The sequence below is a fragment of the Acinetobacter legionensis genome (assembly GCF_057165765.1).
Map to the genome: position 1 here is coordinate 2825902 of NZ_CM169896.1, position 57671 is coordinate 2883572.

The following is a 57671-nucleotide window of genomic DNA, read 5'->3' on the forward strand; positions in this document are numbered from 1 at the left end:
GTAATTGATCTGCGATTGAAAACTTAGCTGTTTCACCATATAAAATATCTTGCCCCACAGTTGTAACATCTGTGGTGTTAATCACCAATTCAATCGCACCACGATCACATAATTGTGAATTAACATCTCGATTTTTACCACGCTGATCAACTGATGAACATGCCAATATTTTATCTTGTACTTCTGGACCATGGTTAATAATCAGTGAATCTTCAGCTGAATTATAACTTGCTAAAATTCTTGGTAAAAAATAACCTAAAGCTACAGTAGGTGCCTCTGTAAATGGACATAAAATTCCATCGGTACTATAGTCACACTTGCCTTCCGTGGTATTCCCAGCAATTAGTTGTACATTGCCTAATGCTGTAGATTTAAAACCACTACAGCCTGATGAATAGAGGTTATTACTGATCTGTTCCGCTTCTCCGCCAGCCACAATCGTACAATCTTGTGTACCATTTTTAGCAATAATACTATTTGCAACATAACCTTTCTTTTGGGGCGCGTTTACAATAAGTCCCATAGTATTGAGAATCATGGTGACATTGTTGATTTGCATGGCATCGTAAATCTTGACTACATAGCCTTTATTGCTAAAGATCGTACTATTCATAATTCCAAAAGGAATTGAGGAGCCAATTGTTTTTAAAGCCTCTTCTGAAAATTGATTTTTTGTTTCAAAATTTGAACTTGCTGAATTTGTAACTTCATTATCTCGAATTAATGACTGTGTAATAACAAATGTTGGTAGTTCGGTATAAACAACACCTCCTTCTACTGCTGTATTACCTTTCATTAAGGTCTTGTTTATAGAAACAGAACTTAATGAAGTATTCGCAACATACACACCCGCATTGTAAATTGCGCCACCTTGTCTTGCATGACCATTTAAAAGCTGGCTATTACTTATACCTAAAGACTCTTTGTTATAGATTAAACCACCTTGATCAGCACATACCGCTTCATTACACCCTTTTAAGGTAATTTCATTAAATGAAACTTTGAGCATTGCAGGTGGTGTCTCTACTGCCGAATCTATGATTTTTTCAATCTGAAATAAACGTTCTTTTCCAACCATTTTAATAATGGCATTGTTTTTACCTATAAGCGTTTGTGTATTATTTACGTTGCTTTCATAAGTCGAACCAAACGTCACATCTTTGAGTATCCTGATTTGGCTATTCAGTGAATACTCTTTATTCCCTTGTAATATGATATTTGCAGTAACCTCTTTACCACCACCACAACCATTATAGCCAGCCTCAGGCATTCCCTGATTGACATATTCGACTGCTTCTCTTAATGAACACTGATCATCAGCTTTTACAATATCATCTGTCGTTGTCACAGTAATATTTGCACTAAATGCTTGACCGGTAATACATAATAATCCTAAGCCTATGCCCCGTTTGAGCATTATAGTCTCCTTGATTTCTTTTAATTATTTCTTATTAGCCAGCATTACGCTTTGCTATCAGTCCTTTTTGCGTACTTTGTCACACGCGATAAAAATTCTCAAGAATTTTTATCGATGAATCGATTAACTTCATCTATTTGTGTTACGCGCACTCAACAACAGTAAAAAAACTATTGTCTATATTCATCAATCAATGCATAGATCTGTCTTAAGGTTGCGTGAGATAATTTAGTTTTCTCACCCTTCAATAACTTTTCTAGCTGTTCAACAGATTGAAGTAGTGTACTCGTTTGATGTGGGCCATGTAATAGCAAATATTCCGTTATTTGTGGGTCAAAATGTACACCCCGACGTTCTAAGACTGAATGCAATAAAGCATGCCGATCAGCATAGGAGTGCCCACTGGGTACTTTTACACTGACAGCCTGTGTAAGTCGAGATTGTAGGTCAGGGAGTTCTAATTTTAATTCAATAGGCGCAAATCGTGATGAAAATACCAACTGCCCGCCATCTTCATTATTATTATTAATAAGATGGAATACCGCTTTTTGCCAATGCGGTACGCCACTAATTGCTTCAATATCATCTAAGGCAACTAAGTCATAGCTTTCTAAGGATGTGATCGCTTCTATAGGCGCATCTAACAATTCCAATAAAGATACTTTTATCGCAGATTTACCAATTTCTAAATAAGAATCACAAATCGCAGTGAGTAAATGGCTTTTACCAGTTCCAGCGCTACCATAGATATAGAAACGATTCATCAGGCCTGCATGAAGCTGACGCACAGCATCAATTACAGGTCCCCAACCTGGTCCAGAAAAATCACTAATTCTGGCATCCAGTTGTGGTTCTATATCCAACTGCAATTGACGCATATATTCAAATCATTCCTAAAGTGGATTTTGATCATTTTTAATCGATTGATCAGTATCTTGCGTGTTTTTAACTTCAATATCAAGATCAACTTGGTCGCTTTCGACTGAAATTGTTTCAGTGGTACCATGATTTTGTACAGTCACCAAAGTATCATTGGCCTTAAAAAACTGACTTTCTTGATATAACTCTTTGAGATGCTTGAGTAAAACCACGATAACAGCTGCAACTGGAAGTGCAATCAACATTCCAACAAATCCCCCCAACTGCGCACCTGCAAGTACTGCGAATACTACGGCTACAGGAGATAAACCAATTTTATCACCCAATAAGAAAGGTTGAAGGATATATCCCTCTATGAGTTGCCCTACACCAAATACAGCTAAAACCATCAATAAATGCTTTGGATCTAGACCAAACTGGAAAAAACAGGCAATGACAGCAGCTATAATACCAACACCAAAGCCAAGATAAGGAATAATACTGCACAATCCTGCGATCATACCAATAATTAATCCAACTTCTAGACCAACCAATTGCAAGCCCACAGCATAGACAATTCCCAATAAAATCATCACAAGGAATTGCCCTTTGACAAAAGCACCTAAAACACTATGGCATTCACCAACAATTTTAAGCACATTACTTTCATATTGGCGTGGGATAAAACTTTTTAAATGCTCCAACATCCGATTCCAATCAAGTAAGAAATAGAACGCAATAATTGGAATTAAAACAATTGTTCCACCGATCGAAATAAAACTCAGTCCAGATTGGGCAATTTTTAATGCCATCGATTGGATACTATCCGCACTATAGTTGGTCTGAACATACTCCATCACTACTTTAGATATTTGATCTGTATCCAACTCCATATGTTCAACATTGAAATTGTTCGATAACCACGGTAAAAAAGTAGAATTCACCCAATGGATTCCCGCGGGAATACTGTCACGCGCATAGATTAATTGTTTCCAAACCAAGGGTACAACAAACCAAGTCGCCCAAGTCAGTAATACACCTATTCCAATAAATACCACTGAAATAGATAACCACCTTGGCAAAAATTTAGACAGCTTATCTACCACTGGACTAAATAAATAGGCAACGAGAAAAGCTGCGACAAAAGGAATCACTACGGGTTTTAATAAATATAAAATCCATAAAACTAAAGCAATTCCAGCAAGGATAAAAATTCGTTTTAAAGTCCGATCGTGCATTGAATCACGCCTATTTCAAATTTATTCGTTATAGAGGGGAAAATATTTTAATAAAGATAGCATTTTAGTGCAGAAATAACATAAGAGTTTCGTATATTCGGGTATAATCCCCGCGCGAATGCGGAGACTTCAATTATGAGCAACTCAACTTCTACCCCAAACACTGGTTTAAGCTATAAAGACGCTGGTGTCGATATTGAAGCGGGCGACGCACTTGTCGATCGAATCAAATCTGTCGCTAAACGTACCACACGCCCTGAAGTGATGGGTGGTTTAGGCGGCTTCGGTGCACTTTGCAGAATCCCTAAAGGTTATGAAGAACCTGTTCTTGTATCTGGTACAGATGGTGTCGGTACAAAATTACGTTTAGCATTGAACTTAAACCGTCATGACACAATTGGTCAAGATTTGGTTGCAATGTGTGTAAACGATCTTCTTGTATGTGGTGCTGAACCTCTATTCTTCCTCGATTATTATGCAACTGGACATTTAAATGTTGATGTTGCTGCAAATGTTGTGACTGGGATAGGTAAAGGTTGTGAACTTGCAGGCTGCGCATTGGTCGGTGGTGAAACTGCTGAAATGCCAGGGATGTATGAAGGTGAAGACTATGACTTAGCAGGTTTTTCTGTGGGTGTGGTTGAAGCAAGTAAAATCATTGATGGTTCTAAAGTAAAAGCAGGTGATGTTCTCATCGGTTTAGCATCTTCTGGTGCACACTCAAACGGTTACTCTTTACTTCGTAAAATCTTAGACGTGAAAAACGTTGATTTAACTCAGATAGTAGATGGTCGTCCGCTTGCAGATGTTGCAATGGAACCAACACGTATTTATGTAAAACCAGTACTTGAGCTATGCAAACAAGTTGATGTTCATGCAATGGCACATATCACAGGTGGTGGTTTACCAGGCAATCTACCTCGCGTACTTCCAAATGGTGCTCAAGCTGTGATTAATGAATCATCGTGGGAATGGCCTGAATTGTTCAAACTTTTACAACGTGAAGGTGCTGTAGAACAATTTGAAATGTACCGTACATTTAACTGTGGTGTGGGTATGGTCATTGCAGTTGACGTTGCTGATGCTGACAAAACCATTGAAGTTTTAACTGCTCAAGGCGAAAAAGCATGGACCATTGGTCATATCCAAGAAAATGCTGCTTCAATTGAAGGCGCAGACGAAAAAATTCGTGTGATTTTTGCATAAGCTCCCCACATGATTAAAATTGCTGTACTCGTTTCAGGCAATGGAAGCAACCTTCAAGCCTTGATTGATGCCAATCTTTCAGGGCAAATCGTGGGGGTTATTTCCAACAAACCTGAAGCATTTGCCATAGAACGTGCTACAAAAGCAGGCATTGCAACGACTGTGATTGAGCATAAACACTACCCTAATCGTGAAGCTTTTGATGATGTTATGCATCAACAATTACAGGATTGGAATGTTGACTTAGTCATTCTTGCTGGTTTTATGCGAATTCTCAGTGCAAAGTTTGTGCAAGCATGGGAAGGAAAAATGGTGAATATCCACCCTTCTCTATTGCCAAATTACAAAGGCATGCATACTCATCAACGTGTTTTAAATACAGGTGATGTTTTGCATGGCTGTACTGTGCATTTTGTTACTGCTGAATTAGACGCTGGTCAAGCTTTGACTCAGGGTATTTTAAAAGTTACTTTGCATGATACTGTGCAATCGCTTGCAGCACGAGTCCATGTACTTGAGCATTTAATTTATCCTCAAGCGGTTGAATGGATCTGTAATGGCACCATTCAACACTTGGAAAATGGTCAGGTTTTATATAAGGGACAAGCACTTAAACAGCCAATTCAATTTTGCCAACTTTAAGATTTGCTTGATTTAAAATACTGTCAAAAAATGCATCTAAGGATGCATTTTTTATATCTAATATAAAATTCGCCCATTTAGTGACCTTAGATAACAATAGGTTTATAGCAAAGTCGCTTGAACTGCTACATTTTACATAAAAAGATTGAAATCAATTTATGGGAAAAACAGCGGACTTTTTAACGATAGGCCGTAACAAAAACCTTTACTTATAATCAAATCTCCTACTTATTCATACAAGTGATTTCCATCAATTTATTGATCATAAATGTAGCCTATATTTTTGTTTGAACTTATAGAAACTATTGGTTATCAAACCATTTTTTGTACTTTTCAATCCTAGATGGTTGTCCTATCGCAGGAAGACAGGGATGTCGTCCAATGTGTGTAAGAATGTGGGGTACAGGACATACCCCTCGTCCAACTGAAGATTTTTGTCTTCTTTTCATCTGAGCAAGAACAAAGCACTGGTTTTTGTCGTGCAAAAATGAGGCAGCGCCTACGCAAAGATATTTAAACTTTGAATGTAAGATTTTGTATTGCAAACTTTTTACAATCAAATAATTTATCTTTCCATATAATAGATTTAATTAAAAATATTAATTAAATCTATTATATTCTTGTGTCCGAGTTTTTTGACAGGTTGACTATAGAGAGAGGTACAATCTGTAACCCATTCAACACTGATTAATGGGTATTAGATAAATTTTGTTGAATCAACTTTTTAATTAAGTTAACAGTTTCAACTGGATGTTCTAAAGGAAACATATGTCCTCCAGCCGTCAGAGTAAAAGGAATATTAAATTTCTTTTTGGTAATTTGTGGAAATTTACGTTTTAGAAAAGGGCTCTCAGAACCAATAACTAAATCTATTGGAACTTGTGGTTGTGGATGAGGTAACCACCAATAAGAAGGACCAGTTCTAAAAATTGCAACTTCAACATCCTTAGGAATGGTCAAAGTCACGCCACCACGAACATGATCTTCTGTTAGCGCATAATCGATATAAGCCTTAAAACAATCTGCGTCAAAATGCTGATAAAACCCCTTTGGACGTAACAACTCTGCGGCTTGTTGACGCGATTCCCAATGATCTCGACGACGTAAGCTGAGGTGAGCTGGTGTCATCGCATCGATTTTTTGAGGATAAAATTTCTTTGCAAGATTAAAGACAAAGGATGCGGTTCCCATAATCAATGGAGGATCCAATAAAATTGCTTGTTCAAATAAATCTGGACGTTTAAACGACGCTAAAAAAGTTGCAACAGCGCCTAATGAATGACCTAAGCCTATGACTTTACGTCCATTAGATTGTTGCACAATACTATCAATCACTTGATCTGCAAAATTCGACCAATTGTTATCAATAGGATAACGTTGATCTGTGCCTAATAAAGAAACATAAATCACATCATATTGATCTTTCAATAAATCAAATAGTTTCATATAGACTTTAGATGGCACACCATTGGCATGGGCAAAATGAATAACAGGTTTCATGTGAGATAGACTAACCATGTCTTGTGTTACGCTCTGAATATGACGAATTGCAAATACTGTAGCTGATAAATTGGATTCAGTTAAATATTTTAAGTGAACTCACTGCTATTGTTTTACAATAAGCGATATCATTCAAATGACTTAAACAGGTTTAAACCAGCTAAAATGGCATAAAGTAAGAAGAAAATAGAGCTTTAGAATCGTGTTGGACTTATTTTTTCATCTTCTTTTTTCATCTTCTTTTTTCATATTTTTGTTTTTTATCCTGTATGGCTCAGTAAAGAACAAGAATACAATATATTGTTCTTTACTGATCTACCAGACTTGAACTATTGCATTTTCACATCTTGATTCATACCAAGTTTCTGGCTCACGGCTGTACCTAAACCATGACCCATTTCTGAACCTAAACGGCCTAGAACTGAGTCAAATGGGCTACGTTCAACCGTATAATTAACTGTCTTTTTCACTTTTAATTCGCGTTTTAATGTTTCCATATTCCCTGCTTTATCTGCGATACCCAATTTAATTGCTTGGTCACCCGTCCAGAATAAACCAGAGAAGATCGCTGGATCTTGCGATTTCAGCTTTTCACCACGACCTTTTTTCACAGCATCGATAAAGTGATCATGTACATTGTCCAATAAAGCTTGAATATGCGCACGTTGTTCTGGATTAATCGGTTTCGTCATACTCAGTATGTCTTTATTACTTCCCGAAGTCATCGTTCGGTCTTCAACACCTAATTTTTGCGCTAAACCATTTACCCCATAGTTCGGCATAATCACACCAATTGATCCCACCAAACTCGATGGATTTACCCAAATTTCGTCTGCTGCTGATGCAATATAATAAGCACCTGAAGCTCCCATATCACCAATCACAGCATATACTTTTTTCTCTGGATTTTGTTTTTTGAGGTACTGAATCTCTTGCCAAATATCATCAGACTGAACTGGTGATCCACCTGGGGAATTCACATTCAATACTACAGCTTGAGCAGACTTTGCTTGAAATGCTTTCTTTAATGATTTAATCGTATCGGTACTATTTACACCTTGACTACTTGAATCAATTGTACCAACGATATTGACAACCCCTAAATGATTCTCTGAAGTTATTGTTCCATCATCTGACCCTGATAATGAACAACTCTTACCCAGTGCAACTAAGACAAAGAGAATATAAAGAAAAGTGAGTATTTTAAAAAAGATCCCCCAGCGACGAGTACGGCGTTGCTCTTCAACTGAAGCAAGAACAGCTTTCTCTAAGATCTTCCATTCCTGTCCTGTAGGCTGTTGACCCGCAGAGGAATTCAAATTTGTATTGTCATTTTGAGGTTTCGGCGGCCAATCTGACATTTATACCATCCAAATTAATTATTCATGCTTCATTATATACACGGAATCCGTATAATCTATTTAATCATTACGATTTAACTTATAATAATTTGCTAAATCTCACTATTACTTAACCTGCGCTTTAATTTTAGATCCGGATGACTGATAAAACCTCAACTTCGCGACTTCTCAATTTTTTCAGTCGACTGCCGATCCCAATCGCACGTTTTATCGCGCGCATTTTGGCTGGACTTGTCAACTTATTACGTATCACCAAAACCTCTGAAACCATTCGTTTAAATATTGAAATTTGCTTTCCAGACCTAGATAAATCCAAACGCGAAAGAATTACAGAGCATGCAATTCGCAATGAATTACAGTCTTATATGGAGTTTTTTACGGTTTGGGGAAGTTCAAATCAAGTAAATATCGACCGTATTCACCATATTGAAGGTGAGCACCATTTCCATGAAGCAATTGCGGAAAAAAAAGGCCTTGTACTGGTCGTGCCTCATTTCGGTACTTGGGAAATTATGAACGCATGGTTTGCCCAATATACGCAAATGACCATTATGTATGAACCAATTAAAGATGAAAGTGCAGATCGTTTCGTACGTGCTGCGCGAGGTCGCGAAAATGCCACACTGGTTCCAACAGATGAATCTGGCGTCCGGCAAATATTTAGAGCTTTAAAACAAGGAGGTACCACCGTTATTTTGCCTGACCATTCGCCACATCAAGGGGGAGAACTTATTGAGTATTTTGGGATTCCACTCTTTTCAAGTAATTTAAGTGCAAAGCTGATCCAAAAGACCAAATCCAAAGCACTCTTGCTATATGCTATTAGAAACGAAAATCAGGGTTTTGATATGGTCGTTCAACCTATTGATGAAAATATCTATCAGGTCGATGCAAATCAGGGCACACATATTATTTACACTGCGCTCGAAAAATTAATCTGCCAATACCCAGAACATTATCACTGGAGTTATAAACGTTTTAAAGCTCACCCAAAACTAAAACAGATTTATAATGTTCCCAATAAAGAAGCGATGGAAATGATCAATTCAATCCGCAATGAGACGATCATGGGAAGCGAGCCACTTTAAGTTTTGCCGATAACCTATCAACTCCATCTGCCCTTGCGAATTTAGCTTAAATTGAATAGAACCTTGTTCAATAGTGGTTTTGACTGGAATATTCAAAGCCTCTAGCCGTTTCAATACAATCGGATGTGGATGACCATAGCGATTGGCATATCCAGCCGATACAATCGCAAGTTTAGGTTGTAATTGCTTTAAAAAGTCGTATGAAGAACTATTTTTGCTACCATGATGACCTAGCACTAAGACATCTACTTTTAAATCTGGATATTGTGCTAATAGATTATATTCCGTTTCCCACCCAGCATCCCCCATCAATAAAAAATTTTGATGTGATTTCGACTGAGGAACTTGAATATAAATGATGCATGAGAGTCCATTTCTGTCATACCGAGCTTTGCTTAGGCTATTTTTAGCAGGCGCCAAAACAGAAATCCGAACATCTTCATATTGCCAATATTGCCCTTGATGACAATACTCAAATTTATGCTGATTAAGCAGCTCATCTATTTCATTTGAATAAACTTTGTCAATTTTGACGACCTTCTCTATTTCTGCAAATGCACCACTATGGTCTTGATCTAAATGGGTCAGAATCACTTGATCCAATTGAGCAATGCCTTGTCGCATAAGATATGGAATAATGACTTTTTTACCAATACTGAATTGCTCTTCATCAAATGTGCCACCTGTATCAATCAGCATTTTATGTTCAGGCAAATTTAAAAAAATTGCCTGTCCTTGCCCAACATCTATGACATCAAGTTGGAATCTTGAAGAATTTTTATGTGATATTACTAACGGTGCTAAGCAGAGTATTGCCCAAAATTTGGGAAGCACACCTTTGGGCAGAAAGATAATAAACACAGTCAAAGCAATGCAAATAATTTGCAAAGAATTGAATGCCCACCAATTCAATTTAAAATTGAGAAACTGATCCAACTTTTCCAGTAAATACAACAATATAGACAAAAAAATATCAGAAACTTTAAAGAGTACTCCACCTAAAGGATCAAAAAGTATACTCATGCATGCCGCCATGACTTCAATAGGAACAATTATTGCACCAATCATTGGAATTGCGATCAAATTGCTCAAGGGTGTGATCCATGAAAATTGTTGAAATATCCACAGCACCACTGGTAATAATGCAATAAATATTTTCCATTGCGAATCAATTAATACTCGTATAAATAGTTTAGTCTTAGTTTTCCATGTCTCTACAGTTTGATTCGAATGTTGCTGAACAGTCTGATAGACACGAATCAAAATAAAACATGAACCAAAGGATAACCAAAAAGCAGAAGATAGAATACTAAAAGGATCAATTACTAATAAAATACTGGCTGTCAATAATAGATGCTTAAGAGGTTGAATTTTTTGCTTGAATAAAATTATAAAAATCAAAATTGTGACTGTCAGCATGGTTCTTAACGCGGGAATTTCAAAACCAACAAAAGCGCTATAAAACACCACACAGGCTAAAAAAGGAAAGATCAATAAATAAGGTTGTGGAATTCTCAAAAAAATCTGTGGATAAGCTTTTTTAATGATTGAATTAAACAAAAAACAAAACAAACTTGCAAAAATTAATACGTGCGGTCCAGAGATTGCAAGTAAATGAGAGATGCCCAATTTTTTAAATAACTCATGTGTTTCATTCGCCAATAAGCTTTCATCACCGGTTAATAAGGCCAAGAGCAATCCCTTATTATGTAATGATGAAACTGCAATCCAATGGCGAAATTTTAGACGTAACTTTTCGATACTGAGTTGAGCTCTATATAGCAAGGTATTCTGTTGACGAATAAAGGATGTATAACCCAACTGTTTCACTTGAATTTCATCGATATGTTCAAATGAGTGAGCCTTGAATACACCGAGAATGTTTTGTTGTAGAAACCATTTTTCTTTATCAAAAGCACCAGCGACAGCATAACCGTGAATTGGTTTGATTTGCCCTCTTACTCGATAATATTGGCCTAGTTGGATCATTTCAGACTGTGAATCATCCAGATACATTAACATTTGTGTGGCTTGTTTTAGTCCGAGTAACAATACTTTTTGTTGAATACGCTGTTGAGTACGGGGGAGTTGGGAACTAAAGGATGAGTTGGTTTGCTTAATCGTATTTATGCTAGAAATATAAATAATTTTTTCAATTTGATGAGCTGATGTATCACGTAAGCTTAATCTTTTTTCGAGTGCTGAATCTGCATAATGCCAACCGATTAGACCACATGATATACCGACTAAGCTTAAATAGATCAGTTTAAATACCAAGGAATTAATCAATCTATACTTCGACCGATAAAATTTAAATAGCAAAAGACTTAAGGCTAAGCTAATCCATACCAAGAGAGTTAAAGAAGCTGGTGAATGGTATCCCATAAAAGAGATACCCAATATCCATCCAATTAAAGCAATATATATATACATAGTTTTTCTATTTATTGTTTTCAGTGTTTTATTGATTAAGCCCAATCAGTTATTGGGCTTAAGTTTAAAAAATATACCTCACTTTAGAATGATATCATCAAATGAGTGCTAAAATTAGCCATCAATCCAGACACCATCTTGCATATGTAGGATTTTATCTGCTGATTTTGCCAGTTGCTCATCGTGCGTCACAATCAACATTGCCATATTGAACTCCTCACGTAAATCACGCAGTAATTCAAAAATAGATTTTGCTGTTTTGCGATCTAGATTCCCTGTCGGCTCATCGGCTAACATTAACTTCGGTTGTGTCACCAAAGCACGTGCTAAAGCTACACGTTGACGTTCACCACCTGATAACTCACCAGGTTGATGCGTTAAACGATGCGATAATCCAACACGTTCAAGTAAATATTCAGCACGTTCTTTAACCTTTTTATACTCCGCATCTTTTCTTAACATCAACGGCATTGCGACATTTTCAAGTGCAGTAAATTCAGGCAATAAATGATGAAACTGATAGACAAAGCCTAAATGTTCATTACGTAAAAAACCACGTTCAGCTTCACCCAAGTTATCAAAACGTCTGCCATTTAAATTTACCAGACCTTGGGTAGGGCGATCTAGCCCTCCCAAAATATGTAATAGCGTACTTTTACCTGACCCACTTGAACCCACAATGGAGACAAACTCACCTTGCGCTACTTGTAAGGATAAGCCTGTAATCACGTCTACATGTGACTTACCATCAGTAAACGATTTATAGATATTTTGTGCCTCTAAAACCACTGGACTTTGTGTAGCACTATTCATAACGAAGCGCCTCCGCAGGCTGAATTTTAGCTGCTCGCAATGCTGGGTAAATGGTTGCAATAAAGCTGAGGCCCAAGGACAAGCTCACAATCACCACGACATCTTGCCATCTTAAATAAGAAGGTAAGTAGTTGATAAAATAAGCATCGAATAAATGTAATCCAAATGCAGTATTCAACCAGCCAATAAAGTTACTAATTCCTAAGGCAGAGATAATCCCCAAGATTGCACCAGCGACAGTTCCAACCACACCAATCACAGTACCTTGCACCATAAAAATGCGGGTAATTGTTGCAGGTGATGCGCCTAATGTTCTCAAAATTGCGATGTCTGATTTTTTATCCGTCACAACCATGACCAATGAAGAGACAATATTAAATGCAGCAACAAGTACGATTAGGAATAACAATAGACTGACCATTGCCTTTTCCATTTGGATTGCGCTGAATAAATTACCATGCGTATAGGTCCAATCTGAGGCATAGAAACCGTTTGGTAACTCACGAACAATTTCATTGGCAACCTGTGGCGCTTGGAAAATATCATCCAGTTTCATACGCACACCTTGCGCACCGTCAGGTAGACGTAATAGCGTAGATGCATCATTGAGTGCGATGTAACCTAAACTCGAATCAACTTCCGCACCTATACTAAAAATACCCACAATTTTAAAACGTTTAAAACGTGGCACAACCCCTGCTGGCGAAGGGGTTGCTTCAGGTAAAACCAAGGTGACATTGTCATTTAGACCAAGGCCTAACGCATCAGTCATTTGTTTGCCTAGAACAATGCCATATTCACCTTTTTTTAGTTGATCTATGCTACCTTCCACCATATGATTTTGGATAATTGAAACCTTCTTTTCATATTGAGGTTCAATACCAGTCACCATGATGCCGGCGACCTGTCCTTGTGCAGTAAGCATACCTTGTAGTTGGGTAAATGGAGCAACACCAGTCACATGCTTATGTTGTTCAATTTTCTTTGCAAGTACAGGCCAGTCTGTTAGAATTTGTGTTGAAGAAACAGTGGCTTGAGGTATCATACCTAAAACACGGTTCTTTAACTCTCGGTCAAAACCATTCATAACAGATAAAACTGTAATCAGTACAGCAACCCCTAAGGTTAGACCGATCATGGAAACCAAAGCGATAAAAGAAATAAAGTGATTACTACGCCGTGCGCGAGTGTATCTCAACCCTATATACAGCGAGATTGGTTTAAACATACCATTCTAGTCCGAGGTGTTTTATGGAAGCGTTACAGCATCAAAATGAAGCAAATGAACGTCGTGTCATGTCACGAATCGATGCTGCGTTAAGGATCAACTATCAAATCATTTCTGAAGAAGTTGCGCTGAACGATCCATATGATGCTAATTTTGTATTACCGCGCTATTTTCTACTACTTGCAGAATTAGATCAATTTGATCATGCACTTCACTACGAATTAGAACAATTAAATGAAAAAGATCAACAAATTGCTCGAATCTTATCCTTATTCAACCAAAAGTTAAACCTTATTACTGGTTCTCTTTACGATTCTATTGTACAAACCATGTTACCAACGCCACAAAAAGTCAATTTTTCTGAAAGTGGCTTTAGTTTTACCAGCCAACAATACCTGAAACAAGGTAGCTTTATTCATGTCACCCTGAGCCATCCTGAAAATTTCTTCCATATTGCAGCAACGGCACAAATTGCGTACTCTGAACCTGCTGAAAACGAGCAATATCGTGTAGGTGCCTACTTCATTACCTTGCATCCTCAAGATAAAGTCAAACTCGCAGAATGTATCCAACAAAACATCACCCTACAGAATAATTGATATTGAACATATGGATTCTACTTTATTTGCTTTTGCCTTGATTGCCCTAGGTATGGCTCTCACCCCTGGTCCAAATATGATTTATCTGGTCTCAAGGTCCTTGTGTCAGGGCAAAACTGCGGGGATGGTTTCATTGGGAGGCACAGCACTCGGTTTTGTATTTTATATGCTATGTGCTGCTTTTGGAATTACTGCTTTATTAATGACGATTCCAGTTGCATACGATATTTTAAAAATTGCTGGCGCGTTCTACCTGATTTATCTTGGCTGGAAAACCATTCAATCACCTCACTCGCCTTTTGAGATTACCAGCAACCAATCTTATTCAAATTCAAAACTATTTTTGATGGGCTTTTTGACTAATCTACTGAATCCTAAAATTGCGATGATGTACTTAGCTTTGCTGCCACAATTTATCAAACCACATCAAGGCGATGTTTTAGTGCAAACGCTTAGTTTGGGTATTGTCCAAATTGTGATTAGTCTGTTCATCAACATGTTGTTTATTTTTTCTGCCAGTTCTTTTACCCAACTTTTAAATCGTCATGCGCTTTGGTTAAAAATGCAAAAATGGTTTATGGGTACAGTATTTTTTGGCTTAGCAACACAAATCATGCTGAGCTCCAAAAAATAATACAAATCAATCTAATAGAAACTTAAACGTTCCTAGTAAGATATGGTAGTACCAGCTTTACAGTAATACGCATTCAGGTATAGTCAACCCATCTAATTATTCATACAAATAACCTCTATCAAGTCATTGATCATAAATGAAGCTTATAGTTACGTATAAACTTTTTGAAACTGTTGGCTATTCATTCGTTTTTGTACTTTTGAATCCTAGATAGTGATCCTAACATGGATGTCGCCGTTGGGCGGGGGTACAGCACGTACCCCTCGCACATGAGTAAAAACAAAGCACAGCTTTGTTTGCAGCGCAAAGTTTGACATCCCCTACGAAAAGTGATGCATCGCCTACGCAAAGGTATTTAAACTTTCAATGTAAGCTGTGGCATTGCAATTTTTTTATAAACAAAAAATTTTCTTCCATATAGTTAATTTAATTAATAATATTGATTAAATCAATTCTACTCTTGTGTCTGAGTTTTTTGACAGATTGAATATAGATGCAATGATATCCATCTTAGCCACACCCATAAAAAATGGCTCAAAGTGGAGTATTTACTTTGAGCCAAATGAACTGATTTAAAAAGTTTCTTTTTAATAAGCAATTATTCTGCCAACTTATGAATTCGCTTGGCATAACTTGAATGGGCAGAATGATCAAGTTTAGTCAAGATACCATTATCCCCCAAGATACGACGTGCACCTGTTTGCGCCCATTGCGGCAATAAGGCATAAGCACTATGTACTGTTTGTAAGTAATCAGGTACTGCAATAAATAATCGAGGCTTAATCAAAGCACTCAAAACTGCATTGGCAACATCTTGTGATGTCACAACTGGAATCGTTTTTGCAGCATTTTCAGTTCCAGCGGTGAGCTCTGTCAGCACTTTACTGGGTAAAATTGCAGTGAACTGAATAGCTGAATCACGAAACTCACCTGCAACTGCTTCAGTGAGACCAATCACAGCAAATTTAGTTCCAGAATAAACCGCTGAACCTGGCAAAGCAAAACGGCCTGCAAGTGAAGCGATATTCACAATATGCCCTTGTTTATATTTGAGCAATTCGGGAAGTGCCAATTGCATGCCAATGATGACACCACGAAAGTTAATATCAATTTGTGCATCTGCTAAAGCGGGATCTTCATCCAGAAAAGCCCCCATCGGCATAATCCCAGCATTATTCACTAAACCATAAAAACTGCCATAATGTTGAATGGTGTTTTGAATAAATTGGGCAAATGATTTACGATCACGCACATCCACTTTAAAAGCTTTTGCACCAATACGCTGTGCTTCTTTTTCAGCAAGTGCTAAATCAAGATCACCAATACTGACTTTTGCACCTTGTGCAATTAAGGCTTCCGCGGTTGCTAAACCAATGCCACGTGCGGCACCAGTAATCGCAATCACTTTGCCTTTTAATTTTTGTTTTTTAAACATTGCTTTATCCTTTATTTAAAATCTTGGTACATTTCACATCTATCCTCTTTTATAGGCTTGAATAGGATGAAGATTAAAATCCCTTTTTCATACAATATCTTCTTGCTTTAACACTGGGCTTGGTTCAGGTTGATGATTAATCAAATACTCAGCTAAATTAAAATGTTTCATCTTTGCTCGGAGTTTATAGGTTGACCACGGCCAAACTGTACTGTTGCGCCCATTGCGATCAATAAAATAGCTTTGACATCCCCCCTTGTTCCATACCGTAGTTTGCAAAGCTGCTTGGACTTTTTCATTAAAGACTTTTGTAATTTTTGGATTTGGTTCAATAGTCTTGATGCCGAATTGAATTGCCTGTTTCAAAGCATCAATAATATAATCAAGCTGAGCTTCAATGATAATAAATGCTGAGGAACTCACAGCGACATTTGGACCAAACATCAGAAAGCCGTTTGGACAATTTTCTATCATTGTTCCCATATAGCCCTCAGGGCTCCCCTGCCAAACATCTGACATCCGCTGTCCAAAACGGTTATAGACACGATTGGCGATTGGCGGTTCTGCAATTTCAAACCCCGTACCAAGAATAATTATGTCTGCTTCACAACGTTCACCATTACTTGCAATTAAAGTATTACCATTTATTTCAGATAAACCGCTGGCAATCACCTCTACATTATTTTTTGCTAAAGCGGGATACCAATTGTTAGATTGCAAAATACGTTTACAACCCATAATAAAATTTGGGGTTAATTTTTCTCGTAGTTGTGGATTTTTAATATGGTAATTTAAATGCCATTTGGCTATTTTTTGGAATTGATTCATTGCCGCAGGACTTTGAATTCCACCATTTATCGTTTCAAAAATTCCATACACTGAACCTCGCATCAGCTGTTGAGTCAGCGGTAACAGCTTAAACATGGCACGAATGGGCGCAAGTAATGGCATGTCTGACTTGGGCAAAATCCATTGTGCAGTACGTTGAAAGATCGTCAGTTGTTTAACTTGTGGTTGAATCTGCGGTACAAACTGGATGGCCGAAGCACCTGTTCCAATCACCGCAACTCGTTGAGCGGTTAAGTCTAAATCATGCCGCCATTGTGAAGAATGAAAAATTTCCCCTTTAAAGGTTTCAATACCTTTAACATCAGGCAATACAGGTTCATGCATAGGACCACAAGCAAGAATTGCAAATTCAGAGCGCAACTCACCCTGTTCGGTTTGGATATTCCAGCACTTTTCTACATCTGACCACTGTGCTTTTAAAGCTTCACGATTCAAATGCACATGTGGCATGACCTTGTACTTATCTACCACATCAAATAAATATTGTTTAATTTCTTTTTGCTGTGCAAATACCCGTGACCATGCATGGTTTTGTTCAAATGAGTATGAATAAAGTGCGGATGGTACATCACAAGCGCAGCCTGGATAAGTATTTTCACGCCAGACCCCGCCCATTTCTGCAGCCTTTTCCAGCAATATGAAATCTTCAATCCCTGCTTGTTTTAATCTGATCGCAGCACCAAGACCAGCAAAACCGCCACCCACGATAATCACTTTGTAAAAGTTTTCATCCTTTGTATTTTTTTTCATTTTTTCCATGTTGAAAATCGCTTAGAATACAAACACTAGGAACACAATGTCAAAAACGGAATGACTTGTCAATTTCCATTGTTTAACAATTTTGAATATTTATTTGGTATTCTTTGCCTATGAATGAACCAACAACTTTACGTCGTGCAGAACGTCAACGTATCCAATTACAAGCCGATATTTTAGAAGCTGCGTTTTTAGAATTTTCTGAGCGTGGGTACCATCAAACAGCCATTTCAGATATTGCCAAACGCTTAGGCATTGGTCATGGTACTTTCTATCGCCATTTTGAAAATAAACGCAATATTTTGCAGCATGTTATTTCGGATACTATGCAAAAAATCATGGCATTGCTTACTGGTGAAAATGCCCCTCAGGCGGTGAATAATATTGAAGAATACCGTGAACAGTGTCAGCGAATTTCTGAACGTTTGCGTCTTTTTGCACAAGAGAATCCTCTAACTCTAAAATTATTATTACTTGAAGCAACTTCGATAGATGCTGAAATGACCAGATTTATTCAAAACTTGATGCAAATGGCGGGTATTTTTACTGCTAACTATTTAAAGCATGGGGTAGATTCTGGTTTTTTTCGTGAGAATTTAGATTGTGAAAATACTGGACATAATATCATTGGGATGATTACCAATGGGGCTCTACGTTTTTTAGCCAATCCTGAAGATATCAAGGGTTTAAAAAAATATGGCGATTCAATTATTGAATTAATCGTAGCTGGAGTTGCTAAAGCATCAACCTGATTTATGCCAATCAACATAATAAACTGAGTATAAATTAACATGAGTACAATATAAAATTCTTGAAAAAATAGGGTATTCGGAAATGTCATCCACAACTGTCTGAGGCTATTTCTACGACTCATTACATGGCTTGCTGACGGTCGAGAGTTTTGCGGTGAGCCTAGCTACACAAGAAGATTATTCTTTAGAAGCTTAGCTCCTCATTACGAAAAAAAGTAAGTCAAGCAATATTCTGAAATTGAATATAATTTCAGCAACACTCCACCAACATCATTGTTTTTCAATAAGTTAAAAATATATTTAGGTTAAGCATACCTTAAATTAAACTGTCTTTCTTTTTTCTCATACAAGCCTACGGATTATTGTTATCTTGTAGAGATCTGAAAAGTCACCCTTAGACGCAGATCTAGTCCCAACACACTGTTACATTTCATCCTAAGATTGAAATAGTACGTAAATTAACTCAAAAAATGCATTTATCTTGAAGATAAATTGTCGTTTTTAAAACTATTTTTTATAACGAATACAATTACGTCCATCCTTCTTTGCCAAATATAAATATTCATCAGCTGCTTTAAACACCTTATGGATGTCTGTAGAAATTTCAGGCCAATGTGCTATCCCTATCGACACGGTAATCGCGGGTATTTCTCCGATTGGCGTTACTTCTAATGCCTGTCGAACCCTCTCTGCAATATTAATACTTAAATTTTGACTATCGATAGGACTCAGAATCACAAACTCTTCTCCTCCAATCCGACAACAAACATCAATACTCCTGACACAATCCTTAATATTTTGTGCAGTTTTTGTCAGGACTAAATCTCCTTTTTCATGCCCATATTGGTCATTAATTTTTTTAAAATAATCGATATCAACGGCGATAATTGCAAACGCTGCTTCATTTTTCATTAAGCGTTCAATATGTAATTCCATTCCTCTACGATTATAAAGTCCTGTTAATGGATCTGTATTTACATAGTGATTGAGTGTAGATATTTTTTTCTTAAAATTTGAAGAGCTCTGTAACAGTGAGCGTTTAAAATTTCTTACCTCATAATATAAAGCATCCACATTTTTAATTTGAGTTGCAGTCTCTGGGTTATTGAGATGACTCGCCATTGTTGCTAAGCGATTTAATGGTGCTGAGATATAATAGGATATTTTCCAGATGATCAGAAAGATTAAAATATAAAAAACAAGCATATAAGCAATAATTTTATAAATCAGATAAGGAACTTTTTCTAAAAGCTTATGAGTCGGTTGTTGGGAAACGATGATCCAATTAGTATGACTTACTCTTGCAAAGCCTGCTAAATTATCGACCCCTTTGCTATTGACGAGCCTTATTTTTCCGATCATATGACTTGTCATATAATTGAGACCCGTATTATCTGTTGCAAGAGAGCCTATTCGACTTGCATCAGGATGAAAAATGATTTTTCTATTACTATCTAATACATACATATAACTATCTTTATAGTTAAAGCTTAGGGTTAGTAACTCATTAATAATATTTTTTTCTTTTAAATAAATTGCACCACCAATAAAGCCCAGATAATTTTTGTTTTTATCAAAAATAGGCTGAGAAATAAAAACAATTAAATTATTTTTAATTGAATAATATGGGCTTGTGATTACGGTCTTTTGAGTTTTAAGGGATTGTTTAAATCCCAGTGTGGAATTCACTACATTTTTATTAATGGCAATTTTTGAAGGTGAGAAATTGAGCACATGCCCATATTTATCTGAAATGATTACACTATCAAAGTAATTAGATTGAAATTTAAGTCGATCAACTTCTGATTGTTTAAATTGCTCATCACTAAATGAATTACCCAGTAAAGACGCACTATAATTTAACTGTTTTAGCACAGTCTGAATTTGAGAATCAGTTTTTTGGGCTATTTTTGTGGCATATTCCATATTGAACGAAAGCGAAGTATCTAATAGTTCTTTTTTTTGGATAGAATAATTCACAAAAAGCGAAGCAATAAATAAAATAGCGATGCTGAATATTGCTAAAAATAGAATAAGTTTTCTCAGATTTAACTTTAGACAAAATATGAGTTTTTTCAGTTTCATGAGGTCATGTGCAAACAGCATTTGATTGAATTTTATTCTTTTTCTCTAAGTATTACTACAATATTTTTATGATTGTTTAATTTATTTTCATGATTTTTAAATGATTTCCCATAATATACTTTATACCAAATTCATAGAGAATATCTAGCTTTGGTGAATGGAGTTTAGCCACTTCAAAGGTGCCTATCAATGATGAAAACGAAAGCAAATGAATAATATATTAATTAATAAAAATAAAGGAAATTAGCTAAAAATAACAGGAAAAATACTGCAATTACTTTATTTTGCATAGATATATGCTTTGAGATAGATACTACTCATATGATAAGACCAATAAAAATTGATCGGAGTTAGGCTTCATTTTTAGCATGTTACTGTAATTTTAATTTCGATTTGGTTGAATAATTAAAATGGCTAGAATCCTCTAAGCACTGTGAATTACTCACTGAACCTTCCTTATTTTAACTTACTTGGTATAGCGATAGCGAAGGGGTAAAATTAAAATAGGAAAGTGAAATTGGCAAAAAATATTTTGCTAAATTGAAGCTAGAGAGTTTGGATAAAATATTTTGATCTAGGTGATTTTCTGTAAGTGTGTCTTCTTATTAACGCTATCTGACAGATATCCACTTATGGGCAATCTGTCAGATTAAATCTGTAGTTTGGTTTTGATGATCACAAACCATCTTTGCTCTGCTTACATCCAATCACTAAAATACTCGTTATAATATCACCTGGACCTGTCAATGCCGTGATATTACACAGATACTGAGCACGCTCTTGTACCGCATTTTGATAATATCCAGTCGGGCGATATTGATTTTCATAAATAGCACCAACAACACCTTGCCCACCAGTTTGTCCAACAACACGCTGCCCTGCATATTCAGTTCCTGTTTGCACAAACTGTTGTACAACATGTTGGGAAACAACCGAATTTTCCCACATTGCAGAGCCACCATTATTACTTGCAGGAACGCGATAAGTGGGTGATCCAAAGATACCAATCGCTTTATTTACATGTTGCCCAACCAATTTATCAGCTGCTTGTTGCACAGGATTAGGTGTTGAAACACAGGCTGTTAGTGACAAACCTAGTGTTAATACAGCTAAAACGCTCAAAGCCCTAAATTTACGTCCATCCATTTGGTGTTGTGGATTATTGGTTGTCAATTGCTGTTTGCTGATCATAAGAAGGTTTCCTTTTCCTTACGCTGGTTATTTATCTTCACTAAAATGAACAAATACTTTTTTATAAAACATTTCGATGAGTTAAACATCGTGAGAAATCGTAAATTATGGATCAAGATAATATTCGGCCCGCACATTGCCTTGTTCCAACTCATTAGCGCGTTCAACCACCCGTTCAAGCGACTGTCGGTCACAATCTAGTGCTGTCATATTTTTACCTGAAGATTTAGCTGCATTTTCATCATCAAATGCGGCTTGATCACATTGATCATCTTTAAAATTTTGAAAAGATCGCCACTCTACTTGAGCATCGGTCAATCTACTTTGTTCATATGCTGAGAGCTTAGATGTCAGGTTTTTTACTGCCAAGTTTAATCTTTCATTCTGACGTAAATGCTCTGCACTAATGCATAATTGCTTGTTTGCTGTGGTTTTTGCTGTATTTATACAGCTTTGGTAGGTTTTTAAGTATTGTAATGTCGGTGCAGCTGCTAACAAAGTCGTAAAGCCACATACACTACCAATGCTCAAAACATAGATGCATTTTGAGTATACTTTATTCATATTATTAACTACTTTCTAAAAAGGTTTATAGCAGAAGCGTCTATAATTTATTCACACACTAAATATACTTTATAATTTAATTCATGTGAAATTAAAACCATAAAAAGGCAAATACTACACAAAATTTAAGACATTTTATTCAGGGTATATTTAGGTTTATTCTTACAATTCAGTCTAATAATTTTTATCGCATTGCATACTAAGTAAAAACAAAGCACTACTTTGCTTGTAGTATCAGGTGTCGCGTAAGATCAATGTATTGATACTCTTTAACTAACTGCTCAAATCTATATGCAAAATAAAGCAGTAAAAAATCTACAGTAAAATAAATTAAGGTTTATGGAATGTTATTTGTAGATAATACCAAGATTCTGGTAAGGCATTTATAATTCAATAGATTCTATAAATTCGCTGTTTAAATAGTCTGTCAAAATGCGCTTTAAACAGATAAAATAAAAATGACCTTAGCAGAGATCTGCTAAGGTCACGCTTACAACAAAAAAATTAGCCTGGGAAAATACCGCGTTCCATACGAGCTTTTAAGATACGCTCACAACCTAAAATAAAGGCAGCCGTTCTTAAACTACATACTTTGTCATTTGAAGTCTGCCATACATCATTAATCGCTTGAACCATCAATTTATCGAGTCTTTGGTTAATTTCTTCTTCCGACCAGAAGTAGCTTGACATATCTTGAACCCATTCAAAATAACTTACAGTTACACCGCCTGCATTACAAATCACATCAGGTACAACGGTAATACCACGTTGGATTAAGATATCATCTGCTTCTGGGTAAGTTGGACCGTTTGCCCCTTCGAGTACCAATTTCGCTGTTAATTTCTGCGCACGTTCAACCGTGATTTGACCTTCCAATGCAGCCGGAATCAAAATATCCATTTCGACATCCCAGAAATCTTCATCACTAATTGCTTGAGCGCCAGCAAATCCCCCCACGCCCTGATTGCTCTCTAAATAAGTCTTTAAAGCAGCTAAATCAATACCTTGAGGATTATAAATCGTCCCTGTATGGTCTTGAATTGTTACAATAATAGATTTCGAATCTGCAAATAGATATGCAGCTTCACTACCAACATTACCAAAACCTTGAACAGCAACTCGTGCACCCTCTAAAGGAAGTTTAATTTTTGCTGCAACTTGTTGGCCTGTAATAAATACTCCACGCCCAGTTGCTTTAATTCGACCTAAAGAGCCGCCCAAATGAATCGGCTTACCCGTTACAACACCTGTTACTGTATGGCCTTGACCCGATGAATATGTATCCATAATCCAACCCATAACATTGGGATTGGTACCAACATCAGGTGCTGGAATATCTTTTTGAGGGCCAATAATATGGCTAATTTCACTGGTATAACGACGTGTTAAACGTTCTAATTCACGTGGGGAAAGTTGACGAGGATCGACACGAACACCACCTTTTGCACCACCAAAAGGTAGATTTAAAACCGCAGTTTTAATAGTCATCCAAGCAGAGAGAGCCATCACTTCATTGAGATCTACATCTGGATGGTAGCGAATACCGCCCTTACCAGGACCACGGGATAAGTTATGTTGAACACGATAGCCTTCAAAATGACGGATCGTACCATCATCCATAACAATCGGTACATCGACAATCAAAGCACGTTTTGGTCGCTTTAAGGTGTCGATATAATCTTTGAGATGTTCTAAATGCGGTGTAACACGCTCGATTTGTTCAAGGTAGGTAGACCATGGACCGTTATTTTGAGAGATATAAGATAAATTAGACATACTTTGCTTATCCTTTTGATGAAGTCACTTGAATCATCAATCAAATATGTAGTTAAAAATGATATAAGCGGCTAATTTGGCAGTTCTGTTGTCCAAATCAAACCGTGGATTACATTCAGCCACATCAAAAACTTTGATCTTGCCAGTTTTTTTAATGGCTTCTAATAATGGGTCAAAAGTAGATAAATCGATTCCTTTCACCGCAGGTGCGCTGACACCCGGCGCAATGCTAGCGTTAAATACATCAAGGTCAACCGTAATATACAAATAGTCTACTTTTTTAATAAAATTATTTATTCTTAAGATTAAATTTTCAACATTTTGCAGTTTTAATTCATAATCGTAAATATAATTACAGTTTAAACGTGCTGCTGTGTCAAACAAAATTTTAGTATTTGAATGCTTAGCAACACCAATACACATGTAATTAAATTCTTGATCAAACTGCTCTGATAGTTTAGCAGCATTTAAAAAAGGTGTGCCTGAAGTGACATATTCAGCTTCGCGCAAATCAAAATGTGCATCGAAGTTAATAATCCCTATTTTCTTATTTAGATGATTATTTTGAATGTATTGAAATAAGCCTGAAAAACTCCCAAAGGCAACTTCATGTCCACCACCTAACACAATGGGCTTCATGTTGGAATTTAAACTACGTTCAACTTGATGCGCTAATTCCGCCTGCGCTATTTCAAGTTCAGCATGATCACAAATCACCGTACCTAAATCGATAATAGTCACAGGTTGATGCACTGGTAAATTTGCCAATTGAGCACGAATCATATCTGGTGCATCTGCTGCACCTAAGCGTCCATGATTGCGTTTAACTCCTTCATCTGAACTAAAGCCAATGAAAGCAAAAGATGCCTGAGGACTGGTATTGATCACTTGATGGAGTCGAAGATATGCATCACCCTCCCCATCTTGTCGTCCTTGCCACATAAATGAATGATTCATTATTAATATCACTCTATCAAAATTAATCTCATGCTGAGATCAAGATTTCATTTCCATGTTGGATGATTCGTTTTGACAAATCACCGCCAAGCCAATACACAATTTCAGAAGGATGTTCTATATCCCAAGCAATAAAGTCCGCCACTTTACCTTGTTCTAATGTGCCATGCGTGTCTTGTAAACCCAGTGCATAAGCAGCATGCGTTGTGACACCTGCGAGTGCTTGCTCTGGTGTTAAACGAAATAATGTACTGCCCATATTCAGCATTAAACGTAATGATAAAGTTGGCGATGTTCCTGGATTTAAATCACTGGATAATGCAATACGGACACCATGTTGATGCAAACTATCTAAAGGTGGATATTTGGTTTCTCTTAAAAAATAGAATGCTCCTGGCAATAACACAGCAACTGTGCCTGAAGTTGCCATGGCTTTGGCATCAGCTTCGGTCATGTATTCCAAATGATCTGCGGACAATGCATGGTAACGCGCAGCAAGCGTTGAACCACCAAGAGATGAGAGTTGTTCTGCATGTAGTTTAACGGGTAAGTTTAATGCTTGAGCTGCTTTAAAAACACGCTCAACTTGCGCAGGAGAAAATGCCAAATGCTCACAGAAAGCATCGACAGCATCGACTAAACCTTCTTGATGAAGTTTGGGTAACATCTCTGCACAGATATGTTCAATATAAGCATCACTTTGATCTTGATACTCTGGTGGCAAAGCATGTGCAGCCAAACACGTACTTTTTACGGTCATCGGTAAAGTGTGAGCGATTTTACGAATCACACGAAGCATTTTGCGTTCATTGATATAGTCCAGACCATAGCCTGACTTAATTTCAATGGTGGTTACTCCATCTTTAAGCATACAACGAATACGTTTCAGTGCTGAAGCAAGGAGTTGTTCTTCACTTGCTTCTCGGGTTGCCCGTACAGTGCTTGCAATACCACCACCACTCGCTGCAATTTCTGCATAGCTGGCACCTTGTAAGCGTTTTTCAAACTCAACACTGCGATTTCCGCCAAATACACTATGCGTATGACAATCAATTAAACCGGGAGTCACCCATGCGCCATTGAGGTCAATGGTTTCAGCATAGTCATCTACAGGAACATCTTTTTCTGCGCCAATCCAGTGGATATGTTGCGCTAAAGTAACGATTGCAGCATATTCAACACTGGAGTATCGCCCATCTTGCATAGTTGCAATATGACAGTTTGTCCAAAGTTTTTTCATTGACATTTCCTCTTACTGCCCATGCTTTAATCATGCTTGGGCAGCTTCAATATCAGCTTTCCATTTCGATGTTTTGTTGGAGATCTTGTTTTTCTTTTACTGAGTTTTGCTTGGGCTTTACCCAAATCGTATAGGCAATCCAGAGTAAAACTAACCAGGTTATACCAACATAAAGCGCAGGTCGTGAGTCTGGAAAATATCCCATCATGGCTAAAATAAACAGCATAAATACAATGGCAAATGCAGGCGCATAAGGCCAACCTATTACAGGGAAATCTAATGCTTTAATTTCTAACTTAGATAGTTTACGACGCATGCCCACTTGAGAAAGTAAAATCATCAACCACACCCAAACTGTTGCAAATGTTGCAATTGATGCGATGATAATAAATACATTTTCAGGAATCAGATAGTTAAGCACTACCCCAATAAGTAACACCCCCGCCATCACCACTACAGTCATCCATGGAACACCATTACGTGAGAGTTTCTGGAACACTTGAGGTGCTTGTTTATGCTTAGACATACCATAGAGCATACGCCCTGCACCAAATACATCACTATTGATCGCGGAAATTGCAGCTGTAATGACCACAATATTTAAAACAGTTGCTGCAGATTTGATGCCTAAATTTTCAAAAATTTGTACAAATGGACTGCCTTGGCTACCAATTTGATTCCATGGGAAAATCGACATCAATACAAAAATCGTCAGAATATAAAAAAGTAAGATACGCACAGGAACCGCATTAATCGCACGAGGAATCGACGTTTTCGGATCTTGTGACTCACCCGCTGTAATCCCAATGATTTCGATGCCACCGAATGCAAATACCACAACAGATAAACAGGCAACTAAACCCATAATCCCATTTGGCATAAAACCTTCATGAATCCATAGGTTTTGAATACCTGGTACAAAACCAGTGTGATCGGCATTGAAGCCATAGAACATCAGACCAAAACCACCCAAAATCATGGCAACAATAGCACTGACCTTGACGATGGATAACCAGAACTCCACCTCACCAAAGACTTTAACGTGGATCAGGTTAATTGCCCCTAAGAACATAATCAGCGATAAAATCCAGATCCATCGTGGCACATCGGGGTACCAAAACCCCATATAGATACCGAAAGCAGTCACGTCAGCCAAGGCGACAATGATCATTTCAAAAACGTAGGTCCAACCTGTGGTAAAACCAGCTAAAGGACCAATATAATTTGAGGCATATTCACTAAAAGAACCTGATACAGGGTTATGAACAGCCATTTCCCCTAATGCTCGCATCACAATATAAATTGCAATCCCTGCAACCATATAAGCAATTAAAACAGACGGACCAGCCATTTTAATTGCCGTTGCTGATCCATAGAAAAGCCCCGTGCCAATCGCTGAACCCAATGCCAAAAAGCGGATATGACGGGTGTTTAACCCCCGCTGTAATGTGGAGTGTTGTGACATTATAATCTCCAATCCTTGAGGAAATTTAGTTAGATTCGGTCACTCCATGTGACCGTTTTATTGATCACACTTCGGACAAGCTCGGTAGTAGCTTTGCAATGAGCAATTCGTTCAGACAACCACTTGCGAGCAATTCACTTGCTTGTTCGATATCTGGCGCGAAGAAACGATCTTCACTGTAATACGCCACTTGATCACGCAGAATTTTTCGGGCACGCTCAAGTTTAGGAGAGCTTTTCAATCCTTCACGGAAATCAAGTCCTTGACATGCACCTAACCACTCAACTGCAAGAATGCCGCGAACGTTATCAGCCATATACCACAAGCGTTTTCCTGCATTAGGCGCCATGGAAACATGGTCTTCCTGATTTGCAGAGGTCGGTAAACTATCAACACTGGCAGGATGTGCAAGTGCTTTATTGTCACTCGCTAACGCAGCGGCTGTTACTTGAGCAATCATAAAGCCCGAATTCACCCCACCATTGGCAACCAAAAATGGAGGAAGCTGTGACATATGGCGATCCATCATCATCGAAACACGACGTTCAGACAGTGAACCAATCTCTGCAATCGCTAAGGCTAAATTATCAGCAGCCATTGCCACAGGTTCAGCATGGAAGTTACCCGCTGAGATTACGTCACCTTCTGCCGCAAACACCAATGGGTTATCTGAAACTGCATTCGACTCAATCGCTAATACTTCTGCTGCTTGGCGAATTTGCGTTAAACAAGCCCCCATCACTTGAGGTTGACAACGCAGTGAATACGGGTCTTGAACCTTGCTACAATCTTCATGTGAATGTGCAATTTCACTTGATTCAGTCAATAAGTCACGATATGCAGCGGCAACATCAATTTGACCACGCTGACCACGAACTTCATGGACACGTGCATCAAACGGCGCACGTGAACCGAGCATAGCTTCAACGCTTAACCCACCACAAACGGTCGCAGCAGCAAATAAATCTTCAGCTTCAAATAGACCACGTAATGCGTATGCTGTTGAAACCTGTGTACCATTTAAAAGTGCCAAACCTTCTTTGGCTGCTAAAGTAATGGGTTCTAAACCTGCGATTTTAAGTGCTTCAACTGCTGGGAACCATTCCCCTTTATAGCGTGCTTTACTTTCACCGAGTAAAACCAGAGACATATGTGCAAGGGGTGCCAAGTCACCTGAAGCGCCGACTGAACCTTTTAATGGAATATGTGGATAAACTTCTGCATTGATCAAGGCAAGGATTGCATCAATCACTTTAGGACGGATACCAGAAAAACCACGTGCCAAACTATTGGCCTTTAACAACATAATTAAGCGAACCATCGCATCATCTAAAGGTACTCCCACACCAGCAGCATGAGAAAGTACCAATGAACGTTGTAACTGTTCTAAGTCTTCAGGAGCAATTTTACTTGAAGCGAGTAAGCCAAAACCAGTATTGATACCGTAAGCTGTGCGTCCTTCATTCACAATCTTTTCGACACATGCAACACTGGCATTGATGCCAGCATAAGCACTGTCATCAAGTTTAACTTTGATTGGATTTAAATACGCTTGGCGAAGATCTGCGAGAGTGAGCTTGCCTGGTTGAATTAAAAGTTCCATTTTGACGTCCTGTTTTACGCTATATTGTTCTCTTACGATGCTACTTACACAATTGCAAAAAGCATCGTAATGTCCATGTCTTTTATTTGGTGATCATCGGCAAGTTCAAACCTTGCGCTTTGGCACATTCGACGGCAATATCATAACCAGCATCTGCATGACGCATCACGCCTGTTGCTGGGTCATTGGTCAATACCCGAGCAATACGTGCTGCTGCTTCATCGGTACCATCACAAACAATCACGACACCTGAGTGTTGAGAGAAGCCCATCCCGACACCACCGCCGTGATGTAATGAAACCCAAGTCGCGCCACCTGCTGTATTAAGTAAAGCATTCAATAATGGCCAATCAGATACAGCATCGGAACCATCTTGCATTGCTTCAGTTTCACGATTTGGACTGGAAACCGAACCTGAGTCTAAATGATCGCGACCTATGACGATTGGTGCTGAAAGCTCACCACTACGTACCATTTCATTAAATGCCAGACCTAATTTTGCACGCAAGCCTAAACCAACCCAGCAAATACGTGCTGGTAAGCCTTGGAAGCTAATCCGTTCTCTTGCCATGTCTAACCAACGATGTAAATGTTCATCATCTGGAATCAATTCTTTAACTTTTGCATCTGTTTTATAGATATCTTCAGGGTCACCTGAAAGTGCAACCCAACGGAATGGTCCAATACCACGACAGAATAATGGACGGATATAAGCAGGTACAAAACCAGGGAAATCAAATGCGTTTTCTACGCCTTCTTCCTGCGCCATTTGACGGATATTATTGCCATAGTCAAAGGTTGGAACACCCATTTTTTGGAAATCCAACATCGCTTGTACATGCTTCGCCATAGATTGTTTTGCAGCTTTTACCACTGCTTCTGGCTCAGTTTTGGCACGTTGACGATATTCTTCCCATGTCCAACCAATGGGTAAATAGCCATTGAGTGGATCATGTGCACTGGTTTGATCCGTCACCATGTCCGGATGAACGCCACGGCGAACTAATTCAGGTAAAATTTCAGCTGCATTGCCATGTAGCGCAATCGAAATCACCTTGCCTTCTTTGGTATAACGGTCGATACGCGCCAAAGCATCATCTAAATCTGTTGCTTGTTCATCGACATAACGTGTACGTAAACGGAAATCAATACTGGCTTGCTGGCATTCGATATTAAGCGAGCATGCGCCTGCCAATGTCGCAGCTAAAGGCTGAGCCCCTCCCATTCCACCTAAACCAGCAGTCAACACCCAACGACCTTTTAAGTCCCCGTTGTAGTGCTGGCGACCAGCTTCAACAAAAGTTTCATAGGTGCCTTGTACAATGCCTTGGCTGCCGATATAGATCCAAGAACCTGCGGTCATTTGACCATACATTGCCAAGCCTTTGGCATCTAGCTCGTTGAAATGTTGCCAATTTGCCCAATGTGGAACTAAGTTTGAATTGGCAATAAGAACACGTGGTGCATCTTTATGTGTTTTGAATACGCCGACGGGTTTACCTGATTGAACCAATAAAGTTTCGTCATTTTCTAAAGTTTTAAGTGTTTCAACAATCTTGTCATAACATTCCCAATTACGTGCAGCACGACCAATACCACCGTAAACAACAAGCTCTTTTGGATTCTCTGCGACATCAGGATCAAGATTATTCATCAACATACGCAGTGGAGCTTCAGTCAACCAACTTTTTGCATTGAGCTTAGTACCACGAGGTGCGCGAATTTCTACATCACGAAATTTTGTTGTCGTTGTTGTCACAATAGGACTCCTTCCTTTGAGTTTAAACCAGCAAATTAAACTGCATTCACTGTATAGCAATGTACTAACTTGTATATACATCTATATACTACACAAATCTTTAATATTGAAAAGATGCTTTTTAAATTATTTTTAAAAAAATTTATAAACATATAAAATAAATAGATTTATTTTTCATAAAAACAAAAAACGCAGACAACTTAAGGTTGTATGCGTTTAAGTAGAATCAATAAAATTTAGATTTTTGTGAGTTGTATTAGACAAGTTTGCTTTAAAAATTGCTGATTTAAAATGATTGTCTTTAATGATTTTTCATCTTCGAGTTTAAGACTGTCCTGATGTTCCAGATGAAAAATCTGTTGACCAATTTCGATAACTAACACCTCAACACTCTGATTAAAAACAAACATCACGTCAGATAATATGGGTATTTCTAAGGCTTCTGGAGAGAAAATCCACTGATACTGTGCATCAAACTTTTTTGGATTAAAAATCAAATTAAAATCGCGAATGTACCCTGCCAGCAATTCACAACTGACCACGCTGTCTCCACGAAACTCGACGGACTGCAATGTTTTTAAATACTTAAAATCATCATCTATACGCAGTGAAAGACCTTGACCTTCCAATACCGTCAAAAAGCGATTCATCCCATTAAACTTGGAAAAATCACTCGATGTTTTCACATCGGCCATCGAAATCCGCCAATCAAACTCAACTAAGCTTTCACCGACACTACGGGCGATTTCAAGCGTATAGCCTTTCCCATTTTTCCATCGCATTTTTTTGTAATGGCTGGCTTTTAAAAGCTCAATCATTGGGTAAATTTACCTTCCAAATAATAGCGACTGCCAGGATAAATCAGTCTTGCACTGGAGATCAGTTGTTTATTGGACCATGTTCTACGGCGGATCAATAAACAAGGCTCTGTTTTATTGATTTTTAGCCATTTACATTCTTGTGCTGAAGCAAGAATAGCAGTAACCACATGCTCACCTTCAGTAACAGGTGCTTTTGACATTAAATAGGCATTAGGCGTGATAGTTTTAAAATCTTGTGCCAAATAATCTGGAATCAGTACGGGATCAACTAAACGATCTTCGATCTGCACAGGCACATCATTTTCATAATGCACAATGATCGAGTGAAATAGTCGTTGTCCTTCTCGAATTTGCATTAATCGACTTTGTTCTTCATTGGCTTGAATTTGTTCAAGTACCAATACTTCAGCATGATGTTTATGATTTCTCGCAATAATTTCTTCTGCAATATTATTCACATGAAATAATGCTGTACGACCTTGCCCTTCAGCGACAAAAGAGCCAACACCTTGTATACGCACCAATAAACCTTCACTGGTCAGTTCGCGCAATGCCCGATTGACCGTCATACGACTACAACCCAGTAAATTCACCAACTCACTTTCTGAAGGAATTTTTTTATTTACAGTCCATGTTCCTTCATAAATTTTTTGTGAAATCATTTGCTTCACGCGCAAATACAAAGGAACAGGACTATCTTCTTCTAGAGATAAGTCTAGATCATTGTGCTTTGACGCTCTTGACATTGGCTAAAACTCATACAAAATATTCTAACTCATTGTATCTTGAGTCGATGTTATTTGTATATACAAGCCTATACAAATAATCATGATAAAAATATCCATTACTCATCAATGGCATTCCAACTTATATCCATTTAATCATTTTGCTTTTACATCATTTAATCATAGATGGTGTAGCGGTCACCCAACGAATATTAATCGGCTTTGTTTGCAGCGCAAGGTTTGACTTCGTCTACGCAAAAGAATTTAAACTTTAAATGTAAAGTGTGGCTGTGTAAGTTTTAATCTCATCAGCTAGATTTTTAAATCCCTTTTGCTAAGTTTTTACTCAGATTGTTTGAATCCTCCCCCTTGCGAAGTGAATACTTCTCACCTTTTTTGAAGGAGGGAGTTTTTCGTTACTCAAATAAATTGAGTTTAACCATACAGCGTGTTGCTATCGCGTGGCGACATAAATAAGAAGACAAAAGCCTCCTTATTTATTCAATCAAATTAGAAAGTCTTTCTTAAACTCAACCAGTACTGGTGATTATCACGGTCTTGCAACTGCTCTGGCGTATTTCCAATTGGAAAGGCAACTTCTGCATTGGCTTGAATATTCCACGCACTCGTCCAGTTCAAACCTAAACCTGCACTACTGATTTGAACTTGATTATCGCCTGTCACACCTGCCCAACGCTTAGCATTTAACGTGACTTCTGCTGTATCGATAAATACTTTCCCTGTTAGCTGATGCTTTGCATCGGCAAATAAACTTTGTCTCAGTTCTGCCGTGGCCAAATAACCTGTAGAGCCTGCAAATTGACTCGATTCATAACCACGAACATTAAATGGACCACCACCTAGATATTGCTCTGCACTGTCTAGATTATAAGGACTGTATTGTCCATAAACTCCCAAATAGCCTTGCGTGCCCTTATTGCTTAGGTTTTGTAAGCGTGACAGATTCAATGTAGCTGTATAGTAGTCTCCAGCTGTCTTCGCTGTTTGCGCATCTAAAGCAGCGGCATCATCGTTTTTAAATTTCACACGACCATAACTGGTTGAGGCACCATATTGGGTTAAGCCTCCACCCAAGAATTGATCGAACTGCGAGCCATCCAGTCGGGCAGTCACCACGTCAATATTTCGATGTTTGTAATATTGATTGAGCTGAATATCATCTTTCAGTTGTTTATGATCATATTGTAAGCTGAGAAGGACTTCTGCATTATTGGTCAGTAAGGCAGGTTGGCTAATGAATACGCTACTTTGTGCAGCACTCCCTTCTGCGCCAATGTTTTTTAGCTCTTTTCCAAGTTCATAATCTAGATAAGAATAACTTGCGCCTGCCCGAGTACCCATTCCTGTAAAGGTAAATGCATAACCCACGCGCCCGTAGTTCATGCGTTTGCCTGCAGTCATTACATCTAAACTCAGTTCATCGCCTAAGCCTGCAAGGTTGTTGGCAGAAATTCCAGCGGTTCCACGCACTTGACTGGTATAACGATTACCAAAGTTATCTGCGCCAATATAACCATTCAACATGCCTGCATTTTGTACTTCAACATTGAGTTGGCTACTTCCGACTGTTGCACCAGGGGTCAAAACATTTCGGGTATTGACCCCATTTAAACGATTGAGCAGTTTGAGTTGTTGTTGCATCTGGTCACTGTTGATCCGCTCACCTTGTTTAAGTGGTGCAACGGTTTGTTCAATTAGCCAGTTTTGCGTTCGACTTTGATTATCAATCTGGGTTTGATCATAATACGCTTCGAGTACATTGATACGTACTACACCCTGACTTAGATTCTGCTGAGGCAGATAAGCCCGACTATAGGCATAGCCCTGTTGCTGGTAGTAAGTGGTAATCTTTTGGGCTACTTGCCAAAGTTGCTGAAGACTCAATTGTTTACCTTCGGCATCCGCCACTAAGTGATGCAATTGCGCTGTGCTAAAACGACTATTTCCAGTGATTTCAATTTTGCGTACAGGAATTTGGATATCAGGTGAGTTAGGTACGTTATTGCTTGCTGAACTTTCTATCTGAACAGCAGCCTGTGGTTCAAGGCTTTGTCCTTGTTGCTGTTGTTGTAGCAGTTGACCCGCATTAGGTGCTGGCGCTGCATGGTTACTGCTGGTCAAAAGCATCAGACAAGCAGCCACAGATGTTGCCAAAATATTGTGTTGTTGTTTCATCAATTAGTGCTCCCCTGCCAAAATTTGAATACCTGCAGTGTTAACTCCACCTTGGCGTACATCTAAATCAACTGTATTTAAGACGTTATTGGTTTCAGGCAAATAACGCGGTCGTTTGAATTGTATGGCTTGTAAATACGCTGCAGGGGTTAACAGATAAATATCAGCTGTGGTCACAGCGGTGGTATCCACAAGTTTGTAGTTTTGAGCATCTAAGCCACCTAGACTTAAAGCTGTAATCGATACATTTTTTGCTTGCCCTGTGGTTGCACTGTCAAATTGTCCTATTGCTGTTGCAACGTTTAAATTATCCCCAGCGTAGATCCCGTTGAATTGTGCGTTGCTGAGATTAAGTTCAGCGGCAGTTAATCCATTATAAGTACGATTGTTAGCCGTAATTCCAGCAATGTTTTGAATATTGGCTTGGCGAATATCTGCCGTAGTTTGTGCAGTGTTATTCATCAACTCGTAGTTGTGTGCATCTGCACCACTTAAACTAACACCCTGAATCGAGACTTGTTTTGCTATACCCACATTTTTATCATCGAATTGTCCAGTTGCTGTTGCAACTTTCAATTCATCGCCTGCAACCATACCAGTGAATTGTGCTGATCCAGTATTTAATGTTGCGTTGGTGGTTGCATCATAAATACGATTATTGGCGCTAATGCCTGTCACTTGGTTAATTTTAGCTTTCGCAATATCCAATGCACCATTAACAAAAGTTAGCTCATAGTTTTTGTCTGCACCCGTTGCAGTATTGGCGTATTTGCCAGCATCTTTGCCGGTAACCGTTGCGCTTACACCAGATAATACAGATTCTGTCTCTCCATTGACTAAACCAGAAGCACTAAAACCAGCAGCAGTTTGATCTTTACCGTTATAGGTGGTTGATACACTATTGGCGGTCACAGTGGCTTTAGCTTTAGCAATATCTAATGAGCCATCAATAAAACTAAGATCATAGTTCTTGTCGAGACCTGTTGCAGTATTGGTGTATTTGCCAGCATCTTTAGCAGTCACCGTTGCTGAAACACCTGATAAGACCGATTCAGTTTCACCATTGACCAAACCTGTTGCACTAAAACCAATAGCCGTTTGGTCTTTACCGTTATAGACTGTATTTAAGCTATTGGCGGTCACAGTAGCTTTGGCTTTGGCGATATCTAAGGAACCATCAACAAAACTTAACTCGTAGTTCTTGTCTAGACCCGTTGCAGTATTGGTGTATTGGCCAGCATCTTTGCCGGTAACCGTTGCAGTTACACCTGACAATACCGATTCTGTTTCACCATTGACCAAACCTGTCGCACTAAAACCAGCAGCTGTTTGATCTTTACCGCTATAAACCGTATTTAAACTATTGGCGGTGACAGTGGCTTTAGCTTTGGTGATATCCAAAGAGCCATCAACAAAGCTTAGCTCATAGTTTTTGTCTAGACCCGTTGCACTATTGGTATATTGACCTGCATCTTTAGCAGTCACAGTAGCTGAAACACCTGAGAGTACTGATTCAGTTTCACCATTGACCAAGCCTGTTGCAGTAAAGCCAGTAGCTGTTTGATCTTTACCATTATAAGTAGTTGATACACTATTGGCGGTCACAGTGGCTTTAGCCTTAGCAATATCTAATGAGCCATCAATAAAACTAAGATCATAGTTCTTATCTAGACCTGTGGCTGTATTGGCATAACTACCTGCATCTTTACCTGTGACAGTTGCTGAAACACCTGATAATACCGATTCAGTTTCACCGTTGACCAAACCTGTTGCACTAAAGCCAGCAACTGTTTGATCTTTGCCGTTATAAACCGTATTTAAACTATTGGCGGTGACAGTAGCTTTGGCTTTGGCAATGTCTAATGAACCATCAACAAAGCTTAGTTCATAGTTTTTGTCTAGACCCGTTGCACTATTGGTATATTGACCTGCATCTTTAGCAGTCACCGTTGCTGAAACACCTGAGAGTACTGATTCAGTTTCACCATTGACCAAGCCTGTTGCAGTAAAGCCAGTAGCTGTTTGATCTTTACCATTATAAGTAGTTGATACACTATTGGCGGTCACAGTGGCTTTAGCCTTAGCAATATCTAATGAGCCATCAATAAAACTAAGATCATAGTTCTTATCTAGACCTGTGGCTGTATTGGTATAACTACCTGCATCTTTACCTGTGACAGTTGCTGAAACACCTGATAATACCGATTCAGTTTCACCGTTGACCAAACCTGTTGCACTAAAGCCAGCAGCTGTTTGATCTTTGCCGTTATAAACCGTATTTAAACTATTGGCGGTGACAGTAGCTTTGGCTTTGGCAATGTCTAATGAACCATCAACAAAACTTAACTCGTAGTTCTTGTCTAGACCCGTTGCGCTATTGGTGTATTGACCTGCATCTTTAGCAGTCACCGTTGCTGAAACACCTGAGAGTACCGATGTATCTTCCCCATTGACCAAGCCTGTTGCAGTAAAGCCAACAGCTGTTTGATCTTTACCGTTATAAACCGTATTTAAACTATTGGCGGTGACAGTGGCTTTGGCTTTGGCAATGTCTAATGAGCCATCAACAAAACTTAACTCGTAGTTCTTGTCTAGACCCGTTGCGCTATTGGTGTATTGACCTGCATCTTTGGCAGTCACCGTGGCTGAAACACCTGATAAGACTGATTCAGTTTCACCATTGACCAAACCTGTTGCACTAAAGCCAACAGCTGTTTGATCTTTACCGTTATAGGTAGTCGATACGCTATTGGCGGTGATAGTGGCTTTGGCTTTGGTGATGTCTAATGAACCATCAACAAAAGTTAACTCGTAGTTTTTATCTAGACCCGTTGCGCTATTGGTGTATTGACCTGTATCTTTGGCAGTCACCGTTGCTGAAACACCTGAGAGTACCGATGTATCTTCACCATTAACCAAGCCTGTTGCACTAAAGCCAACAGCTGTTTGATCTTTACCATTATAGGTAGTCGATACGCTATTGGCAGTTACGGTGGCTTTCGCTTTGACAATATCTAATGAGCCATCAACAAAGCTAAGCTCGTAATTTTTATCTAGACCTGTTGCAGTATTGGTATATTTGCCAGCATCTTTAGCAGTCACCGTTGCTGAAACACCTGATAAGACTGATTCTGTTTCACCATTGACTAAACCAGAAGCGCTAAAGCCAGCAGCTGTTTGATCTTTACCGTTATAGGTAGTCGATACACTATTAGCAGTTACAGTGGCTTTGGCTTTCGCAATATCTAATGAGCCATCAACAAAGCTTAGCTCATAGTTCTTATCTAGACCTGTTGCAGTATTGGTATATTGACCTGCATCTTTAGCAGTCACCGTTGCTGAAACACCTGATAAGACTGATTCAGTTTCACCATTGACTAAGCCTGTCGCACTAAAACCAGCAGCTGTTTGCTCTTTACCGTTATAAACCGTATTTAAACTATTGGCGGTGACAGTGGCTTTAGCTTTGGCGATATCCAAAGAACCATCAATAAAACTTAACTCATAGTTCTTGTCTAGACCCGTTGCGGTATTGATGTATTTGCCTGCATCTTTAGCAATCACCGATGCACTTACACCTGAGAGTACCGATGTATCTTCACCATTGACCAAGCCTGTTGCAGTAAAGCCAACAGCTGTTTGATCTTTACCGTTATAAACCGTATTTAAACTATTGGCGGTGACAGTGGCTTTAGCTTTGGCAATGTCTAATGAGCCATCAACAAAACTTAACTCGTAGTTTTTATCTAGACCCGTTGCGCTATTGGTGTATTGACCTGCATCTTTGGCAGTCACTGTTGCTGAAACACCTGATAACACTGATTCAGTTTCACCATTGACCAAACCTGTCGCACTAAAGCCAACAGCTGTTTGATCTTTACCATTATAGGTAGTCGATACGCTATTGGCAGTTACTGTAGCTTTCGCTTTGGCAATATCTAATGAGCCATCAACAAAGCTTAGCTCGTAGTTCTTGTCTAGACCTGTTGCGCTATTAGTGTATTTGCCAGCATCTTTAGCAGTCACCGTGGCTGAAACACCTGATAAAACTGATTCAGTTTCACCATTGACCAAACCTGTTGCACTAAAACCAGTAGCAGTTTGATCTTTACCATTATAGGTAGTCGATACGCTATTGGCAGTTACTGTAGCTTTGGCTTTGGCAATATCTAATGAGCCATCAACAAAGGTTAGCTCGTAGTTCTTGTCTAGACCTGTTGCGCTATTAGTGTATTTGCCAGCATCTTTAGCAGTCACCGTGGCTGAAACACCTGACAATACACTTGTAGTTTCACCATTGACCAAGCCTGTTGCAGTAAAACCAGCAGCTGTTTGATCTTTACCGTTATAAACCGTATTTAAACTATTGGCGGTTACGGTGGCTTTGGCCTTAGCAATATCCAAAGAGCCATCAATAAGCGTCAGATCATAGTTCTTGTCTACACCTGTTACTGTGTTGTTGTATTTGCCTGCATCTTTAGCATTCACCGTTGCGTTTACGCCTGATAATACTGATTCTGTTTCACCATTGACCAAGCCTGTTGCAGTAAAGCCAGTAGCCGTTTGGTCTTTACCGTTATAAATGGTTGATACGCTATTGGCGGTGACAGTAGCTTTAGCTTTAGCAATATCTAATGAGCCATTAACAAAACTGAGCTCATAGTTTTTATCTATACCTGTTGCGGTATTGGTATATTGACCTGCATCTTTAGCAGTCACCGTGGCTGAAACACCTGACAATACCGATTCAGTTTCACCATTGACTAAGCCTGTCGCACTAAAACCAGCAGCCGTTTGATCTTTACCGTTATAGGTCGTTGTTACACTATTGGCTGTTACTGTCGCCTTAGCTTTGGCGATATCCAAAGAGCCATTAACAAAACTTAGCTCGTAGTTCTTATCTGTACCTGTGGCTGTATTGGCATAACTACCGGCATCTTTACCTGTGACAGTTGCCGAAACACCTGACAATACAGTTGTAGTTTCGCCATTGACCAAGCCTGTTGCACTAAAGCCAACAGCCGTTTGATCTTTACCGTTATAGGTGGTTGATACGCTATTGGCGGTTACGGTGGCTTTCGCTTTCGCAATATCTAATGAGCCATCAATAAGTGTCAGATCATAGTTCTTGTCTGCACCTGTTACTGTGTTGGTGTATTTGCCTGCATCTTTAGCAGTCACTGTTGCAGTTACGCCTGACAATACAGTTGTAGTTTCGCCATTGACCAAGCCTGTTGCACTAAAGCCAACAGCCGTTTGATCTTTACCGTTATAGGTGGTTGATACGCTATTGGCGGTTACGGTGGCTTTCGCCTTAGCAATATCTAATGAGCCATCAATAAGTGTCAGATCATAGTTCTTGTCTGCACCTGTTACTGTGTTGGTGTATTTGCCTGCATCTTTAGCAGTCACTGTTGCAGTTACGCCTGACAATACAGTTGTAGTTTCGCCATTGACCAAGCCTGTTGCAGTAAAGCCAGCAGCCGTTTGATCTTTACCGTTATAAACCGTATTTAAACTATTGGCCTTTACAATGGCTTGTGCTTTGTGAATTGTGGCACTTAAACCTATAGGCTGACTAAAAGTATAATTTCCTGCATCCGCACCTGTTAAGTTATAGCCTGTTACGATCACAGATCGGATTCCTGCATTCTTATCTGTAAATGTTCCTAGACCACTACCAGTCAATCCAACAAAATCTCCAGCAAATGGATTGATTGAAGCAGTACCATTTAAGGTCGCATTGAACAAGCCATCATACGTTTTATCTGCAACACTTATTCCATTAATGGTTAAAACTGCAGGCGTTATACTGGCTTTAAGATTTGTCGGCTGCAGCAAGTTGTAATTTAAAGCATCTGTTCCAGTCAGCGTATAACCCGACACAATCACATTTTTATTATTGCCCACATTTTTATCAGTAAATGATCCAAATCCAATACCCGAAAGTGTCACTGAATCACCTGACAGCACTGTCACTCCAGCAGTACCCGATAATGTTGCTACTTTTGATGTATCATAGACTTTGTCAGCAACGCTCAAGCCATTAATATTTAAATCTCTTTTCGCGATTGTTAATGAACCTGATCCACCATTTTCTTTATAAATTACATCATCGCCAAACTGTGTTATATTTGCCGCGATTGGAACACCACTAATCAGGATTGAGCCATCATTTAAACTATAAATCCCTGCATTTTTACCAGTTGTTTTATAATTCAGCCCTGAAGCCAGCGTTCCAGAAGCTATCGATCCATCATAAATTTTGTCAGAAAAATTAGCGACAATTTCTGTAACCAAGGGTTTAAGGAAATGACGTAGTAACGGTGCAGATCTTCCTTCATAAATACGCCAGACTTTTCCTGTACCACCTGCATCATCAATATCCCAACCTGCAAAAGTAGAAATTTGCTGAAGTTCTGTTGTGGTTTTTCCTATACCACCCGCACTGCTTGTTCTTCCAGAAGTACTGGTGTTCCAGAAACTATTTGTGGTTGTACCATTACCACCACCAACGAGACCACCAACAAAAGTATTCCCAGTTACACTTCCAGAAGAATAATTTTTGTCAACACTTCCGCCATTGAAACCCACCAGTCCTCCAACATATTGATTTCCGATGACAGTACCTGTTGCATAAGAGTTATTGATTTGCCCTGATATTCCACCAACTAAACCACCAATATAATTATTTCCTGTCACTGCACCTGTTGCAAAAGAAGAACTTACAACTCCGTCACTATAACCAACCAAACCACCAATATAATTATTATTAGAATATTTTCCTTTTACAGTCACATTGGCATAAGAATTTAAGATATTTCCTGAATTATAGTTCCAACCCACCAATCCGCCATACTGCTCGGTATTACCTGTGACTAAGCCAGCATTGACATAAACATTATTAATCGTGCCAAGATTAAGCCCCACGATCCCACCTGTTTTTCCATAACCTGAATAACTTATATTATTCAGTCCAAGATTTTGTATAAGTGCATTCTGATGCGTAATCGCAAACAGTCCAATGCCCTGATACATAGAGTCAATACTTAATCCACTAATCGCATGACCTAATCCATCAAACCGTCCACGAAAAGCTTGTTGTGATAGATCCATTGGACTTAAAGTTGCATTATAAAAGCCAATTGGGTCGAATCCGGTATAGCCATTCCACTGCCATGTACTACTGGCATCTATGTCTGCACCCAACACATAATTACCACTCAGGTTACCGTTGATCCCTTGTAAATCTTGACTTATAGTCGAACCCTGTGCGCCCAAAGCCGTAATGACTTGATAGTTAATGGTAGCAGCCGTTCCTTTTTGGGTACTAAAATTCTGCCCAGCCTTTAAGTTTATTTTTGCGCCAGTGTTAATATAGTAATTAGCATTGGTATTGGCTGTATTTTGTCCATATATCAAATTAAGTTTGCCACTGTTATTGGTCGCTGTGATGTTGGCATTAATGTTGATGTCATTTTGTGCATTTAAAGTCAGGCTGGTCGCACTCCCCCAAGTCACATCAGCATTCACATTGATATCACCCTTTTGGTTACCCGTAGAGCTAGTTAGCAATATGACATTACTGGTTGCAAGACTGCTTGCTAAAGTGGTTGCGCCTATGCCGCTACTACTTGCCGATGCATTACCTGAATTAATACTGAAATCGGTAGGGTCGATCAACCAGTTTCCGATTTTCCCGCCCTCAGAATGAGAGGACACTATCGTATTATTATTAATCTTTACTTTGGCTGCTGAAGTTTCAATAAACCCACCATCTTGACCATTTTTCCCTTCAGCTTTAAGCAGGCCACTGACATTTGTTTCACCATTTTGCATATCACCTAACAAAATGATTTCACCTTTGGCATTTTGGCTTAAGCGATTCGCTTCAATAATCCCACTATGATTGACCACGGCTTTACTTAAACTGTCTTTGGCTTTTGCAGTTAAATATACAGCGCCATTGTCGGCAAGAATTGCACCACCATTGTCCACCAAGCCTTTTAATACCCCTTGATCAACTTGGTACTGGGTCAGTGAACCATCCTGTAAAGCAAGAGTGACTTGACTGGCAGCAGTGAGATGAGTAACGCCATTCGGTGTCACAATAGAGCCGGTATTTTTAACATTGGGCGCAATCAGCGCAACAGTTCCACCTGATAAAGTTTGAATACTACCGTTATTTTCTATCGTTGCTGTGCTATTGGCATTGGCTTTTAAAGTATATTTTCCATTTTGAATATCCGCATCGTTCAAACTTAAAGTTGAAGCAACCAAACCACCAACATTCACTTGAGCTGTCTTAGAAAAAACCACACCATTTGGATTGAGTAAAAACACCTGCCCATTGGCATTTAAACGCCCCATAATCTGCGATGTATTGCTATCCAAAACCCGATTAATGGCTATAGATGACTGGTTTTGTTGATTAAAATTAACCGTTGCATCTTTACCAATATTAAAAGTATTCCAGTTGGTCGAAAGGTTTTGACTATTTTGATGAATATTTAAAACGTTGCCATTTTGGGAAATGTTGGCTGAACCTTGAGTGATATTGGCGCCTGTAGGCAGTTCAGTATTAGAAATTGCGGCATAAATCGATAACGGCAATAAAGCCAGCCCCAAAAAAGCCAATCGGATTAAATTTATCCCTGATGCTTTATGAACACCGCCCTTCAGTGCGTTTTTATGGTCTACAGTACTTTGTGAAGTATTATGATTTTTTGCCAATTCTGAAACTGCTTGCCAGCACCTAAGTTGTGAATTCCAAATAACTTTATAAATTTTGTTCATGATAATCCCCAAATCTACATTTTGATCAAATATCAATCATTAGATCAAATGGGGGAATATAGAGATATACCTGAAATTGGGTATTTTATATGTATAAGTTCACGTTTTAGATAAAAATAAAAACGCTGAATGAAATTATTCAGCGTTTATTGGAAAGCACTATGCATCAAATTTAAGCCAAACAAGCGCTATAAAATCCGATTTCACAAACACCTACTAAAAACAATTAAGACATTTTATTGACCAAAGCTTCTAATTGACGATGTAACTTTTCAAGATTTCCTCTTGGATCAAGCCACCACTCTACAGTCCATAATTGTAATATATGCCAACCTAAACCTTTTAAAACTGTTGGGCGCAGTTGATCACGATCTCGTGCGGTTGCAGCCTTGGCATAATCATCACCATCTACAAGGATGCCCGTTAAATACTGCCCTACAATTTTAGGATCTTGAATTGCAAGATCAATCCGACCTTCTCCACTCCCCACAGCTAAGTCTACTTTCCAACCTAACTGCTCTAATTGAGTTTGCAAATACAACATCAGCTCATCTTTAGATTTTTCTTTTCCAACAGACTGTGCGTAATAAGCCATCTGCCCAGTTTGTGCAAAGCTAAGGAAATCTTTTAAATCCCGTACACCTTCACTACTGGTTCGCGAGAGATCAATCTGTTCTGGACGAAGTGTAGAAAAAACATGCAAACCCTGACGTGCACGAGTAATCGCAACATTTAAACGGCGCTGTCCACCTTGACGATTTAAAGCACCAAAATTCATCAACAATTTACCGTTTTGATCTGCAGCATAAGTGATTGAGAATATAATCAGATCTCTTTCATCACCTTGTACATTTTCCAAGTTCTTCACAAATAATGGCTCGAAACCCTCTCGGCTTAATTGCTCTAACTCGGGATAATTTGCCAACTCATTGTCTAACAAATCTTCAATCAGTTTTTGCTGGGTAATATTAAATGTCACCACACCAACTGTTTGTTTAACCTCAGCCGTGAGTTGAGTCGTTAAATGCTGGATAATAAATTGCACAATCGCTTGTGCCTCTGCCTTATTGGTACGGGTATCACCTTTATCATAAACCCCTTGAACTGGGTGTAATTGAATTGCACTATCCCGAGCCACAGGTGCCGGGAACGTCAATAATTCACCCTTATAATATTTTTGATTACTAAACTGAATTAAGCTTTCATAGCGACTACGATAATGCCAATTGAGCACCAATTCTGGCAATTGTGCGGCCAAGCATTCATCCAGAATACTTTCCAAATCTTCGGTAACATCCTCATCGATCGCTTCAGAATCGCCTTTTCCAAAGAAACTGGTTGGTGGCATTTGTTTATTATCACCCACAACAATCGATTGTTTGCCCCGAGCCAAAGCACCTATCGCATCCCAAACAGGAATCTGTGATGCCTCATCGAAGATCACCACATCAAACTTAGACTCAGGATCTAGATATTGAGCGACTGAAAGTGGACTCATTAACATACACGGTTTTAAACCTGTAATCACATCGGGAATTTGCTTAATTAATTCACGTACGGGTATATGCCGACGCTTTTTGCCCAACTCTTTATTGAGTAAAGCCCATTGTTTTTTAAACATTTCAGGGTTTTCAAAGATTTTATACCAACGACGGGTAATTTCCTCACTGGCAAACTGTTGATGTTCCCGATCCTGCTGCGAAAATTTCTGAATTTTTTGCTGCTGCAATTCACCATTAAACTGGTTGAGCTCAGGATGTTGACTAAACTGCTGAATAATCCATTGCCGAGCAAGATTAATATCAATTAACAATATCACATATTCTTGTCTTAACTTTTGAGCAGCATATTGCACGTTTGCTTCGGATGGCTGATGTTGTAAAAACTCGCTGAAACTTGCTAAACCCTGTTGTTTAAGTTCAGTTTTTAAACCTTGCCAATTTAGCCAATGGCGCCACTCACTTATCACAGTTTGTAATTGCCGTTGACGTGCAATAAGTTCAGCAAAAGTGATCATTGAATAGCCTTCTAAGTGTTCAGTTTGAAGCTGTTGATCGCTTAAAAGCTGGCTATATATTTTTTTTAATTCATCTACATATTGGGTGATTTTCCCCAAATCGTGCTGGCTTGCAAAACTCACTGCCTGCTGAATCACTGAAATTTGACTCATACGTTCTGAGAGTTGTTGTTTCAGTTGCGTCCATGCGATCGAAATATTTTCAAACTGTACCCAATCTGTCTTTTCAGCTTGCCAATAAGATTCCAAACGGTCTTTCAGCTGATTTTCAATGCTCTGGAATTGCTGCTGATAATTTTGAATATTGATCAGGATTGGCAAGTCATTTTCAACCACCATCGTTGATGGACGTTGTTTCTCCGTCTGATAACTCCGAATTAAATTTCTCAGCTGGTATTTTCCAAACCAAGACCAAGGCCAAAATTTGGCAACAGCTTCACGCCATTTAAATTCGATTTGTTTTAATTCAGCTTGGTAAATAGACGCATCATAATTAAAAATTAAGCGTGTACGGTTTTGCTGTATTTCTGTGCAAATCGCTTTTGCTTCAGAAATTTGTCGTATATCTATCGCATCAACAATTTTTAATAATTTCAAATCATGCTGCTGAGCGAAATTAAACAATGTCTGATAAATATCGAGATCTTTTTGTAGTTGCTGTAGATTTTCCGCACGGGGAAATTGGCAACACTCTTGCCAAGCTTGTACTGAAAAATGCAACTGTGGAATCAGTTCAGCTAAATGTTGTTGTTGCTGTTGGTACTGATCTTGCCATAACAAATTCCAAATATTCTGCGGGCTTCCCTCTGCAAATCCCTTAAGTATTTCAAAAGAGGATGGGGAAATTTGTTGATATTGTAAAAATGCTTTTGTACTGAGCGCTTTTAACTGGTTGCGAGATTGTTCAGTTAACTGCTGAATGTTAAGTTCAAATCGTAAGTTGTCTAAATCCCGATGTAGCAGCTCATCACTCATGGCATCAAATAAACTCCAACCAATCGGATGCTGTTGATGTAAAATATGCACATGCTGATTTAACTCATCGCGGCTTTCCACCAGTTGCTGAGAAAGCAATTGCCACGCTTGCTGGGTTTGCTTTTGCTGAACAACATAAGGATTATTGTTATTTTCGGCACGTTCACGAAGTTGATCTAAAACTTCTATTTTTTGCGCTTTTGCAGAATGTAATTGTAGACATAAATCGCCTAATCCAATCTGGTTTAAACGACGGTAAACCACATCTAAGGCCGCCATTTTTTCTGAAACAAATAATACTGATTTTCCATCTGCTAAACATTGCGCCACCATATTGGTAATCGTTTGAGATTTACCCGTACCTGGCGGTCCAGAAAGTACAAATGTTCGTCCCAATGCAGCTGACATTACCGCAGCAAGTTGCGAGGAGTCAGACGACAAGGGCGTGAATAATTGCTGAGGTTGATAGTTTTTATCGAGTTCGACTGGATGAGGAAAAGCCTCTTGTTTTTTAAATGGTTCCCGTGGTGTTTCAATCAGATGATTGACCACAGCCTGTTCTTTTAGCTGTTGCATACGTAAAGATAGATCACGCCACATCAGATATTTTGAAAATGAAAACTGACCAATTGCTGCTTCTGCAGTGACTTCCCATCCTCGCATATTGACCACCGCACGGCGTACAATTTGTAATACAGCATTCACATCCACACTAGATTCATCTATTGGCAATGGATCTAAGCCACTCATTTCGAGCTCAAAGTCTTGTCTTAATAACTGCAATAAAGTTGAATTAAAGCGTGGCTCATCATCATACATCCATAACCGATAACCAGACTTAGCAGATTCGCGCGTCATTCTTACAGGAATCAATAATAATGGTGCTTTAAAGCTTCTTTGAGCTTTCTCTGACTCTTTCCATTGCAAAAATCCAATGGCTAAAAATAATGTATTTGCTCCACCTTCCTCTAATGCCGTCCGTGAAGCCCGATAAACTTCAACCAAGCGTTTATTTAAGGTTTCACTATCTAGACCACTAAATAATAGCTGTCGATGCAAATTTTCATCAATATAGTGTTGTACATGATCAGCTTCATTCTCACGTGTCACATTTTTTAAAGAAATATGCTCAATACTATGGAAGAAAAACCCTTTATTTTCTGCTAAAGCATCTTCCAAAGAGGCTAAGGTTTTCTCAGAACATTGCAAGGGAATGCTTAGGCGATTATCTTTAAAGTTTAATAATTTATTTCTTAAACTTAAATCCAATAAACGCCTTAGCCAACGCTGTACGCGGGTTGCAACATTTTCACTTTCATCAGAACTAGCATACTCAGGCAATGAGGCTTGTGTCCAAGTAATCTCATTATCATCAAGATTTTTTCTGACATCCAACTGCAAAGAAATCGGACGCACTCCACGTAAACGACTTTGTCGAATATCAATTGCAACATAAAACTGTTCAATTTTTTCAGGTACTTGTAAAAAGCACTGAGCAGATTCTATCGCTTGCTTTAAACTATTTTTTGAGGTCAGCAGTGTGGTTTCAATAAACGTAATTGCACCGAGTTCCGTACATTTACGTAATGTTTGCAGATCATCAATCAAAATGTCGACGAGTGGTGTTTCATGTAGCCAAATTCCCAAAAAGCTGTGCCCCTGAATCAACATAACAATCGGATCAAGTCCGATTTGTTCCAGCAATGAACTGAGCAACATCGTACTGTCTAGGCAACATGCCATTTTTTCTTCTAAAATTTGTTTGGCAAAGCGAATCCGTTGCCCTTGTTGAATATAACTTGCAGGATTTACAATATAGCGTAAATCCTGTTCATTTAATGCCTGCCAAATCGCATTGACTTGCTGTAAAACATGTTCAGGATTTTTATCTGAATAACCATTTAAACTGCCAAGATTCTTTTCAAACAGTACTTCACTGGCACGTTTTAAAATAGGTACTAACGAAGCAGCATTAGGTTGTGAAAAACATGCCAATAGTTCAAGCGGTTGTTTTTCTCCACCCCAAGTATCGACAGTTAGAACTTGAATTTCTTGTTGATGCTCTGCCAATAAATTATCTTCTAAATCCAACCATTTAAAGCTTATGTTTACTTTTATATTTTCAGATAAATTTAATAGAAAATGAATATCAAAATTCAGTTTAGGATTATTGATTTGGGTACTTTGTTGTTCATCCAACATCCCGATATGGATTTCTGTTCTTTGAATAAATTCAGGATTCGCTTGAATAATAAGCTTACTTCTAGGAAGTAACTTACTACTAGTTAAAGAAATACTGTGAATTAAAGGGATAGCATTCTGCTGAAAGACAAAATTTAAACTTGCGCTAGCATCGATAAAGATTTGGAATTGATTTTGTTCAACAGCATCTGACATAAAAATTTTAATCCTAGAATTTTTTTTGATTTTGAATACAATCTTTTTACTTTATACCAAATTCATTTCAATAAAAAAGCACCCGTAGGTGCTTATCTGATTATTTTCAATCAAAAGGTTAGTAATTGTGGATCAAACAAATCCTTGATCAGATCAGATTGCAATACAGGTATATCTTGCGCTGATAGATTTTCGACTTTATTGAAAGCAACCAATGCAGTACTTTTAGCATCATCGACAATGGCTGTAGTGCTTTGATCAATTGTTCGAGCAAGCACGTCATCAATTTGATTTGTAGTTAAATCATTGACAGAAGTATTTACCAACAATTCATCGACTGACAAGCCCATGCTTTCATGAGAATTAGTATTGGTGTCTGTCTTGATATTTTCAAGCACATCTTGCAGTACAGTGTTTATACTTGTACTGAGGGTAGTTGAACTGCCAGCAATAGGCTTATGATCTAAATCTGAAACATTTGAATGGAGCAACGAGAATTGATTTTCTATGGGTGATGATTGATCGAGTACTTGAGCCCTACTTTCTGGTTCAGAATTTAAAATACCTAATCCAATAGCATCAGTACTTTTAGCTGAATCAATATTCGAATCAGCTAAATCAGCATGAAAAGCTGACGTTTCATCAAAAACTGCCATTTTTGTGGCGATTTCTATTACAGTAAATGTTCGTGCATCACTTACTAAACTGGTATTCCCTGCTTTATCCGTTTGTACAGTGGTAATACTGTGACTTCCCAGAGTTAAATCATAAGCAAAACTAAATGACCATTTACTATCTGCACCAACTGTGACCTTTCCTACCGCCTGATTATTGTCATAAATAATTAAAGTTGCTCCAACTTCTCCTGTTCCTGAAATCACAGGCCGCTTGTCATCTGTCGTCCCATTTGCAGCAACAGAACCTACAGTTGTCCCAACATCATCAACCACATCTGTGATTTTTGGACTTGCAGGCGCAGTTACATCTTTGGTTCCTGTTACAGATGTAAGCGCTGACTGATTTCCAGCTGCATCTGTTGCATATACACTACCGACTTTTGCTTCAGTCAATGCTGTCGAAAGCGTAACAGAATAATTTCCGTTTGCATCTGTTGTTGCTGTGCCTAATAATTTATTTGCACTGTCATAAACTGAAATTTTGGAATTTGCTTCAGCGGTACCCGTGATCACAGTTCCTTCAGCATTTAAATTGGCCACGGGTTTATCTGGTGCTAAAACATCTTGTCCAGCTTTAATTTCTACAGCACTCGACTTATTTCCTGCAGCATCTTCAATTATAATTTTGCCAGTCTTGCTTGCATCTAAAGCAGGAGAAATGGTGATATTGAATTTGCCATTGGCGTCTACAACACCTGTTGCAATCACCGTACCTGTTGAATCTTGAATGATCACTTTAGCATTTGCTTCTGCGGTTCCATGTATTGAAGATCCATCTTTAGATACATCAAACTTAGGTTGATCAGGTGCTATAGTATCTTTACCGACTTCAATATTATGTTTTTCTGATTTATTACCAGATGCATCAATCGCTTCGACTGTACCAATCTGGCCTGTGGTTAAAGCAGGAGAAATAGCAACAGAAAATTGTCCCTGTGCATTGGCTTTTGCAGTACCAATCAGTTGACCCGCTGGATCATACACATTAATTATGGCATTCGCTTCTGCTTTACCAGTAACAATATTTCCTTGCTCATTTAACTGCCCCTGAGGCTCATTGGGTGCAATAGTATCTTTAGTACCCACAACCGAGGTATAGGTTGAAGCATTTCCAGCTTTGTCTTTTGCATTGATATAATAAGTATTATTGTTCAGCAAAGCCTCCGGCAGTGTCAATGAATAATTTCCATCTTTATCTACCACTGCTGTAGCAATCACTTTCTGGTTTTTATCAATTACATAAATAGTCGCACCCGCTTCAGCCGTACCCTTAATTTCAGTACCTTCTGGATTTAATGTTGCAGTCGGCGTTTTCGGTGCAATAATGTCAGTAACCCCCTTTGATTGATTACTTCCACCATCATCAATCAATGCCAAACCTAAACCAATTGCAGAAGCAAGACCGACACCTGCTTTCACTGCGCTTGAAGAAAATAAATTTAAAAATGAAAACTCAGGTGTTGAATCTTCATAAGCAGAGATTTGTTGAACACCCGCAGTATTGGTACCTTCATAGAGTAAAGTGTCAAGTTTTTGCAAACCGCTATAGTCTGTAAAGTTTCCATTATCATCAAAGTGAGCAAGTGAGAAACTTCCATCCGCTTTAGGGAAAGTTAAAGAATGGGTTGTAGTTGCATTGGTTTGAAAAAATCCCTCTAAAACAATTTGCTCACCATTATTTAAACTAATAATCAGCTTATCACCTAATCGCTCTAGTGTTTTCACATCTTGTTGTGTGACACCAATTTGAATAATAGCAGGTTGATTTAAACTGACTGTTTTTGCTTGAGAATCCTGTAGTAATATTTTGTCTTGTTTTGCAGCGACGACTATTCTTGTCATTTATACCTTCTATTGATTTAAAATGTATTTTTTGAAAATTATACAGAAGGTATTTATATATACAAACGACTTAAACTAATTTCTGAATTATTTATAAAAATATAAAATTCAGATACTTAAAAAAGTAAGATAGCGCACAAAATCTTATTTAAACAATAAATATCCAGCATTCTTACTTTTGAAATATAACTTCACTATTTAGCAAATCGCTTGGACAAATTGTGGCGCAGTATCCAAAATTTCAAACCAAGCAGCTTTGTTATCGGTAAATGCATGTGAAACAATCTTGCCTTGAACAGGCTCATTTACAATACCTACACGTAATCTAACTACTTCTGGTAAGTCTAGACGCGCACTAAATAATGGGGATGCACATCTTTTACAGAAGGTTCGTTTTTTATTTTCAGTGGCATAATATTCTTGAAATAGTGCCTGTCCTTGAACAATCTCTAAATCTTGAGTCTGAATAGGAGCAATCGCCACAAATGCAGAGCCTTGAGCTTTTTGGCATTGCTGACAATGACAAACAAATATTTGAGGGATTTCACTATGAATTTTCAGTTGAATACCACCACAAAGACAAGAAGCTGTATACATTTTTATTCCTTTATATTGTGAGTAAACACATTTTATCGAGCAATTTTAACACTTATAACTTATAAATAATCAAATGGATAATGTGAAAAAAGTTCAGGATGGATACGATTTACAGTATATTGAAATTGCTCCAATCCAATCGTAGACAATGGTTTTTTATCCAAGTGCTGATCCATTGCTTGCAGAAGTAAAGCAAATTGTAAAAATTGGAAAAAGTTGACTTGCATTGACTGGAACTGATCATGCTTTAAACTCTCATCTAAATCCATGCCTAAATCATGATTATAGAATAAAATATCAAAACTATTGCGATCTAAAAACCATTCATCACCTTGCCCTGTACGACCAATTTTCCATAGTTGTTGGGATAATTTTTCCACATGCTCTGCGAAATACTGGTTTTCCTTTATCGCAGTTTCATAGCCAAATAAATCAATATCAGGGGTAATTTCAGTATCGCCACACTGTTGTAAAAATTCAAGATAATGAGGATCTGAAAGAAAAGTCACAGTACTTTGAATGGGTTGAGTTCGCGGATTTAATAGCTGAAGTATCTGTTTAAAATTGGTTTGCAGTTCAAACATTATTGCGCTCTCAATGATTGTTTTTTGTTCTAAGTTTTTTGTTCTAGATCATCTGCTCGATAGGACTTTAAGGCCTCAATTTCAGTATAAATACTCGCTTGCAATTGATCACGAAATACAATCATATCATCCATGCTCCCAATCTGTTCAATAGATAACCGTGGCATAAATTTGAAATAGAAAGGAATCCGCTTTGGAATAATATGCTTTGGAATCGAAGGAATAACCTCACCCTGTCTAAGCAATGAACCTATTTTGGGATTTGATAATATTTTATTAAACCATTTTTGTTTGAGCAGAATATTTACATCGAAAGCCAAATCAAAAACTTCATCACCACCTAAAGCCACAAAAGGAGCTATTTCATAACCAAATTCCTGAGCCAACTTTAAGAAACCAAAGCGTTGCTTCCAGATCAATTGATAAGCTTCACCTTTGCGTTTAATAACTTCTCGACCACCTCCTGGAAAAACCAAAATCGAATAGCCTTGTCGCATCGCTTCTTTGGCATATTCTTGTACGCCATCAACCCCACCGACACGTTTAACTACCTCTTTCCAAATCGGAATATGAAAATGGATATGATCAGCTAAACTAACCACAGCGATTTTATGCTCTGTAAATAAATAATCAATCAGAATCGGAGAATCTAAAACACCATAGATGGTGTGATTACCGACATACATGGCTGGTTTATTCGGTACTAAATTTTCAGTACCTAAAAATGTTGGACGAAAGTAAAAGCGCTGTAAGCTGCTTATTAATCGAATTAGTTTAGCGTTGTGGCGTATTTTCAAGGTTTTTTCAGTCATGTTGTATCTCTACAAAATACTTTTCAACATTTTTTGATCTTACCATTAAGTGTATGACTGCTCCTTTTTCAGGGAAGAGCTTTGAACAAATAAAATAAGTTAAATTTTGGATAATCCCCCCTTCTTTTCAAAGTAGCTGAACTATGCTTTTAGCGACGCAAGGGGGGGAGATTTTATAAAATTATGATTTAAGCAACGTGCTTTTGTACAAGAATTGAACCCACAGAATAACCTGCACCAAATGAACATAGCACACCATATTCACCATCATTCACCTGATCCGCACTACGATGTAATGCAATGATCACACCTGCTGAAGACGTATTGGCAAACTCATCTAAAATGATTGGTACCAAATCAGGATCTGCTTCTGCAACTTCTTTGCCGACAATGAGTTTTAAAATTAATTCATTCATATTGGCATTGGCTTGATGTAGCCAAAAACGTTTTACATTTTCAGGTTGAATACTGTTCTTTTCCAATTGTGTGGAAATAATTTTCGCAACCAATGGACACACTTCTTTAAATACTTTGCGACCATCTTGACGAAATTGCTTATCATCACGAGAAGTTAATTCTGAACCATTTAAGAAACCAAAATTATTTCGGATGTTATTGGAGAATTGGGTAAACAAATGGGTATCTACGATTTCAAACCCTGTTTTGCTATCCGTTTCTTCAATAATTGAAGCTGTTGCAACATCGCCAAAAATAAAATGGCAGTCACGTGAACGATAGTCAGTATGGCCTGAGGTAATTTCCACATTGACCAATAACACACGACGTGCACCCGTTTTTACAGCATCGTAGGCTTGTTTCAAACCAAATGTAGCAGCTGAACACGCCACATTCATGTCGTAGGCATAGCCCTGAATCCCCAATGCAGTTTGAATTTCAATTGCAACAGCAGGATAAGCACGTTGTAAATTTGAACAAGCTAAAATCACCACATCAATGTCTTCTGCAGTTACGCCTGCATTTTCCATCGCTTGTTTTGCCGCAATCACGCCCCACTCAGCTTGGATTGAAAGCTCTTCATCTGAACGTTCTTCTAAACGAGGACGTAAACGATTAATGTCTAGGACACCTGATTTTTCAATCACATAACGACGCTTTACACCTGATGCTTTTTCAATAAATTCTGCACTTGAACCACGACGGGCAACAACTTCACCCGCTTCAATTTTTTCAGCATTTTCACTGTTAAATTGTTCCACATAAGCATTTAAACAATCCACCAATTCTTCATTGGTAATCACTTCTTCAGGATGGTACAAACCTGTACCTGTAATACGGATGCCCATGTAAAACTCCTTTTTAAATTCACAAATATTTCAAATTATTTCTATTCTAACCGATTCCAAGCTTTTCCCATACTTTTTGTATTCTGGTTGACGAAATCGGCATCTTGGTTTTCATTGGTTGAGAAAATAATGAAATACGTAGTTCCTCAACCATGAAGTAGACTTCTTTAACACGGACATCCGACTTAAACTTAAACAGTTTATCCATCCAAGGATCTACTTCTTTAATTGCAGCATCATCACGATTTAGATTATTCGGCAATCGATCTAAACGCAATAACAATGCTTTTAAATAACGAGGATATTCCTGCCAAATATCTGAAGATTTTGAATAAACAAAATTGGATAAGTTCATTAAATCGAGTTGATCCTCAATATCATTCATATTTTTAGCAAATACATCTTGATCCAGCATCAACAATTGCTGGCGTATTTCCTGCCATTGAATATAAATTTCACTGATCAACTTTAATGCTTCCTGACCATAACTTAAAAATGACTTTTTCACATCTGCCATGACTATCGCAAATTCTTCAGCATTAATTGGTAAATCTTGAATTGCCATTTGTAATGTTGCGTACACCAACATTTGCTCAAGTTGTGCTTTATCGCCCAAAGGAGAATATGCCAATGCCAGTGGCTTGGAAATTTGCTTTTTCAATTGACGAATCAAATCCCCCAATTGCATATGAATCAAACGAATTACGCCTTCACGATGCTGTTTAATCGCTTCACTTTGATCATTAAAGGTCTGAATCACAATACCAGAATCATCTTTCAACTCTAACTTAGCAAAGTCTTTGCTTGGAACCAGTGCCTGATATTGTTTAACCACAACCCCAGTTACTTTCTGAGATGCTTCAAATACAAAGCTTTCAGGAAAAGTAGTAAACTCACCTTTTAACTGTTTGACAGGACTGTGTGTTTCAGTTCGACAACGTGCTTTAAGTTCTGCAAGATCACGGCCTTTTTCAATCACGCGACCTTTTTCATCAATTACTTTGATAAATGGAATTAAGAATTGATCAATACGTTCAAAAGAAAAATCTTTATTGGTAATTTGTTCACCACGTAATTGAAATGCCAAAAACTCAAAAATATGCTGACGCAAATGTTGCGCATCGACTGCTTTGATCAATTTATTGGCTGTATCTGGAATCGGCACCAAGTTACGACGTTTATCTTTTGGTAAGGCTTTTAATAAAGCTTCGATTAAATCCAAACGCCAACCCGGAATCCCCCAAGACCAAATATTTTCATCAACTTGAGCTAAGGCCTGTACAGGAATTTTTACAGTTGCGCCATCTTCATCATGACTTGGATCAAAACGATAGCTGGCAACTAAACGCAATTGTCCATTATGTAAATAATCTGGAAATTGCTGTGTGGTTGGACGATCATTCATCCATAAATCATCATCATCAACAAAAAGATAACGAGGATTCTGCGGTTCTACTGTTGCTCTCCAATCTTCAAAGCTGCGACGGCTGGCAATTTCCGTAGGCACTTTAGCGGCATAAAACTGATAAATGGTTTCTTCATCGACGACTAAATCACGACGACGCAGTTTGTCTTCTACCCGCTCCACTTCTTCAAGCTTTAATAGGTTGTGTTTTAAGAATGGTGGCGTTGTTCCCAAGTTTCCTGTAGTTAGCGCATCTCTTAAGAAAATTTCATGTGCAGCCAACTGGTCCACTTTTTCATAATTGGTGGCACGTTTCGGTTCAATGATCAGTCCAAATAATGAAATCTGATCATAAGCATTGACCACACCCGGTTTTTTCGCCCAATGTGGCTCAAAATAATGATGTTTTAATAAGTTCGGTGCAGCCAAAAGAATCCACTCAGGCTCAATTTTTGCCAGTGTGCGTAAATACACCTGTGAGGTTTCGACCATTTCAAATGCCATTACCCATGGGGTATTGGTTTTATGTAAGGTTGATGCAGGAAAAATTCGGGCTTTTTGCTGACGAACTGCCATGAAAATATTACGTTCGTCAGTTTTATTGGCAATAAAGGACAATAGTCCTGTCAATAAGGCACGGTGTAAATTTTCATAACTGGCCTGCTTTTCATTGAATGAAAGTTTTAAACCTTGTGCTAAATCCAGTAATTGTTCATGAGTTTTCTTCCACTCACGTAAGCGCAACCAGCTAAGAAAATGCTGTTTGGCAAAATTACGTCTTTTGCTTTCACTCAAAGTTTCACGATTTTCAGTCAGTGTATTCCACAGTTTAATATAAAATAGAAAATCTGAATCTGCTTCTTTAAATAATGCATGTTTTTGATCCGCCTGCATTTGCTTATCAGCAGGACGCTCGCGTGGGTCTTGTACTGCAAGCGCAGCAACAATAATCAAAACTTCATTCAGTACCCCAAAATGAGCACCACCAAGAATCATACGTGCAAGGCGTGGGTCTATTGGCATTTTTGCCATTTGTAGACCGATTTTGGTTAAACTGTTATTTTGAAGTTCGGC

At 38.3% G+C, this 57671-nt stretch carries 36 protein-coding genes (2 of these 36 only partly in view); 6 read left to right on the forward strand and 30 right to left on the reverse strand.

Features of this window, described 5'->3' with window-relative positions; all coding sequences use genetic code 11:
- The 3 genes from rbtA to cxpE form a co-directional block, all read right to left on the reverse strand.
- Positions 1-1417, reverse strand: partial view of a rhombotarget A gene (gene rbtA / locus AC2G3J_RS12950; RefSeq protein ID WP_419328926.1) — the 5' portion only. The gene continues 395 nt to the left of window position 1, outside the view; 1417 of the gene's 1812 nt are visible here — the first part of the coding sequence; its start codon is at positions 1415-1417; the stop codon falls past the left edge of the window.
- A 170-nt stretch (positions 1418-1587) separates the two neighbouring features.
- Positions 1588-2295 carry a DnaA regulatory inactivator Hda gene (gene hda, locus AC2G3J_RS12955; protein ID WP_336954720.1) on the reverse strand — a complete coding sequence of 236 codons (708 nt, stop codon included), beginning with the start codon at positions 2293-2295 and terminating at the stop codon, positions 1588-1590.
- Positions 2296-2310: 15 nt separating this feature from the next.
- Positions 2311-3513, reverse strand: a complete 1203-nt coding sequence (cxpE, locus tag AC2G3J_RS12960) for a chloramphenicol efflux transporter CxpE (protein ID WP_336954722.1) — start codon at positions 3511-3513, stop codon at positions 2311-2313.
- 135 nt (positions 3514-3648) lie between these two features.
- On the opposite strand from cxpE, the gene purM reads away from it, so the two are divergent.
- Both purM and purN read left to right on the forward strand, forming a co-directional pair.
- On the forward strand, positions 3649-4719 hold the full coding sequence (gene purM, locus AC2G3J_RS12965; RefSeq protein ID WP_336954723.1) for a phosphoribosylformylglycinamidine cyclo-ligase: 1071 nt from the start codon (positions 3649-3651) through the stop codon (positions 4717-4719).
- Positions 4720-4728: 9 nt separating this feature from the next.
- Entirely contained in the window at positions 4729-5361 is a 633-nt protein-coding gene (purN, locus tag AC2G3J_RS12970) for a phosphoribosylglycinamide formyltransferase (protein ID WP_336954724.1), read from the forward strand.
- A gap of 687 nt (positions 5362-6048) precedes the next feature.
- Here purN and AC2G3J_RS12975 read toward each other — a convergent pair.
- Entirely contained in the window at positions 6049-6861 is an 813-nt protein-coding gene (locus AC2G3J_RS12975) for an alpha/beta fold hydrolase (RefSeq protein WP_483770093.1), read from the reverse strand.
- A gap of 329 nt (positions 6862-7190) precedes the next feature.
- The gene (sppA, locus tag AC2G3J_RS12980) at positions 7191-8222 is read right to left on the reverse strand and encodes a signal peptide peptidase SppA (RefSeq protein WP_419328865.1); all 1032 of its coding nucleotides are present in this window, start codon (positions 8220-8222) and stop codon (positions 7191-7193) included.
- Between the two features lie 137 nt (positions 8223-8359).
- Here sppA and AC2G3J_RS12985 point away from each other — a divergent pair, with 137 nt between their 5' ends.
- A complete protein-coding gene (locus tag AC2G3J_RS12985) occupies positions 8360-9310 on the forward strand; it encodes a lysophospholipid acyltransferase family protein (protein WP_336954760.1) in 951 nt (316 codons plus the stop codon).
- Here AC2G3J_RS12985 and AC2G3J_RS12990 read toward each other — a convergent pair.
- The 3 genes from AC2G3J_RS12990 to AC2G3J_RS13000 all read right to left on the reverse strand — a co-directional run bounded on the left by AC2G3J_RS12990 (position 9269) and on the right by AC2G3J_RS13000 (position 13784).
- Complete coding sequence (locus tag AC2G3J_RS12990; RefSeq protein ID WP_419330735.1) at positions 9269-11743, reverse strand: DNA internalization-related competence protein ComEC/Rec2; 2475 nt, start codon at positions 11741-11743, stop codon at positions 9269-9271. The genes AC2G3J_RS12985 and AC2G3J_RS12990 overlap by 42 nt on opposite strands.
- Before the next feature lie 114 nt (positions 11744-11857).
- Positions 11858-12556, reverse strand: a complete 699-nt coding sequence (lolD, locus tag AC2G3J_RS12995; protein ID WP_336954759.1) for a lipoprotein-releasing ABC transporter ATP-binding protein LolD — start codon at positions 12554-12556, stop codon at positions 11858-11860.
- Positions 12549-13784 (reverse strand): lipoprotein-releasing ABC transporter permease subunit, encoded by a 1236-nt coding sequence (locus AC2G3J_RS13000; protein WP_336954758.1) that lies wholly within the window; start codon positions 13782-13784, stop codon positions 12549-12551. The genes lolD and AC2G3J_RS13000 overlap by 8 nt, the downstream gene beginning before the upstream one ends.
- Before the next feature lie 23 nt (positions 13785-13807).
- On the opposite strand from AC2G3J_RS13000, the gene AC2G3J_RS13005 reads away from it, so the two are divergent.
- Positions 13808-14383 (forward strand): PilZ domain-containing protein, encoded by a 576-nt coding sequence (locus AC2G3J_RS13005; RefSeq protein ID WP_004721776.1) that lies wholly within the window; start codon positions 13808-13810, stop codon positions 14381-14383.
- 10 nt (positions 14384-14393) lie between these two features.
- The gene (locus AC2G3J_RS13010) at positions 14394-15017 is read left to right on the forward strand and encodes a LysE family translocator (protein ID WP_336954757.1); all 624 of its coding nucleotides are present in this window, start codon (positions 14394-14396) and stop codon (positions 15015-15017) included.
- Positions 15018-15615: 598 nt separating this feature from the next.
- On the opposite strand, the gene AC2G3J_RS13015 is transcribed toward AC2G3J_RS13010, so the two are convergent.
- Positions 15616-16452: an SDR family oxidoreductase gene (locus AC2G3J_RS13015; protein ID WP_419360316.1), complete on the reverse strand. Its 837-nt coding sequence runs from the start codon at positions 16450-16452 to the stop codon at positions 15616-15618.
- An 87-nt stretch (positions 16453-16539) separates the two neighbouring features.
- Positions 16540-18060 carry a flavin-containing monooxygenase gene (locus AC2G3J_RS13020; RefSeq protein ID WP_483770094.1) on the reverse strand — a complete coding sequence of 507 codons (1521 nt, stop codon included), beginning with the start codon at positions 18058-18060 and terminating at the stop codon, positions 16540-16542.
- Between the two features lie 110 nt (positions 18061-18170).
- Here AC2G3J_RS13020 and AC2G3J_RS13025 point away from each other — a divergent pair, with 110 nt between their 5' ends.
- Positions 18171-18809: a TetR/AcrR family transcriptional regulator gene (locus AC2G3J_RS13025; protein WP_336954753.1), complete on the forward strand. Its 639-nt coding sequence runs from the start codon at positions 18171-18173 to the stop codon at positions 18807-18809.
- Between the two features lie 507 nt (positions 18810-19316).
- Here AC2G3J_RS13025 and AC2G3J_RS13030 read toward each other — a convergent pair.
- The 20 genes from AC2G3J_RS13030 to AC2G3J_RS13125 form a co-directional block, all read right to left on the reverse strand.
- Positions 19317-20894, reverse strand: coding sequence for a sensor domain-containing diguanylate cyclase (locus AC2G3J_RS13030; RefSeq protein WP_336954752.1), 1578 nt, complete (start codon positions 20892-20894; stop codon positions 19317-19319).
- A gap of 675 nt (positions 20895-21569) precedes the next feature.
- Positions 21570-22085 carry a hypothetical protein gene (locus tag AC2G3J_RS13035; RefSeq protein WP_419328853.1) on the reverse strand — a complete coding sequence of 172 codons (516 nt, stop codon included), beginning with the start codon at positions 22083-22085 and terminating at the stop codon, positions 21570-21572.
- Between the two features lie 105 nt (positions 22086-22190).
- Entirely contained in the window at positions 22191-22649 is a 459-nt protein-coding gene (locus tag AC2G3J_RS13040; protein ID WP_483770095.1) for a lysozyme inhibitor LprI family protein, read from the reverse strand.
- 504 nt (positions 22650-23153) lie between these two features.
- Positions 23154-24425 carry a Glu/Leu/Phe/Val family dehydrogenase gene (locus AC2G3J_RS13045; protein WP_483770096.1) on the reverse strand — a complete coding sequence of 424 codons (1272 nt, stop codon included), beginning with the start codon at positions 24423-24425 and terminating at the stop codon, positions 23154-23156.
- A 36-nt stretch (positions 24426-24461) separates the two neighbouring features.
- Positions 24462-25382, reverse strand: a complete 921-nt coding sequence (gene hutG / locus AC2G3J_RS13050; protein WP_336954748.1) for a formimidoylglutamase — start codon at positions 25380-25382, stop codon at positions 24462-24464.
- A gap of 28 nt (positions 25383-25410) precedes the next feature.
- Positions 25411-26622, reverse strand: coding sequence for an imidazolonepropionase (hutI, locus tag AC2G3J_RS13055; protein WP_336954747.1), 1212 nt, complete (start codon positions 26620-26622; stop codon positions 25411-25413).
- 52 nt (positions 26623-26674) lie between these two features.
- Positions 26675-28087 (reverse strand): amino acid permease, encoded by a 1413-nt coding sequence (locus tag AC2G3J_RS13060; protein WP_336954746.1) that lies wholly within the window; start codon positions 28085-28087, stop codon positions 26675-26677.
- A gap of 64 nt (positions 28088-28151) precedes the next feature.
- Positions 28152-29690, reverse strand: coding sequence for a histidine ammonia-lyase (gene hutH, locus AC2G3J_RS13065; protein WP_336954745.1), 1539 nt, complete (start codon positions 29688-29690; stop codon positions 28152-28154).
- Positions 29691-29772: 82 nt separating this feature from the next.
- On the reverse strand, positions 29773-31449 hold the full coding sequence (gene hutU / locus AC2G3J_RS13070) for a urocanate hydratase (protein ID WP_262781686.1): 1677 nt from the start codon (positions 31447-31449) through the stop codon (positions 29773-29775).
- A 236-nt stretch (positions 31450-31685) separates the two neighbouring features.
- Positions 31686-32267: a HutD/Ves family protein gene (locus tag AC2G3J_RS13075; protein ID WP_419328846.1), complete on the reverse strand. Its 582-nt coding sequence runs from the start codon at positions 32265-32267 to the stop codon at positions 31686-31688.
- Positions 32264-33016, reverse strand: coding sequence for a histidine utilization transcriptional repressor HutC (gene hutC / locus AC2G3J_RS13080; RefSeq protein ID WP_004721807.1), 753 nt, complete (start codon positions 33014-33016; stop codon positions 32264-32266). Before hutC ends, AC2G3J_RS13075 begins: the two co-directional genes overlap by 4 nt.
- 489 nt (positions 33017-33505) lie before the next feature.
- Positions 33506-35191 carry a ShlB/FhaC/HecB family hemolysin secretion/activation protein gene (locus tag AC2G3J_RS13085; protein ID WP_419360328.1) on the reverse strand — a complete coding sequence of 562 codons (1686 nt, stop codon included), beginning with the start codon at positions 35189-35191 and terminating at the stop codon, positions 33506-33508.
- 3 nt (positions 35192-35194) lie between these two features.
- Positions 35195-43987, reverse strand: coding sequence for an MBG domain-containing protein (locus AC2G3J_RS13090; protein ID WP_483770097.1), 8793 nt, complete (start codon positions 43985-43987; stop codon positions 35195-35197).
- A 226-nt stretch (positions 43988-44213) separates the two neighbouring features.
- Positions 44214-49376, reverse strand: a complete 5163-nt coding sequence (locus tag AC2G3J_RS13095) for an anti-phage protein ProA (RefSeq protein WP_483770098.1) — start codon at positions 49374-49376, stop codon at positions 44214-44216.
- A 110-nt stretch (positions 49377-49486) separates the two neighbouring features.
- A complete protein-coding gene (gene blp2 / locus AC2G3J_RS13100; protein ID WP_483770099.1) occupies positions 49487-51895 on the reverse strand; it encodes an Ig-like repeat protein Blp2 in 2409 nt (802 codons plus the stop codon).
- Between the two features lie 198 nt (positions 51896-52093).
- Entirely contained in the window at positions 52094-52492 is a 399-nt protein-coding gene (locus AC2G3J_RS13105; RefSeq protein WP_336954535.1) for a GFA family protein, read from the reverse strand.
- A gap of 59 nt (positions 52493-52551) precedes the next feature.
- Positions 52552-53076: a hypothetical protein gene (locus AC2G3J_RS13110; RefSeq protein ID WP_336954533.1), complete on the reverse strand. Its 525-nt coding sequence runs from the start codon at positions 53074-53076 to the stop codon at positions 52552-52554.
- Between the two features lie 29 nt (positions 53077-53105).
- Positions 53106-53888, reverse strand: a complete 783-nt coding sequence (locus tag AC2G3J_RS13115; protein WP_336954532.1) for a lysophospholipid acyltransferase family protein — start codon at positions 53886-53888, stop codon at positions 53106-53108.
- Between the two features lie 188 nt (positions 53889-54076).
- A complete protein-coding gene (locus AC2G3J_RS13120; RefSeq protein ID WP_004721819.1) occupies positions 54077-55192 on the reverse strand; it encodes a beta-ketoacyl-ACP synthase III in 1116 nt (371 codons plus the stop codon).
- Between the two features lie 46 nt (positions 55193-55238).
- Positions 55239-57671, reverse strand: partial view of a DUF3418 domain-containing protein gene (locus AC2G3J_RS13125; protein WP_483770100.1) — the 3' portion only. 1548 nt of this gene lie beyond the right edge of the window; the window shows 2433 of its 3981 coding nt (coding positions 1549-3981); the start codon falls outside the window, past its right edge — the gene reads right to left on this strand; the stop codon is at positions 55239-55241.

What these genes read in the sequence shown, in the direction of transcription:
- hda (WP_336954720.1), bottom strand. Translation starts at nt 2,295, where the DNA reads ATGCGTCAATTGCAGTTGGATATAGAACCACAACTGGATGCCAGAATT.
- cxpE (WP_336954722.1), bottom strand. Translation starts at nt 3,513, where the DNA reads ATGCACGATCGGACTTTAAAACGAATTTTTATCCTTGCTGGAATTGCT.
- purM (WP_336954723.1), top strand. Translation starts at nt 3,649, where the DNA reads ATGAGCAACTCAACTTCTACCCCAAACACTGGTTTAAGCTATAAAGAC.
- purN (WP_336954724.1), top strand. Translation starts at nt 4,729, where the DNA reads ATGATTAAAATTGCTGTACTCGTTTCAGGCAATGGAAGCAACCTTCAA.
- AC2G3J_RS12975 (WP_483770093.1), bottom strand. Translation starts at nt 6,861, where the DNA reads ATGAAACCTGTTATTCATTTTGCCCATGCCAATGGTGTGCCATCTAAA.
- sppA (WP_419328865.1), bottom strand. Translation starts at nt 8,222, where the DNA reads ATGTCAGATTGGCCGCCGAAACCTCAAAATGACAATACAAATTTGAAT.
- AC2G3J_RS12985 (WP_336954760.1), top strand. Translation starts at nt 8,360, where the DNA reads ATGACTGATAAAACCTCAACTTCGCGACTTCTCAATTTTTTCAGTCGA.
- AC2G3J_RS12990 (WP_419330735.1), bottom strand. Translation starts at nt 11,743, where the DNA reads ATGTATATATATATTGCTTTAATTGGATGGATATTGGGTATCTCTTTT.
- lolD (WP_336954759.1), bottom strand. Translation starts at nt 12,556, where the DNA reads ATGAATAGTGCTACACAAAGTCCAGTGGTTTTAGAGGCACAAAATATC.
- AC2G3J_RS13000 (WP_336954758.1), bottom strand. Translation starts at nt 13,784, where the DNA reads ATGTTTAAACCAATCTCGCTGTATATAGGGTTGAGATACACTCGCGCA.
- AC2G3J_RS13005 (WP_004721776.1), top strand. Translation starts at nt 13,808, where the DNA reads ATGGAAGCGTTACAGCATCAAAATGAAGCAAATGAACGTCGTGTCATG.
- AC2G3J_RS13010 (WP_336954757.1), top strand. Translation starts at nt 14,394, where the DNA reads ATGGATTCTACTTTATTTGCTTTTGCCTTGATTGCCCTAGGTATGGCT.
- AC2G3J_RS13015 (WP_419360316.1), bottom strand. Translation starts at nt 16,452, where the DNA reads ATGTTTAAAAAACAAAAATTAAAAGGCAAAGTGATTGCGATTACTGGT.
- AC2G3J_RS13020 (WP_483770094.1), bottom strand. Translation starts at nt 18,060, where the DNA reads ATGGAAAAAATGAAAAAAAATACAAAGGATGAAAACTTTTACAAAGTG.
- AC2G3J_RS13025 (WP_336954753.1), top strand. Translation starts at nt 18,171, where the DNA reads ATGAATGAACCAACAACTTTACGTCGTGCAGAACGTCAACGTATCCAA.
- AC2G3J_RS13030 (WP_336954752.1), bottom strand. Translation starts at nt 20,894, where the DNA reads ATGAAACTGAAAAAACTCATATTTTGTCTAAAGTTAAATCTGAGAAAA.
- AC2G3J_RS13035 (WP_419328853.1), bottom strand. Translation starts at nt 22,085, where the DNA reads ATGATCAGCAAACAGCAATTGACAACCAATAATCCACAACACCAAATG.
- AC2G3J_RS13040 (WP_483770095.1), bottom strand. Translation starts at nt 22,649, where the DNA reads ATGAATAAAGTATACTCAAAATGCATCTATGTTTTGAGCATTGGTAGT.
- AC2G3J_RS13045 (WP_483770096.1), bottom strand. Translation starts at nt 24,425, where the DNA reads ATGTCTAATTTATCTTATATCTCTCAAAATAACGGTCCATGGTCTACC.
- hutG (WP_336954748.1), bottom strand. Translation starts at nt 25,382, where the DNA reads ATGAATCATTCATTTATGTGGCAAGGACGACAAGATGGGGAGGGTGAT.
- hutI (WP_336954747.1), bottom strand. Translation starts at nt 26,622, where the DNA reads ATGAAAAAACTTTGGACAAACTGTCATATTGCAACTATGCAAGATGGG.
- AC2G3J_RS13060 (WP_336954746.1), bottom strand. Translation starts at nt 28,087, where the DNA reads ATGTCACAACACTCCACATTACAGCGGGGGTTAAACACCCGTCATATC.
- hutH (WP_336954745.1), bottom strand. Translation starts at nt 29,690, where the DNA reads ATGGAACTTTTAATTCAACCAGGCAAGCTCACTCTCGCAGATCTTCGC.
- AC2G3J_RS13075 (WP_419328846.1), bottom strand. Translation starts at nt 32,267, where the DNA reads ATGATTGAGCTTTTAAAAGCCAGCCATTACAAAAAAATGCGATGGAAA.
- hutC (WP_004721807.1), bottom strand. Translation starts at nt 33,016, where the DNA reads ATGTCAAGAGCGTCAAAGCACAATGATCTAGACTTATCTCTAGAAGAA.
- AC2G3J_RS13085 (WP_419360328.1), bottom strand. Translation starts at nt 35,191, where the DNA reads ATGAAACAACAACACAATATTTTGGCAACATCTGTGGCTGCTTGTCTG.
- AC2G3J_RS13090 (WP_483770097.1), bottom strand. Translation starts at nt 43,987, where the DNA reads ATGAACAAAATTTATAAAGTTATTTGGAATTCACAACTTAGGTGCTGG.
- AC2G3J_RS13095 (WP_483770098.1), bottom strand. Translation starts at nt 49,376, where the DNA reads ATGTCAGATGCTGTTGAACAAAATCAATTCCAAATCTTTATCGATGCT.
- blp2 (WP_483770099.1), bottom strand. Translation starts at nt 51,895, where the DNA reads ATGACAAGAATAGTCGTCGCTGCAAAACAAGACAAAATATTACTACAG.
- AC2G3J_RS13105 (WP_336954535.1), bottom strand. Translation starts at nt 52,492, where the DNA reads ATGTATACAGCTTCTTGTCTTTGTGGTGGTATTCAACTGAAAATTCAT.
- AC2G3J_RS13110 (WP_336954533.1), bottom strand. Translation starts at nt 53,076, where the DNA reads ATGTTTGAACTGCAAACCAATTTTAAACAGATACTTCAGCTATTAAAT.
- AC2G3J_RS13115 (WP_336954532.1), bottom strand. Translation starts at nt 53,888, where the DNA reads ATGACTGAAAAAACCTTGAAAATACGCCACAACGCTAAACTAATTCGA.
- AC2G3J_RS13120 (WP_004721819.1), bottom strand. Translation starts at nt 55,192, where the DNA reads ATGGGCATCCGTATTACAGGTACAGGTTTGTACCATCCTGAAGAAGTG.